Origin of the sequence: Corallococcus sp. AB038B, from assembly GCF_003668955.1 — a bacterium.
Lineage (GTDB): Bacteria > Myxococcota > Myxococcia > Myxococcales > Myxococcaceae > Corallococcus > Corallococcus exiguus.
This window is the reverse complement of the sequence record NZ_RAWO01000017.1, coordinates 54,796-112,466: the sequence shown is the minus strand read 5'-3', so window position 1 is coordinate 112,466 and position 57,671 is coordinate 54,796. Positions and strand designations below refer to the sequence as shown.

43 protein-coding genes (2 of these 43 only partly in view) are annotated in these 57,671 nt (G+C 69.8%); 27 read left to right on the top strand and 16 right to left on the bottom strand.

Translation table 11 applies throughout. From position 1 onward, the window contains the following. The 6 genes from D7Y04_RS39105 to D7Y04_RS39080 form a co-directional block, all read right to left on the bottom strand. Positions 1-574 carry the 5' portion of a cysteine desulfurase family protein gene (locus D7Y04_RS39105; protein ID WP_121762634.1) on the bottom strand. It extends 572 nt beyond the left edge of the window, so only the first 574 of its 1,146 coding nucleotides appear in the window; the start codon lies at positions 572-574; its stop codon lies off the left edge, out of view. Then, entirely contained in the window at positions 571-1,692 is a 1,122-nt protein-coding gene (locus D7Y04_RS39100; RefSeq protein WP_120576052.1) for a bifunctional oligoribonuclease/PAP phosphatase NrnA, read from the bottom strand. The genes D7Y04_RS39105 and D7Y04_RS39100 overlap by 4 nt, the downstream gene beginning before the upstream one ends. A 187-nt stretch (positions 1,693-1,879) precedes the next feature. Beyond that, complete coding sequence (locus D7Y04_RS39095) at positions 1,880-2,719, bottom strand: Fic family protein (RefSeq protein ID WP_120576051.1); 840 nt, start codon at positions 2,717-2,719, stop codon at positions 1,880-1,882. Positions 2,720-2,839: 120 nt separating this feature from the next. Continuing rightward, the gene (locus D7Y04_RS39090; protein WP_120595021.1) at positions 2,840-4,177 is read right to left on the bottom strand and encodes an AAA family ATPase; all 1,338 of its coding nucleotides are present in this window, start codon (positions 4,175-4,177) and stop codon (positions 2,840-2,842) included. 60 nt (positions 4,178-4,237) lie between these two features. Next, positions 4,238-5,188 (bottom strand): branched-chain amino acid transaminase, encoded by a 951-nt coding sequence (locus tag D7Y04_RS39085; RefSeq protein ID WP_120576049.1) that lies wholly within the window; start codon positions 5,186-5,188, stop codon positions 4,238-4,240. Between the two features lie 114 nt (positions 5,189-5,302). Beyond that, positions 5,303-6,244, bottom strand: a complete 942-nt coding sequence (locus D7Y04_RS39080) for a MoxR family ATPase (protein WP_120595020.1) — start codon at positions 6,242-6,244, stop codon at positions 5,303-5,305. Positions 6,245-6,434: 190 nt separating this feature from the next. On the opposite strand from D7Y04_RS39080, the gene D7Y04_RS39075 reads away from it, so the two are divergent. Next, positions 6,435-6,662, top strand: coding sequence for a hypothetical protein (locus D7Y04_RS39075; protein WP_120595019.1), 228 nt, complete (start codon positions 6,435-6,437; stop codon positions 6,660-6,662). Between the two features lie 114 nt (positions 6,663-6,776). Here the strand turns inward: D7Y04_RS39075 and D7Y04_RS39070 are convergent, their stop codons facing one another. Both D7Y04_RS39070 and D7Y04_RS39065 read right to left on the bottom strand, forming a co-directional pair. Continuing rightward, positions 6,777-11,372: a response regulator gene (locus D7Y04_RS39070; RefSeq protein WP_121762667.1), complete on the bottom strand. Its 4,596-nt coding sequence runs from the start codon at positions 11,370-11,372 to the stop codon at positions 6,777-6,779. 99 nt (positions 11,373-11,471) lie between these two features. Next, a complete protein-coding gene (locus D7Y04_RS39065) occupies positions 11,472-14,213 on the bottom strand; it encodes a glycosyltransferase family 4 protein (protein ID WP_233601790.1) in 2,742 nt (913 codons plus the stop codon). Positions 14,214-14,441: 228 nt separating this feature from the next. Here D7Y04_RS39065 and D7Y04_RS39060 point away from each other — a divergent pair, with 228 nt between their 5' ends. From D7Y04_RS39060 to D7Y04_RS39045, 4 genes are all read left to right on the top strand, one after another. After that, entirely contained in the window at positions 14,442-16,931 is a 2,490-nt protein-coding gene (locus D7Y04_RS39060) for a DUF4912 domain-containing protein (protein WP_121762632.1), read from the top strand. 26 nt (positions 16,932-16,957) lie between these two features. Further along, positions 16,958-18,547, top strand: a complete 1,590-nt coding sequence (locus D7Y04_RS39055) for a glycoside hydrolase family 57 protein (RefSeq protein WP_121762631.1) — start codon at positions 16,958-16,960, stop codon at positions 18,545-18,547. Positions 18,548-18,649: 102 nt separating this feature from the next. Continuing rightward, positions 18,650-20,155, top strand: a complete 1,506-nt coding sequence (locus D7Y04_RS39050) for a trypsin-like peptidase domain-containing protein (protein ID WP_121762630.1) — start codon at positions 18,650-18,652, stop codon at positions 20,153-20,155. 7 nt (positions 20,156-20,162) lie between these two features. After that, positions 20,163-20,756: an SGNH/GDSL hydrolase family protein gene (locus D7Y04_RS39045; protein WP_121762629.1), complete on the top strand. Its 594-nt coding sequence runs from the start codon at positions 20,163-20,165 to the stop codon at positions 20,754-20,756. A gap of 30 nt (positions 20,757-20,786) precedes the next feature. On the opposite strand, the gene D7Y04_RS39040 is transcribed toward D7Y04_RS39045, so the two are convergent. After that, a complete protein-coding gene (locus D7Y04_RS39040) occupies positions 20,787-22,712 on the bottom strand; it encodes a diguanylate cyclase (RefSeq protein WP_121762628.1) in 1,926 nt (641 codons plus the stop codon). A 216-nt stretch (positions 22,713-22,928) separates the two neighbouring features. Between D7Y04_RS39040 and pgeF the strand changes: the two genes are divergently transcribed. The 8 genes from pgeF (at position 22,929) to D7Y04_RS39000 (ending at position 31,837) form a co-directional block, all read left to right on the top strand. Beyond that, positions 22,929-23,687, top strand: a complete 759-nt coding sequence (gene pgeF, locus D7Y04_RS39035; RefSeq protein WP_121762627.1) for a peptidoglycan editing factor PgeF — start codon at positions 22,929-22,931, stop codon at positions 23,685-23,687. An 82-nt stretch (positions 23,688-23,769) separates the two neighbouring features. After that, positions 23,770-24,654, top strand: coding sequence for a tol-pal system YbgF family protein (locus tag D7Y04_RS39030; RefSeq protein WP_121762626.1), 885 nt, complete (start codon positions 23,770-23,772; stop codon positions 24,652-24,654). A 26-nt stretch (positions 24,655-24,680) separates the two neighbouring features. Then, the gene (locus tag D7Y04_RS39025) at positions 24,681-25,895 is read left to right on the top strand and encodes a LysM peptidoglycan-binding domain-containing protein (protein WP_121762625.1); all 1,215 of its coding nucleotides are present in this window, start codon (positions 24,681-24,683) and stop codon (positions 25,893-25,895) included. 140 nt (positions 25,896-26,035) lie between these two features. Beyond that, positions 26,036-27,166: a DNA-processing protein DprA gene (locus D7Y04_RS39020; protein WP_121762624.1), complete on the top strand. Its 1,131-nt coding sequence runs from the start codon at positions 26,036-26,038 to the stop codon at positions 27,164-27,166. Positions 27,167-27,189: 23 nt separating this feature from the next. Beyond that, positions 27,190-29,787 carry a type I DNA topoisomerase gene (topA, locus tag D7Y04_RS39015; protein WP_120598356.1) on the top strand — a complete coding sequence of 866 codons (2,598 nt, stop codon included), beginning with the start codon at positions 27,190-27,192 and terminating at the stop codon, positions 29,785-29,787. A 175-nt stretch (positions 29,788-29,962) separates the two neighbouring features. Then, complete coding sequence (locus D7Y04_RS39010; RefSeq protein WP_370457310.1) at positions 29,963-30,706, top strand: MotA/TolQ/ExbB proton channel family protein; 744 nt, start codon at positions 29,963-29,965, stop codon at positions 30,704-30,706. A 25-nt stretch (positions 30,707-30,731) separates the two neighbouring features. After that, on the top strand, positions 30,732-31,256 hold the full coding sequence (locus D7Y04_RS39005) for a biopolymer transporter ExbD (protein WP_120598355.1): 525 nt from the start codon (positions 30,732-30,734) through the stop codon (positions 31,254-31,256). 2 nt (positions 31,257-31,258) lie between these two features. Beyond that, positions 31,259-31,837 carry a biopolymer transporter ExbD gene (locus D7Y04_RS39000; RefSeq protein ID WP_121762623.1) on the top strand — a complete coding sequence of 193 codons (579 nt, stop codon included), beginning with the start codon at positions 31,259-31,261 and terminating at the stop codon, positions 31,835-31,837. 62 nt (positions 31,838-31,899) lie between these two features. Here the strand turns inward: D7Y04_RS39000 and D7Y04_RS38995 are convergent, their stop codons facing one another. Next, positions 31,900-32,292 carry a TraR/DksA C4-type zinc finger protein gene (locus D7Y04_RS38995; RefSeq protein WP_120598353.1) on the bottom strand — a complete coding sequence of 131 codons (393 nt, stop codon included), beginning with the start codon at positions 32,290-32,292 and terminating at the stop codon, positions 31,900-31,902. 228 nt (positions 32,293-32,520) lie between these two features. On the opposite strand from D7Y04_RS38995, the gene trmFO reads away from it, so the two are divergent. From trmFO to D7Y04_RS38940, 11 genes are all read left to right on the top strand, one after another. Next, positions 32,521-33,885, top strand: coding sequence for a methylenetetrahydrofolate--tRNA-(uracil(54)-C(5))-methyltransferase (FADH(2)-oxidizing) TrmFO (trmFO, locus tag D7Y04_RS38990; RefSeq protein WP_121762622.1), 1,365 nt, complete (start codon positions 32,521-32,523; stop codon positions 33,883-33,885). Continuing rightward, on the top strand, positions 33,882-35,501 hold the full coding sequence (locus D7Y04_RS38985; protein ID WP_121762621.1) for a PD40 domain-containing protein: 1,620 nt from the start codon (positions 33,882-33,884) through the stop codon (positions 35,499-35,501). The genes trmFO and D7Y04_RS38985 overlap by 4 nt, the downstream gene beginning before the upstream one ends. Positions 35,502-35,604: 103 nt before the next feature. Further along, positions 35,605-37,878, top strand: coding sequence for a kinesin (locus D7Y04_RS38980; RefSeq protein ID WP_121762620.1), 2,274 nt, complete (start codon positions 35,605-35,607; stop codon positions 37,876-37,878). A 63-nt stretch (positions 37,879-37,941) separates the two neighbouring features. Then, entirely contained in the window at positions 37,942-38,844 is a 903-nt protein-coding gene (locus D7Y04_RS38975) for a tyrosine recombinase XerC (RefSeq protein WP_121762619.1), read from the top strand. A gap of 24 nt (positions 38,845-38,868) precedes the next feature. Continuing rightward, a complete protein-coding gene (locus tag D7Y04_RS38970; RefSeq protein ID WP_233601789.1) occupies positions 38,869-39,258 on the top strand; it encodes a DUF1801 domain-containing protein in 390 nt (129 codons plus the stop codon). An 80-nt stretch (positions 39,259-39,338) separates the two neighbouring features. Further along, on the top strand, positions 39,339-39,866 hold the full coding sequence (gene hslV / locus D7Y04_RS38965) for an ATP-dependent protease subunit HslV (protein WP_120575592.1): 528 nt from the start codon (positions 39,339-39,341) through the stop codon (positions 39,864-39,866). A 12-nt stretch (positions 39,867-39,878) separates the two neighbouring features. After that, the gene (hslU, locus tag D7Y04_RS38960) at positions 39,879-41,276 is read left to right on the top strand and encodes an ATP-dependent protease ATPase subunit HslU (protein WP_120598348.1); all 1,398 of its coding nucleotides are present in this window, start codon (positions 39,879-39,881) and stop codon (positions 41,274-41,276) included. 59 nt (positions 41,277-41,335) lie between these two features. After that, positions 41,336-42,562 (top strand): aspartate aminotransferase family protein, encoded by a 1,227-nt coding sequence (locus D7Y04_RS38955; RefSeq protein ID WP_121762618.1) that lies wholly within the window; start codon positions 41,336-41,338, stop codon positions 42,560-42,562. A gap of 92 nt (positions 42,563-42,654) precedes the next feature. After that, positions 42,655-43,974: a DnaJ domain-containing protein gene (locus tag D7Y04_RS38950; RefSeq protein ID WP_121762617.1), complete on the top strand. Its 1,320-nt coding sequence runs from the start codon at positions 42,655-42,657 to the stop codon at positions 43,972-43,974. 18 nt (positions 43,975-43,992) lie between these two features. Beyond that, positions 43,993-45,840 carry a molecular chaperone DnaK gene (gene dnaK / locus D7Y04_RS38945; protein WP_121762616.1) on the top strand — a complete coding sequence of 616 codons (1,848 nt, stop codon included), beginning with the start codon at positions 43,993-43,995 and terminating at the stop codon, positions 45,838-45,840. Positions 45,841-45,843: 3 nt separating this feature from the next. Beyond that, on the top strand, positions 45,844-46,620 hold the full coding sequence (locus D7Y04_RS38940) for a tetratricopeptide repeat protein (protein WP_121762615.1): 777 nt from the start codon (positions 45,844-45,846) through the stop codon (positions 46,618-46,620). Positions 46,621-46,638: 18 nt separating this feature from the next. Here the strand turns inward: D7Y04_RS38940 and D7Y04_RS38935 are convergent, their stop codons facing one another. From D7Y04_RS38935 to D7Y04_RS38910, 6 genes are all read right to left on the bottom strand, one after another. Then, positions 46,639-47,121: a MaoC family dehydratase N-terminal domain-containing protein gene (locus D7Y04_RS38935; protein WP_120596264.1), complete on the bottom strand. Its 483-nt coding sequence runs from the start codon at positions 47,119-47,121 to the stop codon at positions 46,639-46,641. A gap of 2 nt (positions 47,122-47,123) precedes the next feature. Then, complete coding sequence (locus tag D7Y04_RS38930) at positions 47,124-47,519, bottom strand: MaoC/PaaZ C-terminal domain-containing protein (RefSeq protein ID WP_120596265.1); 396 nt, start codon at positions 47,517-47,519, stop codon at positions 47,124-47,126. Between the two features lie 122 nt (positions 47,520-47,641). Further along, the gene (locus tag D7Y04_RS38925; protein ID WP_147477287.1) at positions 47,642-52,789 is read right to left on the bottom strand and encodes a myxosortase-dependent M36 family metallopeptidase; all 5,148 of its coding nucleotides are present in this window, start codon (positions 52,787-52,789) and stop codon (positions 47,642-47,644) included. Between the two features lie 545 nt (positions 52,790-53,334). Next, positions 53,335-54,504: an SDR family oxidoreductase gene (locus D7Y04_RS38920; RefSeq protein WP_169830541.1), complete on the bottom strand. Its 1,170-nt coding sequence runs from the start codon at positions 54,502-54,504 to the stop codon at positions 53,335-53,337. A gap of 23 nt (positions 54,505-54,527) precedes the next feature. Beyond that, positions 54,528-55,124 (bottom strand): dephospho-CoA kinase, encoded by a 597-nt coding sequence (gene coaE / locus D7Y04_RS38915; RefSeq protein WP_121762612.1) that lies wholly within the window; start codon positions 55,122-55,124, stop codon positions 54,528-54,530. Positions 55,125-55,127: 3 nt separating this feature from the next. Next, complete coding sequence (locus D7Y04_RS38910) at positions 55,128-55,610, bottom strand: hypothetical protein (RefSeq protein ID WP_120575603.1); 483 nt, start codon at positions 55,608-55,610, stop codon at positions 55,128-55,130. A 135-nt stretch (positions 55,611-55,745) separates the two neighbouring features. On the opposite strand from D7Y04_RS38910, the gene D7Y04_RS38905 reads away from it, so the two are divergent. The 3 genes in view from D7Y04_RS38905 to D7Y04_RS38895 are tightly spaced (at most 38 nt apart) and all read left to right on the top strand, a layout consistent with a single transcriptional unit that may run on beyond the window. Next, the gene (locus D7Y04_RS38905; RefSeq protein WP_121762611.1) at positions 55,746-56,258 is read left to right on the top strand and encodes a multiheme c-type cytochrome; all 513 of its coding nucleotides are present in this window, start codon (positions 55,746-55,748) and stop codon (positions 56,256-56,258) included. A gap of 11 nt (positions 56,259-56,269) precedes the next feature. Then, on the top strand, positions 56,270-56,890 hold the full coding sequence (gene yihA, locus D7Y04_RS38900; protein ID WP_120596270.1) for a ribosome biogenesis GTP-binding protein YihA/YsxC: 621 nt from the start codon (positions 56,270-56,272) through the stop codon (positions 56,888-56,890). Positions 56,891-56,928: 38 nt separating this feature from the next. Beyond that, positions 56,929-57,671: the beginning of a DUF6178 family protein gene (locus D7Y04_RS38895; RefSeq protein WP_233601788.1), read on the top strand. 919 nt of this gene lie beyond the right edge of the window; only the first 743 of its 1,662 coding nucleotides appear in the window; it begins with the start codon at positions 56,929-56,931; the stop codon falls past the right edge of the window.

Here is a 57,671-nt window from a genome sequence, read left to right as displayed (position 1 = left end):
CCACTTCGCGCAAGGTGAGCGGCACCTTGCCCGCGGCCTGCACGGCGTCGGTGTGGAAGAGGATGCCGCGCTGACGGCACGCGCGCGCCGTCCCCGCCACCGGCTGCAGCACGCCCGTCTCGTTGTTGGCCCACATCAGCGAACACAGCGCGGTGTCCGGCGTGAGCGCCTCCAGCACGGCGTCCAGCGGCACACGGCCGTTGGAGTCAGGGGACAGCCGCACCACCTGGGCGCCGTCCTTCTCCAACTGCGTGAGCGCACCCAGCGCTGACGGGTGCTCCACCGTGGTGGACACCACGCGGCGGCGCTCCTTTACCGGGCGGGCCGCGTAGGCGCCCATGAGCGCGAGCGCATCCGCCTCACTGCCCGACGCGGTGAAGGTGATCTCCTTCGGCTCGCAGCCCAGGACGCGCGCCACCTTCGCTCGCGCCGCATCCAACCGGGCCCGCGCCTCGCGACCGCCGCCGTGCACGCTGGACGCGTTGCCGAAGCCGCCCTCCGTGAAGGCCCGTGCGAGCAGCGCGCCCACCTCCGCGCGCACCGGCGCGGCGGCGTTGTGGTCCCAGTAGATCACGTGTCCTGCGCGGACAGCAGCGACACCGGCCGCTCCTCGGAGACACCAAAGGCTTCGAGGAAGCGCGACACCACCTCGCGCTTGAGCGCCTTGCGCTTGGCCGCGCTGCCGGACAGGGGCAGCCGCGCGCCCGCCATGCTGCCGTGGCCGCCGGACGAGCCGCCCAGGTCCTCGCACAGCTCGCGGATGAGGCGGCCCGCGTTCATGCGCCGGTCCTTCACGCGCAGGCTCAGGAAGAGCTGGTTGCGGAACGTCCCGTACGCCAGAGACCACTTCATCCCTTCCAGGTACATCATCCGCTCGGCGACCTCCGCCACCAGGTCCGGGGAGTAGACCTCCTCCAGGTCGGTGATGATGGCGGTGCCGTAGACCTTCGCCTTCTCGATGGACGTGTGGAACAGCTGGAAGAAGCGCGCCGGCAACTCCGGGTGCTCAATCTGTCCCAAGAGCTGCTTGTCGCAGCGAGGGAACAGCCACAGGTAGCTGTCCACGTCCGTCTGGGTCGTCTCACGGCCCAGGTCCCGCGTGTCCGCCTTGATGCCGTAGAAGAGCGCGGTGGCGATCTCCACGGACGGCTCCAGCCGAGCGGCCCGCAGGTACTCCACCAGCATGGTGGAGGTGGCGCCGAAGTCGCCGCCCACGTCCGCGAAGGGGGCCAGCAGGCTCTCCTCGCGCAGCGGGTGGTGGTCCACCACCAGGTCCGCGCGGTAGCGCGCCGGCAGGGAGTGGTTGCGCACCGGCGGCTGCGTGTCCACCAGGCCGAAGAGGTCGTACTGGCTGAAGTCGATTTGCGACACGTGCGACACCGGCAGCCGGAGCACGCGCACGAAGGCGACGTTCTCCGCACGGCCAATGATGCCGCCGTAGCCCACGTGGGACTCGATGCCGGCCTTGCGCTCCAGCAGATGGGCGAGCGACACCGCCGCCGCCATGGAGTCGGGGTCCGGGTTGTCGTGCGTGAGGATGAGCGCCCGGCGGTGACCCTTGGCCACCTGGAGCAGGCGGGCCAGCTTGTCGGCGGCAGGCAACTTCGCCAACCGCGCTGGCGGAGGCTCCGTGAGCTCGCTCCCGGCGGGAAGCTGGGCGCGGCGGCTTTGGAGGGAAGGGGTGACAGGCATGGGGACTCTTCTTTTACTTCCTCCGCCACGGGGATTCGAGAAGTCGGATGTTCTCCCCGTGACGTTCAGGGGTGTGTCCAACACCCCAATGGTGTCGACGTGCCGCGCGTTCTTCACGCCACGGCGGAGGACGGGCGGGACGCTTGCTCCCTCGCCAGTCCTCCGGGGGCACGCCGCCCCGTGCGCGCTACTCCACCGTCTTGTACTTGCGGCCGAGGTCGCGGAAGTACTTCACGCCGTTGTCCAGCGAGTTCTCCATCGCGTCCATCAGCACCGTGCGGAACGTGGCCACGGGCGCGCGGAAGGACTCGTAGTAGCGCTGCCGGTCGATGGAGTGGATGACCGCGGGCATGTAGCCGTTGCGCAGCAGGATGAGGTTGCTGCACATGCGCCCCACCTTCCCGCTGTGCTCGGTGAAGGGGAAGATCTGCAGGAACTCGTGCTGCACCACCGCCGCCTGCTTGATGGGGTGGAACTCGCGGAACTCCGCGCTGGCGGTGTGGTCCACGAGCTTCTCCAGTCGCGCCTGGATCTTCGCGGGCTGGGTGATGTCGTGGAAGTAGGTGCGGTGCAGGGGCATGTCCTTGCGCAGCCCCGCGCGGTCGCGCTCCTTGGCCAGCTCCTTTTCCGTGCGCTCGCGGCGCTCCATGCGCGCACGCTCGGCCAGCGCTTCCGGCGTGTTGCCCAGGAAGAGGTCGTGCATCCGCTTGATGGTGGTGAGCGTGAGCGCGGACTGCTTCTTCGCGCCCACGGCCTCCTCGCGGATGAAGTCCGCCACCGCCTTGTGGTTGCGGATCTCCAGCACCACCGGGATCATGGAGGCTTCCGCCGCCGTGCGCTCCGGGAAGAGCGCGGCCATCAGCTCCTGGTGCGTGTACACGACGCCTTCGAGCGCGGCGTCGTGGTAGATCCACGACATCTCGAAGCGGTCGAGGTACTCACGCGCCGGCGGCTTGCCCTTGTAGATCTCAAGGTACTCGCGCAGCTGCTCGTTCTTCTCGTCGATGTCCTGGTAGCGTTCCTTCACGGACTGCGGCTCCTTCTCGCTCCGGCCCGCCCCGGGCGCTGATTCTCAGAGGCTGCGCCGGGAGGTACAACGGCACGCGGAGTCTAGAAATTCCGCGCGGTTGGAACAAATAAAACCTGACTAGAGATTCACCAGGAACACTTCGCACGCCTGGTCCAGCAGGTCTTTTGAAAGGGCTGGCGGGATTTGCCGGTATCGGGCCGCGTCCCGGATGAGCGACACGAGGTCGCGGGGGTGGCAGGAGCGCATCTCCATGCTGCGCGGCTTGTAGTAGTGCTCCACCAGGTAGGTGATGGCCTGGTCCACGTAGGGGATGCCTGCCGCTTCGCACACCCGGCGGAAGATCTCCCGGTAGGACTCTTCATCCGGGTTGCCCACTTCAATCTTGTACTTGATACGCCGCAGGAAGGCCTCGTCCACCAGTTCCTTGGGGTCCAGGTTGGTGGAGAAGACGAGCAGCTGATCGAAGGGGATCTCGAACTTCTTGCCGGTGTGCAGGGTGAGGAAGTCCACCCGCTTCTCCAGGGGGACAATCCACCGGTTGAGCAGGTCCGTGGGGTGGACCTTCTGGCGGCCGAAGTCGTCGATGAGGAGCATGCCGCCGTTGGCCTTCACCTGGAACGGCGCCTCGTAGAAGCGGGTGCTCTCCGAGTAGATGAGGTCCAGCGTCTCCAGCGTCAGCTCGCCGCCCACCACCACCGCGGGGCGCCGGCAGAGCGACCAGCGCTTGTCCATTTCGAACGTCTGCCGGCGGCCGCTGGCGTCACGGCCCGCCTCCAGCGACACGGGCGTGTGGATGATGCGGTCGAAGACCTTGATGATCTGGTTGTCGATTTCGAGGCAGTGCGGGACGAACACCTCGCCGCCGAACATGTGGGAAATCGCCTCCGCCAGGCTCGTCTTGCCGTTGCCGGGCGGGCCGTAGAGGAAGAGCGAGCGGCCGGAGTTCACGGCCGGGCCCAGCTTGTCCATCAGCTCCGCGGAGACGGTGAGGTGGCCCAGGGCGGCCATGAGGTCCTCCTGGCCTACTACGGGCGTCTCCTCCGTCTGGCTGCTGATGAGGGCGTTGTACTGCTCGATGGGGACGGGGGCGGGGCCCACGTAGGTGGAGCGGGTGAGGGCGTCACGCGCGTATTCGCGGCCCTTCTCCGTGAGGGCGAACTCCACGGACGCGCGGCCAAAGCCCTTGCCGCCGCGAAGGTCCACCAGCTTCTCCGCGGCGAGGAAGTCCACCACGTGCTCCACCACGCCGGACCAGGGCAAGCACATGCTTTCGGCGATGGCCATGCCCGTGCCGGTGCCGGCGTAGTAGAGGAACTTGAGGCCCAGGTCCGCAAGCAGACCCATCCTCAGGCCCGTGTCCTCCATCGACTTCGGCTCACTGGGAGCGATGTCGAGGACGGACGGGTTCTCCAGCTTGAAGGGATTGTCTTCGTACGCGTAGCCGGCGGGAGGCATCGGGTACGGGTTCTACCCGATTCCCCCGTCCGCCGGGACTTCACGTCCACGGACTGTCCGTCAAACGTAGGTCAGCCAGTCCGCATAGCGGGCTTCCTGGCCCCGTACGACGCGGAAGTACATGTCCTGGACGAACTTGCTGATGGGGCCGGGCTTCCCGTCGCCAATCTGCCGGTTGTCCACCTCGCGCACGGGGGTGATCTCCGCGGCGGTGCCGGTGAAGAAGACCTCGTTGGCGATGTAGAGGGCGTCACGGGTGACGGTCACCTCTTCGATGGTGGTGTGGCCGGCGTCGCGTAGCAGCTTGAGCACCGTGTCGCGGGTGATGCCGTCCAGGACGGGGGAGGAGAGGGGCGGCGTCTTGATGACGCCCTTCTTGTTCACGAGGAAGATGTTCTCCCCGGAGGCCTCCGCGACGAAGCCGCTGATGTCCAGGAGGATGGCCTCGTCATAGCCGGCGAGCACCGCCTCGCGCTTGGCGAGGATGGAGTTCACGTACTGGCCGGTAATCTTGCCGCGCACCATGTTCACGTTCACGTGGTTGCGCGTGAAGGAGCTGACCTTGGCGCGGATGCCCTCCTTCATGCCCTTGTCGCCCAGGTACGAGCCCCAGTCCCAGGCGGTGATGCCCACGCGGGTGGGGTTCACCGCGCCCAGGCCCATGGCGCCGTCGCCCATGAAGGCCACCGGGCGCAGGTAGGCGCCGTTGGCGAACTGCTGCTTCTGCTTGCGCAGCAGGTCCACCGTGGCCTCGACCAGCTCGTCCTCGCTGTAGGGAATCGGCAGCATGATGATGTGCGCGGAGTCGAGCAGGCGGCGGATGTGCTCGCGCAGCCGGAAGACGGCGAGCCGGCCATCATGGGTCTTGTAGGCGCGGATGCCCTCGAAGACGCCCAGGCCGTAGTGGAGGGCGTGCGTCATCACGTGCACGTTGCCCTCGTCCCATTTTATCAGCTTCCCATCGAGCCAGATGTGTTCGGCGCGCAGCACGGTGGATGAGGTTGAGCTCATCGGGATGATCCTCTCGGGCCAGGGGTGGGACAGCTGAGGGACTTGTACCCACGCACACCGGGGACGCAAAGCGTGAAGTGCCAACGATCTGCACTCCGCGTGCGGCGCTTTGCGTCAGGCCTGCGCGATGGTGGGCAGGTTGGCGCGGGCCTTCTCGATGTCGCCCTCGTATTTGAGAACGAGGTTGAGCGTGGCGGCGACGACGTCCGCGCTGAGCGCTTCCGCGTTGAGCAGCGTCAGGCTCTGCGCCCAGTCCAGGGTCTCGCTGATGGACGGGGCCTTCTTCAAATCCAGCGCGCGGATGGCGGCGACGGCCTCCACCACCTGCTCGGCCAGCACCTGGGGGACGTCCGGCAGGCGCGCGCGGACGATGCGCAGCTCGCGCTCGCGGTCCGGGAAGTCGATGTGCAGGTGCAGGCAGCGGCGCTTGAGCGCGTCCGACAGCTCACGGGCGTTGTTGCTGGTGAGGATGACGCGCGGGATGTGCTTCGCGCGGATGGTGCCCAGCTCCGGCACCGTGACAGCGTTGTCAGAGAGGACCTCCAGCAGGAAGGCCTCGAACTCCGGATCCGCCTTGTCGATTTCGTCCACCAGCAGCAGGGCGGGCGTGTCCGACAGCTGGGCCTGGAGGATGGGGCGGGGGAGGAGGAAGCGCTCGGAGAAGAACACCGCGTCGCCGGACGCGAGCCGGTCCGCGGCCTCCGCCAGCGTGGACGTGCCCTGGGTCAGCTCGCCAATCTTGTCCTTGAGCAGCTGGGTGTAGAGCAGCTGCTTGGCGTACTCCCACTCGTAGAGGGCCTTGGCCTCGTCCAGGCCCTCGTAGCACTGGAGGCGGATGAAGGTCCGATCCAGCGCCTGGGCCAGGGCCTTGGCCAGCTCCGTCTTGCCCACGCCGGCCGGGCCCTCCACCAGGATGGGCTTGCCCATCCGGTCCGCCAGGAACACCGCCGTGGCGATTTCAGGGGACGACAGGTAGCCCACCGCCTCCAGGCAACGCGCCGCGTCCTCCACGCTGGTGAACGAGCGAATCTCCGGAGTCAGTTGGGGGGGGCTCACACCCGTCAACTTAACCGACGGTTCCGTGGCCACTGCGGCAAAAATGCCAGGGTTGTGGGGGCGCCGTCCGCACTCTTGAGGACCTTGGGAGCTGTAACCCTGCGGAATCAGGGTGCGTAATTATTTTCGCACCGCGGGCATGCACCGTGCATCTATGCGGGCGTATCTCAGGACGACGAGGTCGCGGGTCATGTGGGCGTGGCTGAAGCTGGCGATGGCGGTGCTGGTGGTGGTGATGCCGGGGGGCTTCCCCCTCGTGCTGGCGTACATCGCGACGCGGACGCTGCTGGAGCGGTGGCGGCAGGCGCAGGCGCTGGCGCTGGAAGAGGGCCGTCCGGTGTCGGTGGTGCGGGACGTGGTGGGCTCGCTGCACTTCCGGGACCTCATCCGTGAGGCGAAGGCGGCCACGGCGCTGTAACCGTCGCAGGGCAGTCTTGAGATGGACGAAGGGCCCGGCACTCCATGGAGTGCGCGGGCCCTTGTCGTTTCCGGCGGTCGGCCCTCCCGGGTGAGGGGAGGGCGTGTCGCAAGGCTACTTGTCGAGTTCGTCGACGAGCGCCGTCCAGTCATCCTCACCGGCTTCGGGGGCGGTGGGCAGCTGCATCACCATGGTGCGCTCCGGGGCCTCCTCGTCCACGGGGACGGGGGTGGGCGCGGCAGCGGCCTTCTTCGCGGCGGGCTTGGCGGCGGCCTTGGCCGGGGGCTTGGCGGCGGCCGGGATGACCGGGTTCGCCTGGACGGTGGCGGCCAGGTGCTCTTCCTCGGTGGCCTTGGCGCTGGCCTTCGCTGCTGGAGCAGCGGCGGCCGGGGCCTTGGTCTTGTAGCGGGCCAGCTCCAGCTCGGCGACCTTGAGCGCCTTGCTCTTCTCCTGGACGGACGTCTGGAGGCGGGCGACTTCCTGCGCCTTGATGGCCTCGCGGCGCTCGAGCTCCGCCTTCTGCTTGGCGTTGAGGTCCTCCAGCTCCTTGGCCTGACGGGCCTCCAGGTCCTTGCGGTCCTTCTGCGCCGTGGCGAGCTTGGCGGCCGCCTCGTTGGCCTTGGTCTCGGCCGCGGCGACGCGGGCGTTGAGGTCCTTCTCCGCTCGGGCGCGGGTGCTCTGGGCGTTCTCCAGCGCCAGCTCCAGGTCCTGGGCCTTCTTGGTGCGGGTCTGCACCTGGGCCTGGGCGTCCTTGAGCTTCGCCTCCGTGTCGGCGGCGAACTTCTGGGCCTCCTGGGAGAGCTGCGTGATGCGCTGCTCCGCCTTCGCGAGCTTCGCGGCCAGGTCGTCCGACTGCTTCTTCGCCTCGGCGGCGGAGGCCTGCGCCTGCTGGGCCTGCGCTTGCGCCTGGGCCTGGGCCTGCTGGAGCTGTCCGGCCAGTCCGTCCCGCTCGCTGGTGAGCTTCTTCTGCTGCTGGGCACCTTGCTGCAGCTGCGAGTCGCGGTCCGCGATGGCCTTGCGCGCCCCGTCCAGCTCGCCGGAGACGTTGGCGACCTGCTGGTTGAGCGCGTCCGCCTGCTTCTTCGCCTCGGAGGCCTGCTGCTCCAGCTGGCCTTCCAGCTGCTTCACGTGCTCCGTGCGGGTGGAGACCTCGCGGTTGAGCACCTCCGCCTGACGCATCTTCTCCTGCGTCACGTGCGTGAGCTTGCGGAGCGTGTCCGACAGCTCCTTGCCCTTGGTGTCGACCTCGTTCTGGAGGAGCTCCTCACGGCGCTGCGATTCGTGGGTGAGCGTCTGGAGGCGGTCCTCCAGGTCGTGCCGCGCGTCCTCCGTCTGCGCGAGCTTGGAGGACAGCTGCGTGACTTCCGACACGCGCGTGCCCAGCTCGTGCTTGGTGACGATGAGCTGCTCGGCCAGGTCCTCGCCGTTGGCCTGGGCCTCGGTGAGCTGGCGCGTGAGCTCCGCCTGGGCGCTGGCGGCGGCCTGGCGGGACTGCGCGTGGGTCTGCTCCTCGCGGGCCAGGGTGTCCTGGGTGCTGGCGAGCTGGCCCTGCGTGTCGGCCAGCTGCTGCGACGTGGTGTTCAGCTCCGCGAACAGGTTGTCGCGTTCGCCGGTGAGGGCGTTGATGCGCGCGGTGGTCTCTTCCGCGAGCGCCGCGTGGGCGGTGCGCTCCGCGTCGTAGCTCCCCTGCGTCTCCGACAGGTCCGCGCGCAGCTGGCCAATCTGGCCGGTGAGGTCCTGCTCCAGCGAGTCCTTCGCCGCGTTGAGCGCCTGCAGGTCCGCGATGCGCGCGTCGCGCTCCTCGGTGGTGCGGGCGAGGAGGCCGTTGGTCTCCTGCAGGATGTCGCGCGTCTCGTTGAGCTCCGCGTCCAGTTCGTCGCGGTGCTGGGTGACCTTCGCCAGGTCGGCGCGCGTCGACTCCAGGGTCTCCTGGGTCTGCGTCAGCGTCTGGCTGGTGGCCTCCAGCTCACCGCGCGTCTCCGCGAGCGTGCCTTCCGTGCTGGACAGCGTCGCTTGCGTGTCGGCGAGCGTGCCTTCCGTGCGCGCCAGCGTGTCCTGCGTCTGGGCGAGCGTGGACTCGGTGGTGGCCAGCGTCTGGCTGGTGGCCTCCAGCTCGCCCTGGGTGGACGCGAGCGTCCCTTCCGTCTGCGCGAGCTTGGCCTGCGTGTCCGTCAGGGTCTGGCTGGTGGCCTCCAGCTCGCCGCGGGTCTCCGCGAGCGTGCCCTCCGTGCTGGAGAGCGTGGCCTGCGTGTCGGAGAGGGTCTGGCTGGTGGCGTCCAGCTCACCGCGCGTGGTGGAGAGCGTCTCCTCCGTCTGCGCGAGCCGGGACTGGGTGTCCGCCAGCGTCTGGCTGGTGGCCTCCAGTTCGCCGCGCGTCTCCGCCAGCGTGCCTTCCGTGTTGGACAGCGTCGCCTGCGTGTCGGCGAGCGTCCCTTCCGTGCGCGCCAGCGTGCCCTGCGTGTCCGCGAGGGTCGCCTCGGTGGTGGCCAGCGTCTGGCTGGTGGCCTCCAGCTCGCCGCGCGTGGTGGAGAGCGTCTCCTCCGTCTGCGCCAGGCGCGTCTGCGTCTCGGAGAGCTGCTGGCTGGTGGCCTCCAGCTCGCCGCGCGTCTCGGAGAGGGTGGCCTCCGTGTTGGAGAGCGTGCCCTGCGTCTCGGAGAGCTGCTGGCTGGTGGCCTCCAGCTCGCCGCGCGTCTCCGCGAGGGTGGCTTCCGTGCTGGAGAGCGTGCCCTGCGTCTCGGTGAGCTGCTGGCTCGTGGCCTCCAGGTTGCCGGTCAGCTCGGAGATGCGCGCGTCGCGGTCGGCGACGTCCGTCTGCAGGCCCTCGATGGTGCTGTCGCGCTGGGCGACGGTGTCCTCGAGCGAGGCCACGCGCGCGGAGAGCTGTTCGCCCTGGCGCTGGGAAGCGTCCAGCTGCTCGGTGAGCGCTTGAATCTGGCCGTTGAGGTCCGCCTCCAGGGCGTCCTTCGCCGCGCGCAGGTCCTCCAGCTGGCTGGTGAGGTCCTGCTCCAGCGCGTCCTTGGCCTGCTGCAGTGCCTGGATCTCCGCGTTCAGCTCGTTCTCGCGGTCCTCCAGGTGCGTCTTGACGGCCTCGACTTCGCCTTCCAGCTCACCGATGCGCTCGCGGTGCTGCTGGATGGTGGCGTTGAGCTCCGCCTCGCTGTTCTCGTTGCGGGCGATGGTCTCCTGCAGCTCGCGGTCGAGCGCGGAGATCTTCCCGTCCCGCTCCTCCACGCGCTGCGTGAGGTCCGCCTCCAGGGCGTCCTTGTCCAGCCGGAGCTGGTCGCGCTCGCCGGTGACGCGCGCGATGTCGGACTCCAGGTCCGCCACCTGCTGCGTGAGGCGCTGCTCCAGGGCGGCGCGCTCGGCGTTGAGGCGTTCAATCTCCGCGTCCGAGCGGCTGGCGTGCTCCTCCGCCGTGGTGGACCGGGCCTCCAGGCCGCGCACGGTGGCGTCGCGCTCCTGCTCGGTCTGCGTCAGCCGCTCCTGGAGGGCCTGCAGCTCGCCGTCCAGTTCGGCATAGCGCTGGTCGCGCTCGCTGACGGTGCGGGACAGCTCGGACTCGAACTGGTCGCCGCGCTCGCGCAGCTGGAGGATGTCCGCCTCGTTGGCGCGGACGGTGTCCTGGAGCTTCTGCTCCTTGACCTCGAACTCCAGCGTGACGACGCCGAGGTGCTTCTCCAGCTTGTCGAACTCGTTGCGCCAGGACTCCAGGTCGGCGCCGCGCCGGGACAGCTCCTCGTCGCGGAGGTTGACCTCCTTGCGCAGGACGTTGATGTCCTTCTCCTTGGAGGCGACGACCTCGATGAGGTCCTTCTCCGAGGAGAACTTCTGGAGGAGCAGGTCGTCGACGGTGGCGCCGTGCTCGCGCTCCTTCTGGACGATGGACTGCTGCGCGTCGTTGAAGCGCCGCAGCAGGTCGTCCACCTGCATCTTCAGGCCCTGCAGCTCCACGTCCTTCTCGTGGAGGCGGTCCTCGACGGAGAGCAGCTCGCGCTCGCGGACGCTCCAGATTTCCGACAGGCGCGCGAGCTGGGCTTCACGCGTCTTCAACTCGTCCCGGAGGATTTGAACCTTGCCCTCGGGCGTGCCCATCAGCTCGCGGCGCGGGGGCGGGCGCTTGAGCTGACGCGACTCCGCCAGCAGCTCCGCCTTGCGGTCCGCGATGGACGAGAAGGCCCGGTCCATGAAGGCCTTGTCCTCGTCCGTCATGGCGCTGCGGCGCTCGCGCTTGGGCAGCTTGGGCGGAGCGCCCGTGCGCACGCCAGGCATGGGCGGGGGGGCTTCACGCGGGGCGCCAGAGAGCGCGGCATCCAGGTCCGCGTCCGAGTCGTCGGAGCCGGGCGGAACGATGCCCGCGCTCATGGAGGCCAGCTCGCCCATCTCGAACGGGATGACGAGGTAGCCGTCCGCGGCGGCAGGCGTCTCACGGTGCTTGTTCAGACCCTCCACGCCGGAGTCGGAGGAGAGCAGGAGGACCTTGAGGTTCTGGCCCCACTTGCCCTTTTTGATCTGCCCACAGAGGGCGAAGCCGGACTGGTCCGGCAGCTCCGCGCGCACGACGACGAGGTCCGGTCGGCGCTTCTCCAATTCCCGCTGCGCGTCTGACGCAGTGGTGGCCATGGCCGTGTTGTAGCCCGCGCTCTTGAGCACGGAGGCCATGCTGAGTGCGAAGTCGTTCTGGCTTTCGACGATGAGGACGCGACGCTCCATGAAGCCCTTCACCCAGCAAAAAGTGCAGTGAAAACCGCCACATCCTATCGGGCGGGCACAAGGCTTGGGAAGTTTCCGAGCAGTGCTCGGTCGGCTGCCTCACGAGTTCTTGCCGCGAACCGCTCCCTGGCCGACAGGGGGGACCGACTCGGGGGGCACGCCTGCTTCCGGATCCCGCCCGGGGAAGTTGGTGGGCGGGGTGGGCCGGGCGAAGTGAGCGCCCTCCGGAGGGCAGTACCCGTGCGCGAGCTGGGCGAACCACGGGTTGAGGGTGGAGTCGGGCGGCGCGGGCGGAGGCCCTGGGTCCTCTGCGTCCGCGGCCTCCACGTCGAGCGAGTCCGCGTCGTGGACCTCGTCGGCGGCGATCTCCTCCGCTTCGTCCAGCGCCGCGCTGGCGTTGGAGGGCGTGTGCCCGGCGTCGTCGTCCAGGGACAGGGCCTCGTCGGCGGCGATCTCCTCGGGCTCGTCGTCCGAAGGAGTGGCCGTGGAGGGCTGCAGCATGGGCGGCGTGGGGATCAGCCGGGGCGGTGGTCCCTGGCGGGGAACGGGCGGCGGCGCGGTGGCGCGGGGCGGCAGCTGCGGCGGGCGATCCGCGTCGGAGACGGAGCCTCCACGGATGGGCGGCTTGTCGGACTCCGCGAGCACCGGGGGGCGGGAGGCGGGCCGGCCTGGATCCCCGGCGAGGCCGCCACGGATGGGCGGTTTGTCCGCGTCGGCCATGGAAGAGGGAGTGGGGAAGAGACGCGGGGGTTCAGAGGGAGTGGAGTCCTGCGGCCGCTGCGCACGGCCGGCGTTCGTGCTCCGCGCTCCGGTCAGCAACGAGCGCATGGGCACGATGGGCGTGGGCGCGGGGACCTCTTCCTCCTCACGCATCACTCCGGCCCGGCGCACGACGGGCGTGGGCGCACGCTCCTCATCCTCCGTGAGGGAGGTGGGACGGCGCACGATGGGCGTGGCCGCGGGAGGTTCGTCTTCCGGCAGGGGCCGACGCACGACGGGCGTGGGCGCGGGGGCCTCGTCCTCGGAGGCCGGCCTGCGCACGATGGGCGTGGGGGCGCGCTCTTCTTCCTCGGAGGCCGGCCTGCGCACGACGGGCGTGGGGGCCGGCGTGCTCGTGTCGTCTTCTTCCACTTCCACCGGCCGGCGCACGACCGCCGTCGCTCCGGAAGAGCCATCCTCGGAGGCGTGGGCCTCCGCATCCGAATCCCCGGCGTCGTCCCCACCGACATCCTTCAAGCCGAGGGCCTTCACCAGGGGACTCGTCACCATCTCCGTGGGCGGAGCCGGCTCCGAGCCACGGCCTCCCAGCGGTTCCGGCTCCTCGTCCTTCGCGGCGGCGGAGGGGAGCGCCGTTTTCGCGGTGTCGTCGGTCGTCTTGGGCGCGGCCGCGGGCTCCGGAGGCGGCGCGGCTTCCTTGCTCGCGGGGGTCGGAGCGGCCTTGGCCTTGGCGGACTCGCGCAGCGGCAGGCCCATGACCATGGGCACTTCGTCCGGCCGCATGTCCGGCTCGGTCTTGACGAGCCGGGTGTCCATCCCGTCGTCCAGGGCCATGCCCATCACCACGGGCGCGTCCTCCGCGCCATCCTTCGCGGGGGGCGGGGCGGCTTCGTCGGAAGCGGCCTGGACCGCGGGCTTCGCGGGCTGCCTGGCCGCGACCGCGGGCTGGGACGCTTCCGGCATGCCCAGGCTCGCGAGCCGGTTCGTGGGCGTGCCCGTCATCGTGACGTCGGGCGGCTCGCTGGCGGCTTCGACCGGGACGTGGCCGCGCTTCTCCAGCAGCGAATCGTAGAGGTCCAGCAACTGGCCCCGGATGAGGCCCGCGTCCAGCACCTTCTCCGCGAACGCGCGCCCGGCCTTGCCCAGCGCCACGCGGCGGGGCACGTCGCGCGCCAGGTCCAGGATGCGCTCGGAGAGGGCGCGGGCGTCGCCCGGAGGGAAGAAGACGGCCGCGTCCTTCGGAATCAGCTCGCGGGTAACGGGCAGGTCCGCTGCGATGACCGGCCGGCCGGCGGCCAGGTACTCGGAGACCTTGGCCAGCGGTCCGCCCTGGAGCCGGTTGCGCTCCGAGTCGTCCAGCGGCAGCACGCCCACGTCCGCCAGCGCCAGCACCTTGACCAGGTCGTCGTGCACGACGGGCGGCTGGAAGTCGACCTTCTCCTTGATGCCCAGGTCGTTGACCAGGTCCTCCAGGTGGGGCTTCCAGTCCGGATGGTGCGCGCCCACCAGCGTCAGGCGCACGTCCACCTGCTGGGCCGCGAGCGCCGTGGCGCGCAGGAGGGTGGGCAGGCCCTGCCAGCCCACGTGGCTGCCCAGGTACATCATCCGCAGGGGCGAACCGTCCGGGGCGCCGAGCACCTCCGGGTCGTACGGCTTCAGGTCCACCGGCGCGCGAATCGTCCGGAGCTGGTCCTCCGCCGCGCCCAGCCCCTGGATGAACGCGCGCGTCGTCTGCGAGCCGGTGACGACGAGGTCCGCGTTCATCAGGCAGAACAGCTCCTGGCGGCGGATCTTCGACAGGAAGCGGCGGTCGCCGTCCGTCTGGGGATGGGTGTAGCGCAGCTCCTGGGACGGGAACGTCTGCGCCTCATAGATGAGGCGGTAGCCGTAGTCCGCCTTCAGCTCGCACAACGCGTACCCGCCGAAGGGGTCCGTGAAGTGGGCGAGGGCGTAGTCCTCGCTTTCGAGCTGGCGGCGAACGGCCCGTTCAAAGGACTGGATGCGCGACGCCAGGTCCCCGGAGCCTACCGGGACGCGGAGCAGCCGGGCGCCCTGGTACTTCTCGATATGGGAGTGGTCGGGCGTCTTCGCCGACAGCACCACCACGGAGAAGCGATCAGGCAACGCCTTCAGATACTCGGTCAGTCGGCGTGAGGAGCCAGACGGGCCGGGGATGACGTCAAAGCTGCACAGGAGAAGTCTGGGCAGGTCGCTCAAGCGGTCGCAGGATACTTGGACAGGGGTGAGGTGTCATCGGTCGTGACAGAAGTTGAAGGGGGTCGGCGGAACAACACATCCCGTGACGGATGCGTTGACCCCCTGTATGCCGCGTCATAACGAGGCGAGGTGTCCATGGATGAGCGGAAGGGCGTCACCGTGAGCTACCTGCGGCAGCTGGCCCGGAAATACCTCCGGGAGGGAGCTGGCGCGTCCCGCGGGCGGGAGTTGGTCACCTCGCTGGCCGAGCGCATTCCCGCCCTGGGGCGGCTCGCGCGCATGGCCGGCCTGGCGACGTCCCGGCGCGGCTCCGGTGACGTGGGCGGCGAGGAGCGGACGCTGGATTCCGGCCCTGCGGATTCCCGCTCCGCCAAGGGCCCGACGTCCGAGTCCGTCCCCCTGCCTCCGCCCGAAAGCGCCGCCGCGCCGCAGGCACGAGAACTTTCCGAGGAGCCCATCACGGAGCCCAGCGGCGGCCCCAGGACGCGGCCCGCGCGCGTGGTGACGTTCCCCGCCCGCGAGAAGGCGCGCCGCGACCCGGACGACGAGGACACGGTGTCCCAGTCGCCGGAGGCGCCCACGCCGCGCCCGTCGAGTTCTCCCAAGGGGGACCAGCCCGCCGCCGCGCAGCCCGCGCCCGCGAGCGAGCCGCCGCACGCCGCCGAGCCCCTGGTGGAGGGGTTCTTCGTGACGAAGATGGCGGGTGAGAAGGAGGCGCGCCGCCATCACCTTCTGGAGGAGCAGGCGCCGCGCCTTCCTCCGGCGGACGCGTCGCCCGAGCGCAACGAGCATCTGGCCATGCTGCCCCTGGACTACCAGGACGACGCGATGGTGCTGCTCGCGAGGGATCCGCACACGCTCTTCGTCTTCTGGGACTTCAGTGACGCGAGCCGGAGCCGGGCGCTGGACGACCTGCCGGCGCCTCGCGCGGTGATGAGGGTGTTCGACGGCGAGGGCGTGTCGCGCGAGGTGGACTTCGCGCTGGAGTCGCGCAGCTTCTATCTGCAGGGCATGACGCCCGGGCGCACGTACCGGGTGGAGGCGCACTTCGTCGGTTCGGATGGCCGGTCGCGCCGCATTGGACATTCGTCCAATCGGGCCACGCTGCCGCCCGCGGGACCGTCGGCGGACACGTCCATCCGGTTCCTGCGCATGCCGCCTCCGCCGGTGGTGGACCGGTCGCGCGAAGCCGTCCCCACCGCGGCGTCCGTGCGCGTCCCTGGGGTGGAGGAGCGCGAATACGTCACCTGGCGCCGGGTGCGGCTGCCGGGGAGCGCCGGGTTGGCGGACGTGCCGGAGGTCCACCGCGAGCGCACCGAAGCCTATGTCGATGCGCCGCGCGTCCCTGGGGCTTCGGACCAGCGCTACGCGGAAGAGGCCTATCTGGAGAGCGCGCCGCGAGCGCCGGGGGCGTCCGACCAGCAGTACGCGCGCGTGGGAGAGGCGACGCTCGGTGAGGGCGCGGTGCTGGCCCCGTCGCGTGCACCCGGGGCGTCGGATCAGCGCTACCTGGATGTGGATCGGGCTCCGGCCGCTTCGGACCAGCGCTACGGTGGAGACGTCGCGGGCCCTTCGTACCTGGAGGTGCCGCGCGCTCCGGGTGCTTCGGATCAGCGCTACCTGTCCGTGGATCGCGCGACGGGCGCTTCGGATCAGCGGCACGGGCAGACGCTGCTACCGGGCGGCGTTTCGGAGTACCGCTATCTGGAGGTGTCGCGTGCACCCGGCGCTTCGGACCAGCGGTACGTGGCAGGAGGGCAGGGGGCCCAGGGCGTGCAGCGTGCGCCGGGGACCTCGGACCAGCAGTACCTCACCGTGCCTCGTGCCGCAGGCGCTTCGGACCAGCAGTACTTGAGCGTGCCTCGCGCTGCGGGTGCGTCGGACCAGCAGTACTTGAGCGTGCCTCGTGCCGCAGGGGCTTCGGACCAGCAGTACCTCACCGTGTCGCGTGCGGCGGGCGCTTCGGATCAGCGCTACCTGTCCGTGGATCGCGCCACGGGCGCTTCGGATCAGCAATACCTGACCGTGCCTCGGGCGGCGGGCGCATCGGATCAGCGCTACCTGTCCGCGGATCGCGCGACGGGCGCATCGGATCAGTCCGGGGCACTACGTGCGGCCGGGCGCTCGGATGCCTGGTCTCCGGAGGCCCCGAACTCACGGGGTGACCTGCTCGAAGCACGGGACCTCTCGTCGACATCGGCTCCAGTGGGGGCCGAGGGTTCGTTCCCGTCCGGCCCATCGACGCATGGTGCGGCCACCACGGATTCGTGGCGGCCCACGGAGCCGGAGCCTCCCAAGGACCCGTGGGCCTTGAGCGTGGCGCGCGGTCCCTCCGCGTCCGAACAGCGTGCCCTCGACAAGGCCCGCGAGGCCGCGCGACGGGCCGCACTGGCCTCCGTTTCCGCGAGCCCCTCGCCCGCGAAGGCCGAGGCTCCGCGCACTCCGCCCGCGCAAGTCGAGGCTCCGGCCCCGAAGGTGGAGACCCCGGCGGCTTCTAGCGCCGTGGCTCCCAAGGCGGACGCCGCGAAGTCTCCGCCTCCGAAGGCGGCCCAGAAACCACCGGAGCCCAAGCCCTCGGGCTCCAAATCCTCCAAGTCCCGGCCCTCGCGCCGTGGACGGAAGTGAACCCGCACGGCCTCTCCGACCGACCTATGAGCCTGGGCTCCCTCGCGCTGGTTCTTCACGCGCACCTGCCGTTCGTTCGCCACCCTGAGTACGAAGACTTCCTCGAGGAGGACTGGCTCTACGAAGCCATCTCCGAGACGTACCTGCCGCTGCTGCGCGTGTTCGACCGACTGGTCGAGGACCGCGTCCCCTTCCGGGTGACGATGACGCTCTCGCCCACGCTCGTGTCGATGCTCAACGACGACCTGCTGCGGGAGCGCTACGCCCGGCGGCTGGATTCGCTCTGCGAGCTGGGCGCCCGCGAGGTGCACCGTACCCGGGACGACTCCACCTTCCACCCGCTGGCCGTCTTCCACCGCGACCACTTCGAATCGCTGCGGCTCGCGTACCACAACCACTACCGGCGCGACCTGGTGGCCGCGTTCCGCAGGCTCCAGGACTCCGGCCACCTGGACATCCTCACCTGCAACGCGACCCACGGCTTCCTGCCGCTCATGCAGCAGACGCCGGAGGCCGTGCGCGCGCAGGTGACGGTGGCGGCGAACCACTACCGCCAGAACTTCGGCCGCGACCCCGCCGGCATCTGGCTGGCCGAGTGCGGCTACTACCCGGGCCTGGAGCGCATCCTCTCCGCCGAGCGCATCCGCTACTTCTTCGCGGACACGCACGCGCTCACGGACGCCACGCCCCGCCCGCTGCATGGCCCCTACGCGCCCATCTTCACCGAGCCCGGCGTGGCCGCCTTCGCGCGCGACCCGGAGAGCAGCCAGCAGGTCTGGAGCACCGAGCACGGCTACCCCGGCGACCCCGTCTACCGCGAGTTCTACCGGGACATCGGCTGGGACCTGGACCTGGACTACATCCGGCCCTTCATCCAGCCCACCGGCGACCGCAAGAACACCGGCTTCAAGTACTTCCGCATCACCGGCAAGACGAACGACAAGCAGCCCTACGACCCGGCCGCCGCCCGCGAGCGCGCCTGGGTCCACGCGGGCAACTTCCTCTTCAACCGCGAGCGCCAGTTCGAATACCTCGCGTCGCGCATGGGAGGCCGCAAGCCCGTGGTCGTCGCGCCCTATGACGCGGAGCTCTTCGGCCACTGGTGGTTCGAGGGTCCCCACTTCATCGACGCCCTCATCCGCCAGGCCGCGCGCAACCCCAGCCGCATCCAGCTCATCAGCCCGCTGGACGACCTGCGCGAGCACCCGGAGAACCAGGTGGCCACGCCGCCCCTGTCGTCCTGGGGCGCGGGCGGCTACGCGAACATGTGGCTGGATGGGACCAACGACTGGATCTACCGGCACTTGAACCACGCCGCGCGGCAGATGGTGGAGCTGGCCCGGGACTTCCCGGACGCGTCGTCCCTCAAGCGCCGGGCGCTGAACCAGGCCGCTCGTGAGCTGCTGCTGGCGCAGGCCTCCGATTGGGCCTTCATCATGAAGACCGGCACCATGGTGGACTACGCCGTGCGCCGCACGAAGGAGCACCTGCAGCGCTTCCTGCGCCTGCACGACCAGGTGCGCGCTGGAACCATCGACGAGTCCTGGCTGTCCCACGTCGAAGGCCGCAACAACCTGTTCCCCGAGCTGGATTACCGCGTCTACCGGCCCGGTTGAGCGGTTCGGGAACAGGCGGCCGGGCTGGGGGTTCACCTTCCGTCACCGGACACCGTCGTTCCGGTTGCGGGGCTTCGTTTCCGCTTTAGGTTGAGGAAATCCATGACCCACACGCTCCCTTCGTCCCGTCGCAAGTTCGTGGCCGCCGTGCTGGTGTTGGCGTCGCCCACGCTCGCCCTCGCGCAGGCTCCCGCTCCCCAGCAGCCGGCCGCGCCCAAGACGCAGCAGGCGGCCTCCGGTCAGGCCGGCAACCTCCAGCCCGCCACGCGTGAGGCCCAGTCGCTGGCCTCGCTGGCGCCCCTGGTGGAGTCGGTGAAGTCCGCCGTGGTGAACGTGGACGTGCAGGCCCGTCCGGAAGTGCCGGAAGGCATGGAGGACAACCCGCTCTTCGACCGCTTCTTCGGAGGCAACGGGCGGGGCCGCGGCGGCGGACGCAGCGAGCGCGAGCAGATCCGCCAGGGCGCCGGGTCCGGCTTCATCATCGACCCCAAGGGTTTGGTTCTCACCAACAACCACGTCATCGAGGACGCGGTCACCATCACCATCCGCCTGGACGACGGCCGTTCGTTCTCGGGCGAGGTGGTGGGCCGGGACCCGCTCACCGACGTGGCCGTGGTGAAGATCAAGGAGAAGGTGGATCAGCTCCCCACCGTGAAGCTGGGGGACTCCGACGCCGTGCGCGTGGGTGACTGGGTGCTGGCGATCGGCAACCCGTTCGGCCTGGCCTCCAGCGTGAGCGTGGGCATCCTGTCCGCTCGCGCCCGGGAGATTGGCGCCAGCGTTTACGACGACTTCCTGCAGACGGACGCGGCCATCAACCCCGGCAACTCCGGCGGCCCGCTCTTCAACATGAAGGGCGAGGTGGTGGGCATCAACACCGCCATCGTCGGCGGCGGCACGGGCATCGGCTTCTCCGTGCCCAGCAACCTCATCAAGGCGCTGCTGCCTCAGCTGGAGAAGGAGGGCGCCGTCACGCGCGGCTGGCTGGGCGTGGGCATCCAGCCCCTCACTCGCGAGCTGGGCCAGGCGCTGAAGTTGTCGGTGAGCGAGGGCGCCATCCTCACGCAGATCACCCCCGACTCCCCGGCGGCGAAGGCCGGGCTCAAGCCGGACGACGTGGTGGTGGCCGTGGACGGCAAGCAGGTGCGCTCCGACAGCGACCTCACCCGCACCGTGGCGCTCAAGAAGCCCAACACCGTCGCGACGCTGACCCTCTTCCGCGACGGCAAGAAGCAGGACATCAAGGTGACCATGGGCACCCGGCCGGACCTGGAGGGCCTGTCCAAGAAGAAGCCGGGTGCTACCGACGAGCAGGACAGCTCGCGCCGCGTGGGCGTGTCCCTGCAGGACCTGGATGCCCGCACGGCGTCCCAGGCGGGCTTCACCGAGCGCGCCGGCGCGCTGATCACGGACATCGTCCCGGGCTCGCCCGCGGACCGCGCGCAGCTGACGCCGGGTATGCTGGTGGTGGAGGCGAACAAGAAGCCCATCGCGAGCGCGAAGGAGTTGGCCGCGGCCATCCGCGCCGCGCCCAAGGGCAGCACGCTGCTCTTGCGCGTGGCCGGCCCGGGCGGCGGACGCCTGCTGCGCGCGCTGACCGTTCCTTGAGCTGGGGATGAGCGTCAACTACGTCTCGTTGGGTGACAGCACGGCGGTGGGGGTGGGGGCGTCGCAGGGCGGGGGCTATCCCGACCGGCTCGCCTCCCGCCTCCGCAAGGACGGCCTGCCCGTGGGCCATACCAACCTGGGGCAGAGCGGCGCGCGCGTGCGCGACATCGTCAACAACGCCCTCAAGCGCGTCGTCGCGTTGCAGCCCACGCTCATCACCCTGGGCGTGGGCACCAACGACGTCTGGCGAGGCACCGAGGTGGCGGAGTTCCAGGACGACCTGGACCGCATCGCCCGGCGGCTGAAGCAGACCGGCGCGTCCATGGTGGTGGTGAACCTGGCGGACATGGCGCTCGCGCCGGTGGCGAAGATGGTGCCCAGCGCGCTGTACGAAGGGCGCATCGAGCCGTTCAACCAGGCCATCGCCTCCGTGGCTCGCGCGCACGGGCTGCACCTGGTGGACCTGTTCACCGCCAGCCGGGAGATGATCCCCCGGCGCCCGGACTTCTTCTGCTCGGATGGCTTCCACCCGTCCGCGGTGGGCTACGAGGAGTGGGCGGACCTGATGCTCCCCGTGGTCCGCACGCTCGTGCAGCGGTAGCGCAGGGCAGGGCGCCCTGGCGCCCCGCGCTCAGGCCTTCGCGATGCCGGAGGGCGCGGGCGGCGTGGAGGGCGCGTCCGTGGGCGGCGCGCTGATGCTGCGCTCGCGTCCGGGGTGGACCTCCATGCCGGCCTCGAACGCCGTCACGCGGTTGCGGCCCGTGCGCTTGCTGCAATAGAGCGCCGAGTCCGCGCAATCCACGAGCATGTCCTGCGCCGACGCGTCCGTGGGGAAGTGCGAGACGCCGATGGACACCGTGACGTGGCCCCCGGGCAGCCCCGGGCGGCTGAGCGTGACGGAGTCCGCCACCGCGCGGCGCAGCGTCTCCGCCACCTCCACCGCCGTGGCCTTGGACACCTGCGGCAGCAGCAGCACGAACTCCTCGCCGCCGTAGCGCCCCAGCGTGTCCACCTTGCGCGCGCGGGTCCGGAGCACGTCGGAGACCCGGCGCAGCGTCTCGTCCCCGGCGCGGTGTCCGGCCAGGTCGTTGAGCCGCTTGAAGTGGTCCACGTCCACCATCAGCAGCGCCAGCGGCACGCCGAAGCGCTGGGCTCGCGCCAGCTCCAGGTCCAGCCGCTGGAAGAGGTGGCGGCGGTTGGGCACGCCCGTGAGCGCGTCCGTCAGCGTGAGCTTCACCGTCTCCGCGTGCAGGCGCGCGTTCGTCACCGCCGTCGCGGCCTGATCCGCCACCGCGGTGAAGAGCTCGATCTCCTCCGCGGAGATGCTCGCCGTCTCCGGGCGCTGGAAGTTGATGACGCCCAGGAGCGTGTCCGCGTGCACCATGGGCACCGCCAGCAGCGAGCCGTGCTCCGAGCCGCCGCGCAGCCCGCGCCGCGCGAAGATGCTGGTGCTGTCCGTCAGGTCCGGCAGGTACACGGCCTTGCGCGTCTGGGCGGCCCGGCCGCACGCGCCCTCGCCCATGGCGAAGGTGTGGCCCTCCAGGCCCCGGCCCTGCGGCCACGCGTGCTTCACCTCCAGCATGCCCTCCTCGTTGAGGAGCATGATGGAGAAGTCCGGGATGTGCAGGCGCTCCACCACCAGGCGGGTGATGCGCGACAGGAGCTCGTCCAACTCCAGCGTGGTGTTGAGCGAACGGGCCACGTCGAACAGCAGCGAAAGCTCCGTCAGGCGCTCCTCCAGCTCGTCCTTCAGCGCCAGCTTCTCCTTCACCAGCTGCAGGTCGCGGTGCGTGTCGATCTCCTCCACCTTCATGGAGGTGAGCCGCGCGAGCATCTGGTTGAAGGCCGCGCCCAGCCGGGAAATCTCGTCCGTGCTCCGGGCCTCCGCGCGCACCAGCAGGTCGCCGTCGGCCGCGCGGCCCATGGCCTCGCTCAGCCGCTTGAGCGGCGCGGTGAGCACGAAGCGCAGGGACAGCCACGTGACGAGCCCCAGGATGCCCACGAAGAGCACCATCGCGCCGAGCGCGTCCTGGAACACCGTCTGGAGCTGGCGGGTCAGCGCGGGCTCGCCCATGCGCACTTGAAGAACGCCCATGCGCTGCGCGGCCTCGCCGGTGTGACAGCCGGAACACTCGGGACCGCCCAGGGGCCGCACCACCTCCGTGCCGTGGTCGCTGGAGCGCGCCGTCTCCGGCCCCGTCGCGGACAGCCGCGCAGCCTCCGGATGCGGATGGCCCTGCTCGGCCGGCCGCCTGCTCCACCGGATGCGCCCGTCCGGCGTCAGGACCCGCAGGTCCTCCACGGAGCGGAACAGCCGCGTGTCCGACGACAGCACGTCCGCGACCGCGCCATGCGGTGCCGCACCCGGAGCCTGCGGCAGCGTGAAGGTGGAGGCGACGGCCTCCGCCAACGCGAGCGCCTCCAGGTGCGTGCCTTCACGCACCGCCTGCCGGGCTTCGCGCGAGAAGTGCCCCACGCCCAGGAGCGCCACCACCAACCCGGGCAGCGCGATGCTCCACAAGAGCTTCCTGCCAATCGTCTCGGAACCGAGGGCCATGTGCGGGGCGCAGTGTGCTTCGTGCACTCGCGTTCTGTCCGCGAGTGACGGAGTGTTCAAAATTGTCAGGGGCATGACACGCCCTGTCAAACGTACCGGTGTCGAAATATTGAAACGGGGGTGTTGTTCCTCGGCATGTTCCTGTTTTCACGGGCTGTACCCGTGGCACGGTGGCGGTAGTCCCGAAGACCGCGTCCGGAAAGAGGAGTTCCGCCCATGTCCCCGTCCGTGTTCCTCACCTCCGCGCTGCTGCCGGTGCCCCACGGCTTCGCCACGCGCGCGGGTGGGGTGTCCGAAGGGCCCTACGCGTCCCTGAACCTGGGCTTCTCCGTGGGCGACGAGCGTCCCCGCGTGGAGGAGAACCACCGGCGGCTGGCCCAGGCCGCGGGCGCGCGTGTGGGCGCGCTCTGCCGGGTGTCGCAGGTGCACGGCGACACGGTGCTGGAGGCGCGCGGCGAAGCCGACGAACTGCTGCGCCCCACGTTGGGCGAGGCGGACGCGCTGTGGACGGAAGGGGAGGGCAGCTGGGTGGCGGTGGGCACCGCGGACTGCGTGCCGGTGCTGATCGTGGATCCGCGAGCCCGGCGCGTGGCGGCGGTGCACTCCGGATGGAAGGGCACGGACCTGGAGATCAGCGCCCGCACGGTGGAGGCGCTGGTAGCCCGGGGCAGCCGGCCGGAGGACCTGCTCGCGGCGGTGGGCCCCTGCATCCAGGCGTGCTGCTACGAGGTGTCCCCGGAGCTGGGCGACCGCTTCCGCGCGCGCTTCGGCTCGGATGTCGTCCGCACGGGAGCCAGGCCGCACCTGGATCTTCCACTCGCGGTGAAGGCGTCCCTCACAAAGGCGGGGCTGAAGCCGGGGCAGGTGGACGTGCTACAGGCCTGTACGGCGTGTGATCCAGAGCGGTTCTTCTCCCACCGCCGGGACGCGGGGCGCACAGGGCGGCACCTCAACTTCGTGCTGCACCGCTTCTAGCGGAGGCCCGCCGGGGTCGTTTTCTTGACGGTCTCCGACCGGCCTTCCTATCCTCGACCTGGAATTCCCTCCGTCCAGGCTCGTGCCGGTGCGTCCCTTCCTCTTCCGCCTGTTTGCCGCCGTCGCGCTGTCCGCGCCGACCGCCTGTGCCACCACCGCTGCTTCGCAGACGGAAGTGGGCCGGCTGGAGGCCGAGGTGCGCACGCTGCGCGCGGCCCAGTCGTCGCTGATCGAGCGCCTGGAGCGGTTGGAGAATCGCGACGCCGTCTCGCGCGCCCGCGCCGCAGCTCCGGCCCCCGCCGCGTCGTCCCCGAAGGCCACCGCGAGCGCGAAGCCGGAGGCCGCCTCGCCGGAAGTGGGCGAGCCGCTGGGGCTGGCGCCGGCGGAGCTGACGGTGGTGCGGCTCAAGCCGAAGAAGGAACCCGCGCCGCGCATCAACACGGCGGTGGCGGTGATGGAGCCGGACACCGACCAGATGGAGATGTTCATCTCCCCGGTGGAGGGCTCGTCGGGGACGGGCTCGGTCAGCCTGGGAGGCTCGATGGCCTCCACCACGGCCACTCGCATGGAGCCGCCGGAGAAGGATCCGGACATCCTCGACGCCGAGTACGAGCGCGCGGTGTCCATGCTGCGCACCGGCAACGTGGATGGCGGCGTGGAGACGCTCACGCGCTTCGCGGCGGAGAACCCGCGCCACCCTCGCGCCGACAACGCCCTGTACTTCAGCGGCCTGGGCCAGATGGGGCTCAAGGACGCGGCCGGCGCGGCCAAGACGTTCGAGAAGCTCATCAAGAACTACCCCGCTGGGGATGCCGTCCAGGACGGCATGCTTCGGCTCGCGGAGTGCCGGGTGCGGCTGAACCAGGCCGTGGATGCCCGAGCCCTCTATACCCGCGTCGTCACCCAGTTCCCGGGGACGGCCGCCGCCACGCAGGCGGAGCAGCGGCTCGCCGCGCTCTCGCCGTAAGCCCTTTTGTGAAAGGACGTCGTCCGATGCGCTCCCGGATCCTTGCCTCCCTGCTCGTGCCCCTCACCGTCGCGCCGGCATGGACGGCTTTCGCCCAGGACGCGCAGGAGGATGAATCCCAGTCGTCCTCCGAGACGGAAGGGCAGGACATCTCCGACGATGTGGAGCAGCGCCCCACCTCCGTCACGCTGCCGCCCGGCGCCGCGCAGGGCCGTGAGAGCGCGCCCGGCCAGGTGCACACGGTGGAGACGGGCGACACGCTGTGGGACCTGTCCCAGCGCTACCTGGGCAGCCCCTGGTACTGGCCCAAGGTCTGGTCCTACAACCCGCAGATCGCCAACCCGCACTGGATCTACCCGGGCAACAACGTGAAGTTCTTCCCCGGTGGCGAGGAGGTGCCCTCGCGCGTGGAGGCCGGTGACCTGCCCTCCGACGACGTGGTGGCGCCCACGGACGTGAGCGGCGGCCGCCTGGTGTCGGTGGTCGGGAAGATCGGCTTCGACCCGTCCGCCTCCAGCCCGGTGACGACCAAGGGCTTCGTGACGACGCGCGAGCTGGACGAGGCGGGCCGCATCGAGGGCTCGACCTCCGAGGCGCTGATGCTCTCCGCCCCGGAGAAGGTCTACCTGCGCTTCAAGAAGCGTGGCGCCGCCAAGGTGGGCGACCGCTACGTCATCTTCCACACCGTGGAAGAGGTGAAGCACCCGGTTTCCAACGCGCGCACGGGCTACCTCACGGAGCTGCTGGGCACGGTGCAGGTCGTCTCCATCAACAACGACGTGGTCACCGCCCGCATCATGGAGACGTGGGACCCCATCTCCCGTGGCGACCTGGTGGGCCCCTCCAGCGAGAAGCTGTCGGAGCGCATCGCCCCCAAGCCGAACAGCAAGGAGATCCCCGGCTTCGTGCTCACGCCGATGACGCCGGGCCAGACGCTGCTGGGCGAGCACAACTTCATCGTCGTGGACCGCGGCACCGCGGACGGCGTCCAGGTGGGCAACACCTTCACCATCGAGCGCCGCGGCGACCCCAGCAAGGACGTGCTCGGTCGCAGCGACTACAAGATGGGCGACGCGGGCAAGGAGCAGAAGGCCTACCCCTGGGAGGCCGTGGCCCAGTGCATGGTCACCGAAGTGCGTGAGCGCACCTCCAACTGCCTGATGACCCGGTCCATGGTGGAGATCTCCGCCGGCGACCGCGCCACCATGCGCAAGTCCGGAACGCCCACCGCCAGCCGCTGACCCAAGGCGGCGATCGGCAGGAATGCTGCATTCCGACCCGCCCGGGAAGGGCGGGTCGCTTGACCCCCGAAGAACCGGTGTTATGTGTCACGCCCCTCCCGGGACCACCTCTATATAGGTGGGAAACAGGCGGGGACGGCATGGCGGACACAAACACGGATACGCACCTACACTGGGACGAGCAGCGCGCCACCCTGGCGCTCTGGGCCATTGCTGGCCTGGGGCCCCGGGCATTGGACGCCGTGCGCGCGTTCGCCGGTGGGGCGCTGTCCCGGCTCGTGTCCACGCCCGTGCGGGACTGGGTGGCGGACGTGCCGGTGCCCGCGACCGTCCGCCAGCGGCTGGCCGCCGTCGCATCGCTGGACTCCCTGGCGTCCCGGATGGAAGAGGCCTGCGCCCGGACGGGACTCCAGGTGGCCTTCGCGGGCTCGCCGGCCTATCCCGCCCGGATGGTGGGGCTGGAGGACGCGCCCCCGCTGCTGTTCTTCCTGGGCAACCCGGGGCCTCCCCGCCGCAGGCTGGCGATGGTGGGCAGCCGCCATCCGGATCAGGGCTTCCTGCCGTTCGCTCGCTCCTTCGCCCGAAAGGTGGCGGAGTCCGGGGTGGGGGTGGTGTCGGGCGCGGCGGAGGGCGTGGACCGGGCCTGCCACTGGGGCGCGCTGGACGTGGGCGCGGAAACGTGGGCCTTCCTGGGCTCCGCGCTGGACGCGTTGGACCCCGCCCAGGCCCGGATGCTGCCCCACTTCCTGGAGCGGGGAGGGGTGTACTTCAGCGAGCTGCCGCCGGGGGTCCGGGCGAGCACGACGACCTTCCCCCGGCGCAACCGGCTCATCGCTGGCGCGTCGGATGCGGTGCTGGTGATGCGGGCGGGGGAGGGTTCCGGGGCCCTGTACACGGCGGAGGCGGCGCGGGTGCAGGGCCGGCCGGTGTTCGCGCTGCCCGGGGACGTCTGGCAGCCGGCCGCGGCGGGCTGCAACGCCCTGCTGGCGGACGGGCTGGCCCGCGCATGTACGTCCGCGGAATCGATTTGTGCGGTGGTGGGCGTTCACCCGGTCCGCGCGGTGCCTGCGGGGCGGGACAGTGGGTGGTGGGAGGCGCTGTCGGCGGAAGCGCGCGGGGCCTATGGGTTGTTGGACCGGGCTCCCCGTTCGTTTGACGAGGTGCTCGCCGCAAGCCCGCTGTCGCCCGCGGCGCTCACGAGCGCCCTGGTGGAGTTGGAATTGTCGGGGCTGGTGGTCCAGCACCCGGGTAAACGGTACGAGAAGGTCTAGAGGCAGTTCGAGGTAGGAGAGCCATGGCCACGCGGAAGAAGACACAGGCGGCGCAGACGGAGGCGGCGGCGGAGGAGGAGACGCCCAAGAAGGCGGCTGCGAAGAAGCCGGCGGCCAAGAAGGCCGCCAAGAAGAAGACGGCGGCGAAGAAGACGACCGCCAAGAAGAAGACGGCGGCCCGTCGCCGTGGCGCGGACGCCGAAGAGCTTCCCACCGTGGACGCGGACGCGGACGCCGAAGAGGAAGTGCCCGAGCGCCGTGGCAAGGGCCCGCACTACCTGGTGGTGGTGGAGTCGCCCGCCAAGGCGAAGACCATCAAGAAGTACCTGGGCTCCGGCTACACGGTGAAGGCGTCCGTGGGGCACGTGAAGGATCTGCCCAAGAGCAAGATTGGCGTCGACGTGGAGGACGACTTCAAGCCCGAGTACACGGTCATCAAGGGCAAGGAGAAGGTCCTCAACGAGCTGAAGAAGATGGCCAAGACGGTGGACCGCGTCTTCCTGGCGACGGACCCCGACCGCGAGGGCGAGGCCATCGCCTGGCACATCAAGGAGGAGCTGGGCCACCCGGACTCCCTGCGGGTGACCTTCAACGAGATCACCAAGCGCGCCGTGCAGGACGCCATCGCGCAGCCGCGCCAGCTCAACCAGGACAACTACGACTCGCAGCAGACGCGCCGCATCCTGGACCGGCTCGTCGGCTATCAAATCTCGCCGCTGCTCTGGAAGAAGATCCGCCGGGGCCTGTCCGCCGGCCGCGTGCAGTCCGTGGCGGTGCGCCTCATCGTCGAGCGCGAGGCGGAGATCAAGGCGTTCCAGCCCGAGGAGTACTGGACGCTGGACGCGCTGGTGCAGGGCCCGCAGGGGCCGCCGCCCTTCAAGGCGAAGCTGTCCCGCGTGGACGGCAAGAAGGTGGAGCTCAAGGACCGCGCCACCACGGACGGGCTCGTCGCGGAGCTGAAGGACGCGCCCTTCACCGTGGCGAAGGTGGACCGCAAGGAGCGGCGCCGCAACGCGCCCGCGCCCTTCATCACCTCCAAGCTCCAGCAGGAGGCGGCGAACCGGCTGCACTTCACCGCCAAGAAGACGATGACGCTGGCGCAGAAGCTGTACGAAGGCGTGCCGCTGGGTGAAGAGGGCCAGACGGCGCTCATCACGTACATGCGTACGGACTCCACGCGTCTGTCCGACGACGCCGTGACGCAGGTGCGCGAGTTCATTGGCCAGAAGTACGGCGCGGACTACCTGCCGCCGGAGCCCATGGTCTACAAGAGCCGCAAGAGCGCCCAGGACGCGCACGAGGCCATCCGGCCCACGTCCCTGGAGTACCCGCCCGAGCGCGTGCGTCCCTTCTTCGACGCCATGGACGAGCTGGACATGTTCCGGCTCTACGAGCTCATCTGGAACCGCTTCGTCGCGTGCCAGATGAAGCCCGCCGTGTACGATCAGACGGCCGCGGACATCACCGCGGGCCGCGCGACCTTCCGCGCGTCCGGCAGCACCCTGAAGTTCCCCGGCTACCTGGGCGTCTACGGCGCCGGCCTCACGCCGGAAGAGGAGTCCGAGCGCGACAAGGCCAAGGCCGCCGGTGAAGAGGGCGCCGAGGACGTGGTGGGCGAGCTGCCCCCGCTCAACGAGGGCGAGGTCCTCTCGCTGGACAAGCTGCTCAACGAACAGCACTTCACCCAGCCGCCTCCGCGCTTCAGCGAAGCGACGCTGGTGAAGGAGCTGGAAGAGCGCGGCATCGGGCGTCCGTCCACGTACGCGGCCATCCTCTCCAACATCCAGGACAAGAAGTACGTGGAGAAGCTGGAGAGCCGCTTCCGTCCCACGGACCTGGGCCAGATGACCAACGAGCTCCTGGTGAAGCACTTCCCCCATGAGCTGGACGTGTCGTTCACGGCCAGCATGGAGGAGAAGCTGGACCAGATCTCCGACGGCGGCGCGTCCTGGAAGACGGTGCTGCACGACTTCTACGGCCCCTTCAAGGAGACGCTGGAGAAGGCCGAAGCGGAGATGCGCGACGTCAAGCGCGAGGAGATCAAGACCGACATCGCCTGCGAGAAGTGCGGCAACCCGTTCGTCATCAAGTTCGGGAAGATGGGCCACTTCCTCGCCTGCTCGAACTACCCCGACTGCAAGAACACCAAGGACTTCAAGCGGGACGCCGAGGGCAAGATCGTCATCGTGGAGGAGGAGACCACGGACGAGAAATGCGAGAAGTGCGGCAAGCCCATGGTGATCAAGCGCGGCCGGTTCGGGCGCTTCATGGCGTGCTCGGGCTACCCGGACTGCAAGACGTCCAAGCCCATCTCCATTGGCGTCAACTGCCCGGAGTGCAAGGTGGGTTACCTCACCGAGCGCCGCAGCGGCCGCGGGAAGATCTTCTTCGGCTGCAACCGGTATCCGGAGTGCAAGTTCGCCGCGTGGGACCGGCCGCTGGCGGAAGCCTGCCCGCAATGCGCGTCGCCCTACCTCCTGCAGAAGTTCTCCAAGCGGGACGGCGCCTACATCGCCTGCCCGAACAAGGAATGCGACTACCGCCGCGAAGTGGTGGAGCCAGCCATTCCGGGGGCTTCCACGGAGGCAGCGCCTGCTCCCACGCCCACCGTGGAAGCCTGAGCGCAAAAGCCCAGTCATTCCAGGGGGGTAGGCTCTGCCCCCTGGCTTGACACCTTCGCAGGCGAAGTCCTAGAAGTCCGGATTGCTCCCGGCCCACCAGCATGCCTCCTGCCCGTTTCGCGGCAGGAGTGCGCGCGGGGGCAGCGAAAGGACGCCGTCCGCGATGATTCCCTCCATGAATGAGTTGCTGCGTGTGGTGGTGGCCGAGGCCGCTCCCGCCGCGGCGGGCCATGCCTCTTCGGGAGGCCTGGGGGACTTCATCGTCGGCGCGTTCAAGGCCGGCGGCCCGTTCATGTTCGTGAACCTGTTCTGGCTGGCCGCCTCGCTGGCCGTGATTGGTGAGCGCGCGGTGACGCTGCTCTTCCGCTACCGCCTCAACGCGACGGCGTTCATCGAGCAGGTCCACAAGATGGTCCGCAGCGGCAACCTGGACCGCGCGGTGAAGTTCTGCGGCATGGCGCCGCGCTCGCCCCTGGCCCGCGTCATCCGCGCGGGGCTGATCAATGCGAACCGGGGTGAGCTGGAAGTGGCCAAGGCGGTGGAGGAGGCGCTGGCGGAGTACACGCCGCACGTGTCGCGCCGGGTGCAGTGGCTGTGGTCGCTCGCGAACATCGCGACGCTGGTGGGCCTGGTCGGCACCATCGTGGGCCTCATCGGCACCTTCCGCGCGCTGGGCAACGTGCCGGCGGAGCAGAAGCAGGCGCTGCTCTCCAACGGCATCTCGGAGGCCATGTACAACACGGGCTTCGGGCTCTCCATCGCGGTGCTCTGCATCGTGTCGCACCTGTTCTTCAGCAACTACTCCAAGAACATGGTGGAGCTGGTGGAGCTCAACGCGCTGAAGCTGGAGAACCTCCTGTCGCGCCGGGGCTCGCTGGAAGTCATCCCTTCGGACTCCGACGTCCGCGCCGCGTCTTGAGCCGCCGAAAGGCACCGGACACGCCATGGCGTTCCACTACTCGCGCCGAAAGCTGAAGCCGAGGGAAGAGGAGGAGGCGGGCGAGCTGAACATCGTCCCGTACCTCGACATCCTCATGAACCTCATCATCTTCATGCTGCTGTCGATTACCGGCCTCACCGCCTTTGGCGCGCTCAACGTGAACGCGCCCAGCTACGGCGCCACCGCGGGGGCGGGCGGCGATGCGGACGCGCCCAAGCTGAACCTGTCCGTGCTCATCTCCCAGAAGGGCCTCTTCATCCGAGGCGACAGCCCGGACGCCGCGCCCGCGGAGGGTGGGGCGCCGTCGGTGCCGCTGCGCGCGGATGGCACGCACGACTTCGCCGCGTTGAACGCGCGGATGGTGAAGCTCAAGGCCGCCTTCCCGCAGGAGACGAAGGTCATCGTCGCGGCGGATCCGGACATCCCCTACGACGCGCTGATCCAGACGATGGACGCCCTGCGTGAGACGACGGGCACCGTCGCCGAGCGCAAGCTGCTCTTCCCCGACGTCACCCTGGGCGTCCTCTAGCCATGTCCGAGACCGCGCCCCCGTCCGCCGAAGAAGCCGACCAGCTCGCGCGCATGCGCTACCGCCGGGCCCTCGCGCGCAAGAAGCGCAAGGAGCGCGAGGCCGCCAGCGAGGTGAAGGAACTCAACATCACCGCGATGATGGACATGATGACCATCATCCTGGTGTTCCTCCTGAAGTCCTTCGCGTCGTCCTCCGCGGCCATCACCGCGTCCGAGGATGTCCGGCCGCCGGTGTCCTCCACGCGCGCCACGCCCAAGGACACGGTGGCCATCACCATCACCCCCAAGAACATCATGGTGGGGGACAAAGAGGTGGTGCGGCTGGAGAACGGCCGCATCCCGGCGAACCAACTCCAGGGCGAGCGCCTGGTGCTCGGGTTGGACGCGCAGCTGAAGAAGGAAGTGCAGAAGCTCAAGTACATCGAGGAGCGCAACCCTGCGGCGCCCTTCACGCACGAGCTGTCGGTCATCGCGGACAAGATGGTCCCGTATGACCTGCTGCTCACGGTGCTCTACACGGCGGGCGTGAACGAGCTGCAGAACTACCGCTTCATCGTGCTCCAGCGCGACTCGGATTAGCCGCCGGACACACGACTCCCCCGCACGGGATGGACGCACGGGGGAGCGCTTGGACGGCTCCGCTAGAGGGACAGGCTGCCCACGTGGCGCGCGGCTTCCCGCGTCTCCTGCTCGTGCACGGCGGCGTCTTCCTCACAGCGGATGGCGAAGGGCATGGCCTCCAGCCGGTCCAGCGAGATTTCGTTGCCGCAGTCCACGCACTCGCCGAACACGTCGTTCTCCATGCGGCTCAACGCGGCGTCGATGAGCATGATCTCCCGGCGCTGCGCTTCGATGAGCGTGGAGAGCGTGTAGTCCGCCAGCTCCGCTTGCGCCTGTTCCTCGTACTCGGGATCACGCTCCTGATCCTTCAGGGCGGCCAGCTCACGGCGGGCCCCCGCCTGGGCGGTCTCGGTCGTCCTGCGACGCTCCTGCAACAGGCCCCGGATCTTCAACATGTCGTTGGCTCGGCTCATGGCTGCGTCACTCCCATCCCAGATTCGAGGTTGTAGGGCGCTCGCTCGGACGCTTCCCGTCCCGAGCGAAGACCGCGAGAAACCTAGGGTTGGATCCCAGGTGGGGAAACCTCACCTCCCGTTCCGCACGCATGGTGGGACGTGGGGCAGGCGGGCGGACGTGAAAGGGCGTGGCCTCTCTGCTAACAGGGCCCTTTGGGGCCCCGGTGCGGGGGCCCGGAGGCATGCATGTCGGACGTGAAGCAGCAGCGGGTGACGGTGATTGGTGGCGGCCTGGCGGGGACGGAGTGCGCGTATCAGCTGGCGCGGCGTGGCGTGCCGGTGGTGCTGCGCGAGATGAAGCCGCACAAGCGCTCCCCGGCGCACAAGTCGGACACGCTCGCGGAGCTGGTGTGCAGCAACTCGCTGCGCTCGGACAACCCGGAGAGCGCCATTGGCCTGCTGCACGCGGAGCTGCGCGCGCTGGGTTCGCTGGTGCTCTCCAGCGCGGACCTGCACCGCGTGCCCGCGGGTGACGCGCTGGCGGTGGAGCGCGAGGGTTTCTCGCGCGAAATCACCACCCGGCTGGTGTCCGGCGCGGGCGTGGAGATTGTCGGCGGTGAGGTGGAGAGGCTTCCGGAGGACGGCGTGGTGGTGGTGGCCACGGGGCCGCTGACGTCGGAGGCGCTCACGGTGGACCTGGAGCGCCACGTGGGCACGAAGCTCTACTTCTACGACTCCATCGCGCCCATCCTGTCGGGGGACTCCATCGACATGGACATCGCCTTCCGCCAGAGCCGCTACGGCAAGGGCGGCGGGGATGACTACCTCAACCTCCCCATGACGAAGGACGAGTACTACCGCTTCGTCAACGAGGTGAAGGCGGGCCAGAAGGTGGTGCCGCACAGCTTCGAGGAACCGAAGTACTTCGAAGGGTGTCTGCCCATCGAGGTGATGGCGGAGCGAGGCGACGAAACGCTGGCCTACGGGCCCATGAAGCCCGTGGGCTTGAAGGACCCTCGCACGGGGACGGACCCGTACGCGGTGGTGCAGCTGCGCATGGAGGACCGGGCGGGCACGGCGTGGAACATGGTGGGCTTCCAGACGCGTCTGACCTGGGGTGAACAGAAGCGCATCTTCAGCACGTGCATCCCGGGCCTCCAGAATGCGGAGTTCCTGCGGATGGGGCAGATCCACCGCAACACGTTCATCGACTCGCCCCGCCTGCTGGCGGAGGACCTGTCGTTGAAGACGGAGCGGCGGGTGTTCTTCGCGGGACAGGTGACGGGCGTGGAGGGCTACGTGGAGAGCGCGGCGTGCGGCTACATGGTGGCGCTGGCGGTGCACGCGCGGCTGACGGCCACCGCGTTCGTGCCGCCCCCCGCCACGACGGCGCTGGGGTCGCTGTACCGGCACCTCACCGGGGAAGCGCACCCGCCGGATCACCCGCACCAGCCCACCAACGTCATCTACGGCTTGTTCCCGCCGCTGTCCGGGCGGATGAAGAAGGCGGACAAGCGCGCGGCCTACTCGGCGCGGGCGAAGCAGGACCTGGCGGCCTGGCTGCCACTCGTGGGCGTTGTCGCCCAGACGGAAGGACAGACGAGCGCATGATGCGAACCGGGATGGTGGGCCTGCTGGCCCTGCTGGCGGTGTCGGGGTGCAAGAAGGGCGAGGACAACAGCGCGCCCTCCCAGCGCAGCGCCGCGCAGGGGGACACAGTCCGCAGCGCGGCGAAGGGCACCGCGGTGGTGGGTGGGCAGGGGCAGTTGCTCGCGGCGGGACGCGCGGCGGACTTGCGCCTGTCTCCGGACGGGCAGTTCGCCACGTTCCTGCTCAACGGGCAGAAGCCCCGGCTGGACGGCATTCCGCCGCAGATGCTGATGGGCTCGCTGCACGTCGTGCCGACGGCGGGCGGGAAGTCGCGCGCGCTGGGCGACGGCGTGACGAACGTGCCGGGCAGCCTGCTGTTCTCCCAGGACTCGAAGCACCTGCTGTACGTGACGGGCTACAACCCGGCCTCGCAGTCCGGCGAGTTGAACGTGCTGTCGCTCACGGACGAGGGCGCGGAGCCGGTGAAGCTGGGCACGGCGGTGAGCTACCTGCTGCCGTCCCCGGACGGCGTGAGCGTGGCCTTCGTGGACGCGGGCACGCTGAAGCTGGGCAAGCTGCCGCAGGGGCCGTTCCAGGACGTGGCGGGCGAGGTGAGCACCGCGCAGTTCACCCCGGACGGCAAGACGCTGCTCTTCAAGCGCCGGCTGTCGGCGGCGGGCGGACTGGCGGCGGTGACGGTGGGCTCCACGGAAGCGCCGCGCAAGCTGGCGGATCAGGTGGGCGACTACCAGGTGTCCTCGGACGGCAAGCACGTGGCCTACCAGGTGCGCAGCGAGGCCGTGCGCGGGATGTATGACCTGTACCTGGCGGACGTGCCCGCGCTGAAGGGCACGAAGCTGGCCACGGGGACGAAGGCGTTCGGCTTCTCGCCGGATGGCCAGTGGCTGGCGCGCACGGAGAACGGCAAGCCGGAGCAGCTGGGCGACCTGCACGTGGGCCCGGCGTCCGGAGGCGCGGGGCGCAAGGTGGGCGAGGCGGTGGAGGAGATGGCGTTCGCGCCGGACTCCAAGGCGGTGGCCTTCCTGGAGAAGTATGATCAGCCGTCGCGCGCGGGTGGCCTCGCCGTGGCGTCGTTGCCGGACGGCGCGCCCAAGCGCGTGGGGGACCGGGTGCCCAACTTCGTGTGGGGCTCGGACAGCCGCTACGTGGCGTTCCTGTCGCGCTTCGTGAAGCCGGTGTTCTCCGTGGACCTGATGCTGTACGCGCTGGGCCAGGAGAAGGCGGAGAAGGTGCAGCCGGGCGTGTTCGGCTACGGCTTCGCGCCGAACAACAGCGCGGTGGTGTTCCGCACCAACTGCATCCGCAACGGCCGCGCGTGTGACTTCAAGGCCGTGGACCTGAACGAGAAGCAGGCCGAGGCGAAGACGTGGATGCAGGGCATCTTCAGCTACAAGATCTCCGAGGACGGTGCCCGCGTGCTCGCGACGTACGCGCGCATGGACGCGGATACCTACGACGTGGCGGTCTACGACGTGAAGTCGGGGGCGCGGAAGACGCTCGACCAGGGCGTGCAGGTGCCCGTGTACTTCGCGGGCAAGGATGACGCGCGGGCCGTCTACATCATCGGCCAGGGGCAGAATCCCGGCGTGTACAGCGCCGTCGCCACCGCGCAGTAGCGGGTGACCCAGGGCAGGGAGGCCGCCCAAGCCTTCCTGCCTGGGTGCGGCCGGACGTTGAGGCGTGCACACCCGGACAGGGTGTGCTGTCTTCGCCCGCCGAATGGCACAGCTCGTCTATCGCCGCTACGGCGGCTCGCTCCAGGTCGACATCCCCGATTTCAACACCCTCACCGAGGCGGTGAGGATCCCCGCGACGCAGTGGACGGCGCTCGCGTGCCCCATGGAGGGCATCGCGTGTGATCCGCGCTTCCTCACGCTGATGGACGCGGACGGAAACCGCCGCATCCGGGTGGAGGAACTGCGCGGCGCGGTGGACTGGACGGCGGCGCGGCTGACGGATCGCAAGGGCGCGGACGCGGGCAGCGACGTGCTGGAACTCTCGGCGCTCTCCGATACGGCATCCAACCTCAAGGGCGCGGCGGAGCTCGTGCTGCGCACGCTCGACGCTCCGGACACCACGCGCCTGTCGCTGGAGCAGCTGCGCACCAGTGACAAGGCGCTGCGCGACGCGGGCAAGAACGGCGACGGCCTCATCGCGCCGGTGTCGCTGCCGGAGCGGCTGCGGCCCCTGGCCCAGTCCATCATCGCAGCCTTCCCTCAGGTGACGAACCGCGCGGGCCTGGCGGGCGTGGACGTGGGCCTGGTGAAGCGCTTCCGGGACGAGCGCACGGCCCTGCTCGCGCACCTGGGCGGGCGGGATGCCGTGTTCACCTGGGGCACGGCGAGCCTGGAGCAGGCGAAGCGGGTGCACGACGTGGCGCCGCTGCTGGACGGCTACTTCGTGCAGTGCCGGCTGGTGGCCGCGCAGCCAGAGGCCGCCGCCAGCCTGCGCCTGCGCGCTGACCGGGTGGAGGGCGCGCTCGGTGACCTGGGCGCCATGGGCAAGGCCGCGAACGAGCTGCCCATCGCGCCGCCAGACCCGAGCGGCGTGCTGGTGTGGGCGCGGCTGTACCGCGGCGCCGGCTACGAGAAGCTGGAGGCCTTCCACCAGGAGGTGGCGACGCCGCTCTTGGGCGACGGCGTGAAGCTGACGGACACGGCCTGGCGCGAGCTGTCCGCGAAGGCGGAGGCCATCCTCGGCTGGCAGGCGAAGCGCGAGGCAAGCCCGCTGCACGCGGTGGCGGACACGCTGGCCACGGTGTCGGACGAGGAGCTGGACGCGCTGGAGTCGGTGAGCCGCGAGGACCTGTCGCTCAAGCCCACGCTGGACGTCATCGCGGAGCTGGAGCGGTTGGTGCTGTACCAGCGCTGGCTGCTGCAGTTCGCCAACAACTTCATCAGCATGCCCAACCTGTACCTGCCCAAGCGGCGGGCGCTGATGGAGCGGGGCACGCTCATCCTGGCGGGGCGCAAGTACACGCTGTCCGTGCTGGTGACGGACCGCGCGGCGCACGCGGCGCTGACGGGGCAGGGGACCACCTGCATCCTCTACGTGAAGGTGCTGCCCCGTGACGGCGCGGACGGCTACGAGGTGGCGGTGCCCGTCACCGCGGGCCGCAGCACGGAGCTCGTCGTGGGCAAGCGCGGCGTGTTCTACGACGTGGACGGCAAGGAGAGCGACGCCATCGTCACCCAGGTCATCCGACAGCCCGTGTCGCTCTGGGAGTCGATGACCATGCCGTTCATGCGCATCGGCGCGTTCATCACCAGCAAGGTGGAAGGGCTGGCCGCGTCCGGGGAGAAGGACTTCGATTCATCGCTGGAGTCCGGCTACAAGCAGACGGTGACCGCGCCTGCCCCCACGGCGGCTCCAGCCCCGGCGGCGGCCGCTGCGCCCGCGCCGGCTCCCTCGGGGGGCGGCATCGCGGGGGTGCTCGCGGCGGGCGGCATCGCGTTCGCGGCGCTGGGCTCTTCGCTGGCGTTCATCCTCACGCAGGTGAAGTCGCTCACGCTGGTGGACGTCATCACCGCGGCGACCATCCTGGCCATCGTGGTGATGGCGCCCGCGGGCTTGCTCGGGTGGCTGAAGCTGCGGCGGCGCAACCTGGCGCTGCTGCTGGAGGGCTCCGGCTGGGCGCTCAACGACCGGCTGATGCTCACGCGCGGCGTGGCGACGCTCATCACCCGCAAACCGAAGCTGCCCAAGGGGGCGCGCGTGGACCACGCGGACCTGGTGCGCGGGGCGCTGCGCCACACTCAGGACGACGACGAGACCGAGAGCATGTCGATGGGGGCCCGCATCGGGCTCACGCTGCTCATCCTCTTCGTGCTGGGCTGGCAGGTGCGCGTGCCCGTCACGGAGTGGCTGTGCACGTACCACTGGCTGTCCGAGGACGCCTGCCGCGTGCTCCTGCCCAAGCTGGCGCCCGCCGAACTGCCGGCGGGGGCCATTCCCGTGGTGCCAGTCACGCCTGCTCCGGTGCCCGCGAAGTAGGGCGGGCTCGCGGAGCGACGCGAATCTTGCGAGGCTCGGGGAGGCCCCTAGGCTTCCCCGACCATGTCGACCCTGTCCCCGCTGCTGCAGCAGTTCAAGGACCACCTCGAAGGCGAGAAGGGCGCGTCCCCTCACACGGTGCGCAACTACCTCATCGACCTGGTGGACTATGAGCGCTACCTCGTGGAGAGGATGAAGCTGTCACTGCTCGCGGGCACGCACGCGGCCATCCGCGGCTACCTGGGCACGCTCGCGGTGGACCACGCGCCCTCGAGCCGCGCGCGGCGGCTGGCCAGCATCAAGTCGTTCTACAAGTACCTGGTGCGCCAGAAGCTGCTACCGGCCAGCCCCGCGAAGCTGGTGAAGAGCCCCAAGCTGCCGAAGTCGCTGCCCAAGGTGCTGCCGGTGGAGGAGGTGTTCGCCATCCTCGACATGCCTGACGTGAAGACGGTGCTGGGGCTTCGCGACAAGGCCATCCTGGAGATGCTCTACGGCGGCGGCCTGCGTATCAGCGAGCTGTGCGGACTGGACCTGCTGGGCGTGGATCGCAGCAGCCGCATCGTCCGGGTGATGGGCAAGGGCAGCAAGGAGCGGCTGGTGCCGCTCAACGCGAAGGCCATCCGGTCCCTGGAGGCATACCTCGCGCGGCGCGGCGAGCTGCTGGCCGAGGTGCGCGAGGGCCAGGATCCGGATGCGCTCTTCCTCAACTTCAAGGGCGGCCGGCTGACGGCCCGGAGCATCGCGAGGCACCTGGACGCGTACGTGCTCAAGCTGGCCCTGGCGCGCAAGGTGAGCCCGCACGCGATGCGCCACTCGTTCGCCACGCACCTGTTGGGCGGCGGCGCGGACATCCGCAGCATCCAGGAGCTGCTGGGCCACGCGAGCCTGTCCACCACGCAGAAGTACACCCACGTGACCTTCGAACAGCTGCAAGAGGTCTACGACTCCGCGCACCCGCGCGCGTGACGCAGCGGAAGGAAGGAACCGGAGATGGCGAACCAAGGCGGCGAAGTCGAACAGTTCATGGCGGAACTCGAGCACCCGCTGAAGGCGGAGATCGAAACCGTGCGCGCGGCCATCCTGACCTCCGACGCCAGCATCACCGAGCGCATCAAGTGGAAGGCCCCCAGCTTCGTGCACTCGGGTGATGACCGGGTGACGTTCCGCCTGGCCCCCAAGGGCATCTTCCAGGTCATCCTCCACCGGGGCGCGAAGGTGAAGGACGCGGCGGGCTTCGCCTTCGAGGACGACTCCGGGCTGGTGGAGTGGCTGGCGAAGGACCGGGGCGTGGTGACGCTGCCGGACGCGAAGACGGTGAAAGCGAAGAAGGCCGCCCTGATTAAGCTCGTGGGCCGCTGGATGAAAGCCACCGCGACCTGAGCGCCTTCGCAGGGTGAGGGAGCGGACAGCCGCGCGGTTTTTGTGGGTGGCGGCCGGGTGGTCTTGTTAAACCCCCAGTCATGTTCCACGGAACCACCATCCTCTGCGTCCGTCGCGACGGGAAGGTCGTCATCGCGGGCGACGGCCAGGTCAGCCTCGACAAGACCATCATGAAGAACACGGCGCGCAAGGTGCGCAAGCTCGGCGAGGGGCAGGTGCTCGCCGGCTTCGCGGGCAGCACCGCGGACGCCTTCACCCTCTTCGAGCGCTTCGAGGCCAAGCTCAAGGAGCACCAGAAGAACCTGGCCCGCGCCTGCGTGGAGCTGGGCAAGGACTGGCGCACCGACCGCTTCCTCCGCCGCCTGGAAGCGCTGCTCATCGTCGCGGACAAGGAGAAGACCTTCATCCTGTCCGGCGCCGGCGACGTCATTGAACCGGACCACGGCATCGCCGCCGTGGGCAGCGGGGGGCACTACGCCCTGGCCGCCGCGCGCGCCCTCCAGGCGCACTCGCCATTGTCCGCCCGCGACATCTGCACGCAGGCCATGGCCATCGCCGCGGACATCTGCGTCTACACCAACGCCAACGTCACCTACGAAGAGCTCTGAGAGGACCGCCCCGTGGCCGAATCGCGCAAGTTGTCCGCCTTCACTCCTCGCGAGGTCGTCAGCGAGCTGGACCGTTACATCGTCGGGCAGAACGACGCCAAGCGCGCCGTCGCCATCGCGCTGCGAAACCGCTGGCGCCGCCAGCAGGTGCCGGACGATCTGCGGGATGAAATCTACCCGAAGAACATCATCATGATCGGCCCCACCGGCGTGGGGAAGACGGAGATCGCCCGCCGCCTGGCGAAGCTGTCCCAGGCCCCCTTCGTCAAGGTGGAAGCCAGCAAGTTCACCGAGGTGGGCTACGTGGGCCGCGACGTCGAGTCGATGATCCGCGACCTCGTCGAAGCCGCCATCGCGCTGGTGCGCGAGGAGGAGACGGAGAAGGTCAAGCCTCGCGCGGAGGAGCTGGCCGAGGACCGCCTGATGGAGCTCATCAAGAACGGCGGGCAGACGCGCACGCCGTCCTCTCCGCCGTTCGGCTTCTCGCCTCCGCCGACCCCCGCGCCCTCGCCGCTGGGCGAGAACGAGCGGGAGAAGCTGCGCGCCCAGCTGCGCGCCGGCACGCTGGATGATCAGACCGTGGAGGTGGAGACGAACGAGAGTTCGCCCACGTTCATGCGCAACTTCAGCGGCCAGGGCATGGAGGAGATCGGCGTCAACCTCCAGGACCTGTTCAAGAACATGCCGGGCATGAAGAACACCCGGAAGCGCAAGCTGCGCGTGCCGGAGGCGCTCCAGGTGCTGCGCGCGGAAGAGGCGCAGAAGCTGGTGGATCCGGACCGCGTCCAGCGCGAGGCCGTGGCGCGCGCCGAGTCCAGCGGCATCGTCTTCATCGACGAAATCGACAAGATCGCCAGCCGCGAGGGCGGCAAGGGCGGCGGGGGCCCGGACGTCTCGCGCGAAGGCGTGCAGCGCGACATCCTGCCCATCGTCGAGGGCTCGGCCGTCAACACCAAGTACGGTCAGGTGAAGACGGACCACATGCTCTTCATCGCCGCGGGCGCCTTCCACGTCTCCAAGCCGGCGGACCTCATCCCGGAGCTCCAGGGCCGCTTCCCCATCCGTGTGGAGCTGGAGCCGCTGTCCGGCGACGACCTGGTGCGCATCCTGCGCGAGCCGAAGAACTCGCTCTTGCGCCAGTACACCGCGCTGCTGAGCACCGAAGGCGTGCGCCTGTCCTTCACGGACGACGCGGTGGCGGAGCTCGCCCGCATCGCCCAGCAGGCCAACGAGCGCACGCAGAACATCGGCGCCCGGCGGCTGCACACCGTGCTGGAGCGCCTGCTGGACGACGTGTCGTTCACCGCCAGCGAAATGGGACCTCGCGATTTCCAGGTGGACGCCGCTTATGTGCGCGAGCGCCTGGCCGCCATCGTCGAGGACGAGGACTTGTCGCGCTACATCCTCTAGCGCGCTAGGGTCCGCCGCGTCGCCACACCGCGTCGTCAGGAAGAGAGAGGTACACCACCTTGCAAACGCCGCCGTCCCCCGCATCCGCCCCTGGTAACGAGAACCTCATCCAGAAGGCGAAGCAGCACCTGCTGCAGAACTACAAGCAGCAACCCATTGCCCTGGTGCGCGGGCAGGGGACGCGGGTGTGGGACGCGGATGGCAAGGCGTACCTGGATTGCATTGGCGGCATTGCCGTATGCGCCCTGGGCCACTGCCACCCGGAGGTGGTCGCGGCGGCCAAGGCGCAGCTGGACACGCTGTGGCACGTCTCCAACGTCTTCTATTCGCAGCCGCAGATCGACCTGGCCGCGCAGCTCACCGAGTGGGCGGGCCTGCCTCGCGCGTTCTTCTGCAACTCCGGCGCGGAGGCCAACGAGGCCCTCATCAAGCTGACCCGCAAGGTGATGAAGGACCGGGGACAGCCCGAGCGCTTCGAGATCCTCACCTTCGAGAAGAGCTTCCACGGCCGCACGCTGGCCACCGTCACCGCCACCGGCCAGCCGAAGTACCACGCCGGCTTCGAGCCGCTGCCCCAGGGCTTCCGGCACCTGCCGTTCGGCGACCTGGAGGCGGTGCGCCGCGCCGTGGGGCCGTCCACCGCCGCCATCCTGGTGGAGCCCATCCAGGGCGAGGGCGGCGTGCGCATGGCGCCCCCGGGCTACTTCCAGGGCCTGCGCGCCCTCTGTGACGAGAAGGGCCTGCTGCTGCTCGTGGACGAGGTCCAGACGGGCATGGGCCGCACGGGCCAGCCCTTCGGCTTCATGCACCACGGCATCCGGCCGGACGCCATCAGCATCGCCAAGGCGCTGGGCAACGGGCTGCCCATGGGCGCCATGCTCTGCCGCGAGGAGCTGGCGGTCAGCCTCTCCGCGGGCACCCACGGCTCCACCTTCGGCGGCAACCTGGTGTCCGCCGCCGCGGGCAACGTGGTGCTGCGCCTGATGCGTCAGCCCGGATTCCTGGAAGAGGTGCAGGCCAAGGGGGAGCATTTCCTCGCGGGCGCACGCGCGCTCCAGGCCGCGCTGCCGGAAGGCCGCATCAAGGCTGTACGCGGGCAGGGGCTGCTCTTGGGCGTGGAGCTGGACCGGGAGGTCGCCCCCGTCATCGCGAAGCTGCGCGATGCCGGCCTGCTGGTGAACTCCGCCGGGGACGTGACGCTCCGGTTCGCCCCGCCCCTCATCATCACCCGGACCGAGCTGGACGAAGCGCTGGGCATCCTCCAGCGTGTCCTCTCCACGTTGTAGGAGGGGGAGCGGTTTGGCGGTGCCGGGAGGTTTGACGCCCTGCTTCCCGGACACCTACACTTGGGGATTCGCCAGCCCGCGGAACTGACACCTTGAGCGCGCCCAACCCCATCGTCGGCCTGGGGGGCAGGACCGACCACATCGCCACGGTGCCCCACCTGGACCCGGCCCGTCTCCAGCTCAGCCCCGAGGAGGGCTCCGTGCTGGCATTGGTGGGCCGCGTCGAACGCATCGACGCCGTGCTGTCCCGCTCCTCGCTGGGCGAGGCACGCACCATCGCCGTGCTGCTGGCGCTTCGCGCCAAGGGGGCCATCGTGCCCGCCCGGGTGGTGCAGCGCGCTCCGTCCGCCGCCCCGGCGGTGGACGCCTCCATGGCGGAGGAGGTGGACCTGGAGCCCGACCAGAAGCGTGACATCATCGAGATGGAGCGCTCGCTGGAGAAGATGGACCACCACGCGGTGCTGGGCGTGGCCCGGGGCGCGAGCCCCCAGGAGGTGAAGCAGGCGTATTACAACGCCTCCCGCCGCTTCCACCCGGACCGCTACTTCGGCAAGAACCTGGGCAGCTTCCGCGCCCGGCTGGAGCGCATCTTCAAGCGCCTCACGGACGCCCACAACGCCCTCAGCCGCCAGGAACCGGCGCGCGCCCCCGACGCGCCCCCGGCCGCTCGCGTCCCGACGACGCCTCCGCCGGCCGCAGCGCCCCCGCGGACGACGTCCGGCAGCAGCTTCGCGGCGGTGATGCCCCCCGCCGTTTCGGGCGCGCGCCCGCCCTCGGGCTCGTTCGCCACGGTGCCGCCTCCCGCCGCCCCGCCCCCGGACGACGCGGAATCCGAGGCCCGCCGCGCCGAGCGCCAGGCCCGCTTCGCTCGCCACCCGTACATGGCGCGCAGCCACAAGCTCACGGAGCTCATCGCCCGGGGCAGGGCGGCCACCGCGCGCGGTGACTTCGAGCGGGCCTACCAGGACTTCAACCACGTGCTGGGCCTGGACCCGAAGAACCGCGAGGTCGCGCAGCTGCTGGTGGAGGCGCGCCGCAAGCACGACCTGACGCGCGCGCAGGCGGAAGTGGAGCGCGGACAGGAGCTGGAGATGCGCGGCGATTTCGCCGGGGCGCAGGCGGCCTACCGGCTGGCCGTGTCGCTCAACGGGGACAACCCGGAGGCGGCCTTCCAGGCGGCGCGCGTGGGCCGGGAGCTGGCGCAGGACGCGCAAGAAGTGATGAAGCTCGCGCAGCGCGCGGTGGAGCTGAAGCCAGGGCGCGTGGACTACCAGCTCCTGCTGGCCCACGTGCTCCTGGTGGCGGGGCAGAAGAAGCAGGCCAAGCACCACTTCGAGGAGGTCGTGCGCCTGGACCCCGACAACGCCGACGCTCGCGCCGCCCTCAAGAAGCTGCGCTGGACGTTCACGTGATGAGGTGCATGCGTCCCCATGGCTGCTGAGCCCGAACCGCTGATTGGCATCGACCTGGGGACGACGAACAGCCTCGTCGCCACGGTGCAGGACGGTCAGCCCGTCATCATCAAGAACCGCACCGGCCAGCCCCTCACGCCGTCCGTGGTGGCGGTGTCGAAGAACGGCAAGCGCCTGGTGGGCGGCATCGCCAAGCGGCAGGCCATCACCAACCCGCAGGAGACGGTGTCCGCGGCCAAGCGCCTCATCGGCCGCAAGTTCTCCTCGCACCCGGTGCAGGACGCGCTGCGCGCGCTCACGTACCAGGTGGTGTGCGGCGCGCACGACGACGTGCGCGTCCGGCTGGCGGGCCGCGACCTCGCCGTGCCGGAGGTCAGCGCCATGATCCTGGCGGAGCTGAAGGCGGACGCGGAGGCGCACTTCGGCCGGCCCGTCACCCAGGCCGTCATCACAGTGCCGGCCTACTTCAACGACGGCCAGCGCCAGGCCACCAAGGACGCGGGCCGCATCGCGGGGTTGGACGTCCTGCGCATCATCAACGAGCCCACCGCGGCGGCGCTGGCCTACGGCTTCGGCCGCACGGTGAACGGGAAGATCGCCGTACTGGACGTGGGCGGCGGCACCTTCGACGTGTCGGTGCTGGAGATCAACAACGGCATCTTCGACGTGGTGGCCACCGGCGGTGACACCTTCCTCGGCGGCGAGGACTGGGACCACCGCATCATCGAGTGGATGGTGTTCGGCTTCGCCAAGGAACACGGCATCGACCTGCGCAAGGACCGCATGGCGCTGCAGCGGCTGAAGGACGCCGCGGAGAAGGCGAAGGTGGAGCTGTCGTCGGTGAAGGAGGCGCAGGTGCACCTGCCCTTCATCTGCACGCCGCCGGGTGGAGGCGCCGCGCTGCACCTGCAGTCCACGCTCACCCGCGAGAAGCTGGAGGAGCTCACGGCGGACCTGGGCGAGCGCCTGGTGGGCATCACGTCGGAAGTGCTGGGCGAGGCGAAGGTGCGTCCCTCGGACCTGAAGGAGGTCATCCTCGTGGGGGGCATGTCGCGCATGCCCCGCATCGTGGAGCAGGTGCGCCAGTACTTCCGCCGCGAGCCCTGCAAGGGCGTGCACGCGGAGGAGGTCGTGGCCCTGGGCGCCGCCATCCAGGCGTACGCGCTGGTGGGCCAGCAGAGCGAATTGCTGCTGCTGGACGTCACGCCGCAGAGCATGGGCGTGGCCATCGCTGGCGGCTACGTGCGGCGGCTGATTCCGCGCAACACCACCGTGCCCACGTCCGCCACGGAGGTGTTCGCCACCTCCAAGGACTTCCAGCGCACGGTGAAGATCATGGTGCTCCAGGGCGAGCACGAGCTCGCGCACCACAACGAGCTGTTGGGCGAGTTCCTCCTCACCGGCCTGCGCGAGGCGCCGCGCGGACAGGTGGAGATTGAGGTGACGTTCGACATCAACGCGGAGGGCATCGTGTCCGTGTCCGCGCGCGACCGCGACACGGGCCTGCGCCAGTCCATCACCGTCACCGCCTCCAGCGGCCTGACGGAGGACGAGCTGCGCCGCATCATGGACGAGCAGCGCGACTGGCTGGTGGCGGCGCGCAACACCGAGGAGCTGAAGGCCAAGCGCGTGGAGCTGGAGATCCTGGCCCGCGACCTGGTGGACGCGCTCTCCCGCGTGCGGCTCATGCCCGGGGCCGGGGGCCTGTCGCCGGACGTCATCGCCCGCGCGGAGGCCGCCCTGGATTCCGCGCGTCAGGCGCGCGGCGTGGAAGACGTGGGCGCGCTTACCCGGGCCTGCGAAGCCCTGGCCCAGAGCCTGCCGCTGTTGCGCTCGGCCGGCCCGCGCGGAACGCCGGGGAGGTAGTCGATGAACGCGCTCCGCGCCAAGGCGCTGGTCGAAGCCGGGTTGCTGCTGCGACTGAGTGGCGACATGGCCGGCGCGGAGAAGCTGTTCACCCGGGCCCTGGAGCTGGACCCGGGCAACGCGCGCGCGCGCCGGCTGCTGGGGCGGGACGGCCCGGTGGAGGCCGGCGGGGACACCGGCTGGAACCTGACGGGCCCGGACCAGGAGGCGGACTGGGGCGTCTGGGCCGGCCCCTCCGAGCCCGGCCCGGTGCAGGCCCCCTTGCGTGAATCCGTGAGCCTGCCCGAGGGCACGGGCGTGCGCGGCGACGCGTTGGACCTCATCGCGGAGGCACACCGCACGCAGGAGTTCGGGCTGCCGGACACCTTCACGCCGGTGGGCGGGCTGCCGGAGGGCTCGGAGGTGGAGAGCCTGCTGCGGGGCGCGGAGGACCTGCTGGCGCTGGATGACCACTCCGGCGCGGTGGAGCTCCTGCGCCGGGCCCAGTTCCTGGCGCCGGAGAACCCGCGCGTGGAGGCGCTGCGCGACCGCAGCGAGCGCATCCTGGTGGCCATGCTGGAGGCGCGGCTGGGGGACTTGCACCGCATGCCCCGCGTGCGGTTGCAGCCGGATGACATCATCTGGCTCAACCTGGACCACCGCGCGGGCTTCGTGCTGGCGCAGATTGACGGCGCGGTGAGCTTCGACGACCTCTTCGCGCTGTCCGGCATGTCGCGCCTGGACACCGCGCGCATCCTCGCGCAGCTGCTCGACGAGGGCATCATCGCCCCCGGCGAGTAGGCGCGCGCGGCTTCTTCGTCACGCGGGGCGGATGACGGCCGTCCACACGCCGCGCACCACGGGCTCGCCCTTCGCGTTGCGCGTCTCCGTGGTGACGACGAGGAAGTCCATCCCGGCCTTGCGGTACAGCTCCGTGATTTCGCCCGTGGTGGTGAGCACGTCCCCGGGGCGCATCACGCCCAGGAACTCCAGCTCCTGCTCCCCGTGCACCAGCCGCACGCGGTCCACGCCCAGCTCCGGGTCCGCGATGGCGGCGCTGAAGGGGCGGATGGCGAACACCACCGCGAAGCTGGGGAAGGCGATGACGTCGCCGTACGGGCCCTCCTGGGCCGCTTCCTGCGAGTAGAGCAGGGGACTCACCTGCGCAGGGGGCTCGCCGAAGGTGCCCGCGGAGGGCACGGAGCCGCCGAGGATGAGGGAGAACTCGCGCAGCTTCTCCCGGCCAATCTCATAGGTGAAGGGGCCGTACGCACGGCCGACGAACTTGGGGTCCAGGGCCATGGCTATCCGAGCGAGGTTTCGACGACGGCGCCCCGGAGGACGGGCTCGCCGCGCTGGTTGGTGGCGGTGACTTCCGTGGTGAGCCGGCCGTCCGCGACCGCGGTGACGCGGCCCTGGAAGGTGACGGTGTCCTCCGGCAGCACCGGCCGGGAGAAGCGCACCCTCACCCGGCGCACCAGCCCCGGGTCTCCCACGAAGACGGCCACCGCCTCCACCGCCCAGCCCAGCGTGCAGAGCCCCTGGAGGATGACGCCGTTGAAGCCGGCCTGCCGGCCCACCTCCGGGTCGATGTGGATGGGGTTGTAGTCCCCGGAAGCGCCCGCGTAATACACCGGCCGCAGCCGGTCGCACTGGCGGACGTGCGTGAAGGTGTCTCCCACCTGGAACGTGCGTGCCATGAGGCGCGCGAGCCTACCGCATCCCCCGTCCGTGGATGCCCACGGGAAATGAAGAAGGGGCGGCCCCCACTCGCGTGAGGACCGCCCCTCGTCACTTCAGGGCTTCAGGATGAAGCGCCGGCTTACGCCTTGCGACGGCGAGCGAACGCCATCGCCGCGAACAGCGCCATCAGCGGCGCCATGCCGCCAGCGGAGCCGCCCGTGGAGGAGCAGCCGCCGCCGTCGTCGTCGGCCTTCGGCACGGAGACCTTGATCTCGGCGGTGCTGGTGGCACCGGCCGCGTCCTTCACCGTCACGGTGAAGGCGTAGTTCTCCAGCGTCTTCTTCGCCGGCGGGGTGAAGCTGGCCTCGGCGGCGTTGGCGCCGGTCAGCGTCACGGACGGGCCACCCGTCTGGGCCCAGGCGTAGGTCAGCGTCTCGTTGTCCGGATCCGTCGACGTCGCGGCGTCGATCTTCACCAGCTCACCGCCACGCACGCCCGAGATGACCCGGACCTTGGCGACCGGCGCCTGGTTCACCTGCTTCACGTTGACCGTGTAGACGTACGGGCCAGCGACGGCGCCGTCGGAGTCCGTCACGGTCAGGCTGAAGGCCAGGGCCGTATCGACCTGGACCTGCGGCGCGGTGAACTTCACGTTCGCCGCGGTCGTGCTGTCGAGCGTCACCGGCTGGCCACCGAGCTGGGCCCAGGTGTAGGTCAGCGCGTCGCCGTCCGGATCCGTGATGCCGGAAGCGTCCAGCTCCACGTTGCTGCCCTCATCCGCGTCGACGGCGGACGGAGCCTGGCCCACCGGGTGGCGGTTGGCCTTGCGCACCGTCACGTTGACCAGGTCGGAACCAGACTGGCCGCCGGAGGTCGCCGTGAGCTTGAAGGTGAGCTCGGTGGGGGCGCTGACGTCCGGCGCCGTGAAGCTCGCCGTCGCCGTGTCCGCACCCGTCAGCGTCACGTCGGCGCCGCCCGTCTGCTCCCACAGGTAGGTGACCGCCGTGCCGTCCGCATCAGAGCCAGCGCCGGTCAGCGTCACCGTGGTGCGGGCATCCGCTTCGAAGTCCGCGCCAGCGTTGGCCACCGGAGCGCGGTCCACGTTCTTCACCGTCACGGCGACGGCCTTGCTGGACTTCGCACCGCTGCTGTCCGTCACGGTGACCGTGAAGTTCAGCTGCGTGTCCGCCGTCACTTCCGGAGCCAGGAACGTGGCCTTCGCCCGGGTGGCGTTGGTGATCGTCACCGCGGGGGTGGTGCCACCCGTCCGGGCCCAGGAGTACGTCAGCGTGTTCGCGTGGATCACGTCCGGGTCCGTGGAGCCCGAGGCGTCCAGGGTCACGGGCGTGGTGTCACGCTCGTTCACCGTCGCCGGCGCGGTGGCAGCGGCCACCGGGAGCTGGTTCACGTTGTTGATCTGGATGTCCACCGTCTTCGGGGCGCTCGCCTTGCCAGTCGCGTCGGTGACGACGAGCTGGAAGGTGAGGGTGTCCGTGTAGTCCACGTCCGCCACGAAGCTCGGCGTCGCGGTGTCCGCGCCGTTCAGGGAGACGGGCGTGGCACCACCGGTCTGCGTCCAGCTGTAGGTGAGCGCTTCACCCGCGGCGGCGTCCGGGTCGAAGCTGCCCGTGCCGTTCAGGGTGATGGTGGCGCGGTTGAGGACGCCGCTGACGAGCGTGCCCTCGGCGAACGCCGCCGTGCCCACGCGCGACGGACCCGCGTTGGCCACCGGAGGCACGTTGCACGCGCCCGTGGAGGCCGGCTGATCCGCCTGGCCCGAGAACACCGCCGTGGCGCCCTCGAACTTCACGTTGTCGATGTCCAGGCCGTACCCGCCGACGGCCACGTCACCGCCGATGCGGAAGCGGAAGCGGACGTTCTTGAGCTCCAGGTCGGGGAAGAAGGTCCCGAAGTTGATGCTCACGGGCGAGAAGTCCGGGAAGTCCGGGCTCACCTGCGCCAGCGCGGGGAGCCCCTCGAGGGGGTTGCCGCCGCCCGTGGCGATGTAGTCCACGTAGCCCACCTCCGCGTTCACCACCGGGTACAGGTCCCAGGGGTCGATCCAGTCGATGCCGTCGACCGTGAACTCGAGCACCGCGCCGTCGTAGGAGGCGTTGGAGTCGAACTCGAAGGAGTGGCGGTAGTCGTAGCTCATCACGAAGTCAGCCGCGTCATCCACCGTCAGCCAGGGGCTGGTGATGGTGGTCTCCGCGATCGTCCCCGGATCCCTGCCATTCGCGAACCGGTTTTCCGGCGTGCCGGACAGCGTCCAGTCACCGGAGGGCGACACGTTCTGCGACACCGTCCACCCGGCCAGGCCGGACTCGAACGTCTCCGTGTCGCTGGTGGTGGGAACGTTGTCGTAGTTGACGCGCGGATCGAACGTCGCCGTCTTCGCCCCCGCCGGGATCTCCGTGGAGTCGAAGGCGACCTTGATGCCGGCGCGCGCGGGCGTGCCGGACACCGCGGTGACGTTGACGGGCACGGTGACCGTGGCCGAGGCACCGCGCGACAGGGCGGGGATGTTGATCGCGCCGCCGTTCGGGAACTCCAGCGTCGCCGTGGTGCTGGTGCTGCTGACGGTGCCGGCGAAGGCGCTCAGCCCGTTGCCGCCCACGTTGCGCACGGTGATCTTCAGCTCACCCTGCTCGCCGATGTCCAGGATGCCGTCCTGGTCGCAGCCGGACACGCTGTCGGTCAGCGTGATGCCGGTGACCTCCAGGTTGCCGCCCGTGGCGAAGCTCTCCGTCACGCTGATGTGGTCGAACGCGTCGCGGTCCGGCGACTTGGCGCCGAAGCCGAGGCCGCGCTTGGCGAAGGCCGCCACGAAGCGCTGGTAGTCCGCCGGGTCGCTCGCGAGCGCGACGGCCAGCACCGCGTCACGCGCTTCCGTGAAGGTCGGCGCGTTCGGCGTCGCCTTGTAGGACGCGACGAGGTACTGCTTCATGCGGTTCTGCGCTTCCGCGAACGGGTGCGCGTTCAGCAGGCTCGCGTAGCACTCCCACAGCGCCGTGGCCCACACCTCACCGCTGTTGTGGACCTCGCTGTTGATGTCCGTGCGCGTGCCCGCGTCCGTGGGCAGGGGGGTGAAGTTGGCGATGTGCTTGAACGTGTAGCCGTTCTTGCTCATGTCCGTCGAGTAGGGCAGGCGACGGATGCCGAAGTAGTAGCCCTGGTTCTTGCCACCGCTGGTGACGTAGCCGGCGGTGCTGTAGACGCCCTGCCAGTTGCCGTTGCCCGCCTTGGTCCGGTCGGACTCGCGAACCTGCATCAGCATGGCGTGGAAGTCGCCCCAGCCCTCGCCCATCGAGCGGCCCTGGTTGTTGCTCAGGCCCGCGGCGTTACCGATGAGGCGGTTGCTGATGTAGTGACCCCACTCGTGCGCGATGATGCCGTTGTCGAGCGTACCGTCGCGGTCCTGGTTCGGCTCGCGCAGGAACGTCACGGTGATGGGCTCGGTCGCCGCCCTCCACGCATTGCCCGCCTCCTGGGTGATCATCAGGGACGGCGTCTCGACCTTGGCGTCATCAATGCCGTTGCCGCCCATGGAGATGGGGCTGCCGGGCGAGTTGTTCGTGATGATCGTGGCGATGGCGCCCGCGTTCTGCGCGTTGAGCGACTTGATGACGAAGTTGCACACGCCGCGGTCGATGAGCGCGACCTTCCCGGTGAAGAAGCCGGCATCGAACGGCTCGCAGCCCAGGGGGTTTTCCGCGGGGGCTGGCTTGATCTCGCCCGGCATGTCGAAGGCCTGCGTGCCGTAGCTCGCGGAGGAGGCCTCGTAGACGGCGGCGAGGGACGCGGGCGCCGTGACGGACAGCACCGGCGTGCCGTTGAACACGTACATCTGCATGCGCGGCGATGCACCATCGGCCGGCGTGCTCATGTTCGCGTTGTCGCGACCGCCGTAGTCCTGCGCCTGGGCCTGGATGGGGTCGTTCTCCACGCCGCCACGGCCGAAGTTGAACGACTGGGCGTTGCCCGCGACTTCGTCGAAGCCGGAGTCGTAGAACCAGTCGTGCAGGAAGTTGTTCACGTAGAACAGGTTCACCACCGCGGCCTTGGTCTGCTCGGTGCTGAAGCCCGGGGCCTTGGTTGTGTCGTAGACGTACGAGAAGGTGTTGTCGCTCGTCGTCTCCGCGCGCTTGTCGCTCGTACCGGGCTGGAAGCCGTCTGGCTTTTCCAGGTCCGCGTACGCGTCCACGTTGTTACCCGTGGTCTGCGTGGCGTTGGCCGGCAGCCAGGGGTCGTTCCTGCTGTAGGGGCTGTTGGCCAGGGTGATGTCGTTCGCCGGGCGGTTCAGCGGGGCCTGGTAGCCGTCCTGGGTGCCCGTGGGGTGCGGGGTCGCGTCGTTGCCCTGGGGACCGTCCTCCGGGATGAACGGGGACGCCTGGTCCGCCCAGACCTTGTACGTGAAGGCCGTGCCCGCGTCCGCGGACAGGTCGTTGCGGAAGAGGACCTTGCCGGTGGCCGCGGAGACCACGTAGCCGAAGTACTGGCTGGAGCGCGCGGCCTTGGGGCCCGCGTTCACTTCCACGTACCAGGCCGGCTCCAGGTTGCCGGCCAGCATGAAGAACACCTGCCGGGCGCGGGCCGGGACGGCCAGGTCCTGCGGCAGCGCGGACTTCGTGGCGGGGGACAGCTCGAAGAAGGTGTAGTCACCCTTCGTGCCCGCGTTGATGAACGAGGTGGCCTGCGTGCCGGAGCCCGTCAGGTCCTTGAACGCGCCGGACACCGCGTCCGCGGCGCCCAGGTTGAAGCCGGCGCGCGCCTTGCTGCGCGCGGTGAGCGCCAGCTCGGACGGGGCCAGGTAGCCGCTCACGGCCACCAGGCGCAGGTCCTGGCCCATGACGACCTTGATCTCGTTGCGGAAGACGGGGATGCCACCCACCGACTGGTTGAAGGTCGCGATGATGGCGCCCTTGCCGGTGTTGTGCATGGAGCGCAGGTTGGCGCCCGCGACGTCGTCACGCGTCAGGCGGTAGCTGTCCGCCACGGACTGCAGGTGCGCGCGCGCCGCGTTCTCCGCCGTCATGCCGGCGCGGATGACGGACTTGGACTGCGCACCATCCTGCGTCGCCCAGGCGAACGTAGGCACGCCGAGCCGCTGCTCGGTCTGCTCGATGCGAAGCCCGCGGGACACCGCCGTGTTCGAATCCACGGCGAGAGAGCGGGAGTCCCGCTGCTCCAGGAACGCGTCGAAGTTCGACCGCTCCTTGGCCCACGCACTGGTACCCGCGATGGGCACCAGCAGCAGGCTGGTCAAAAGCTTTTCCCTGAGACGCATGCGCCTTCCTTCTTGGGGGTGATGAACTGCAGGACGAGGGGACTGCGAGTGACGACGACTGCGACAGGAGAAGTCCGCCGGGGGAGGCGGGCCGCTCCTTACGGATGGTGGACCCTGGGTGGACAACAGCCCGATAGGAAACGCAGCCCAACGCCACAGGTCGCATTGGCGACGTGAGCGGGGAACTCAGCGTGGAAAGGCGGCACGCGCGAGGCGAGCAGGGCGGGTGCGAAGCGCTGCGAGAGGCTGGACAGTCGAGGCGCCACACCCGAACCCGGGGCGGCCCATCCGAATCGACTGTCTACGGTCACCGGCAAGCGCTGCTCTCCAACCCACTCTTCTGGCCGCGGTTGTCTTCACCGCGCCAGATTCAGTGGGAGCGCATGCTAACCAGGACACTGTTTCGTTGCATAGAGGGGGTCCCCCTCAATTTTGCGTTAGCAACCCAGTAACAATTGGCAGTCTGGAATAAGCCGTAGCGGCCAGGCGGGCGCGAGCGTGTGACACGTGGCGCGCCGCACCTTGCCTGCGGGCCCAAACCCTGTTCAGCGGCGCGAGCGCGGTGCCGGCGCGGCGTCATCCGAAGACGGCAGTGGACCGTGGTCCAGAGGATCCTCGACCTCCGCTCCCTCCTTGCGCTGCTTGTACTGTTCCCGCACGTAGGCGACGAGCTGATCCAGGTACGACGACAGCGGCGGACACCGCACGCCGGTGCCGTCGAGCAGCTCCAGTGTGTTGTGGCAGTTGTAGATGGCCAGGTGGTTCACGTAGCTGATGGCGGCGCGCTGGGGCCGGGCCAGCTTCTCCAGCACGGGCAGCCGCAGCATCACGTCCGCGGCGCGCGCGGACAGGTTGAAGCGCGGCAGCCGCTTGTGGGACTTCTCCGCGATGAGCTCGTACACGCGCCGCGCGCTCATGGGGTTGGGGTCCACCAGGTGGAAGATGCGCCCCTTCGCGCGCGCGTCACGCGACAGCCGCCACACTGCCTCCACCACGAAGTCCACCGGGACGACGTTGAGCGGCGCCACGCCGTTGCCCGGCAGGGGCAGCGGCACCACCAGCGGGGAGGTGACGAGCAGGATGCCCAGGTAGTAGGGACCCTCGAAGCGATCGATCTCGCCCGTGCGCGAGTCGCCCACCACGCTGGACGGACGGAAGATGGTGACGGGGAGGGTGGCGGAGGCGCGCTGCACCAGCCGCTCCGCCTGGAACTTCGTCTCCTCGTAGGCGTTGCGGAAGGACTGGCCCCGGTCCAGCTCGTCCTCGGCGATGACGCCCACGCGATCGCCGGACACGTAGCAGGTGGAGAAGTGGTTGAAGCGGGAGAGGTTCTCGCAGTCGCGCGCCAGCTCCAGCAGGTTGCGCGTGCCGTCCACGTTCACCCGCCACGCGGTCTCCTTGGGCACGCCCAGCTGCGATACGGCAGCCAGGTGGAAGATGTCCGTCACCCGTTCGCACAGGCGCTGGTACTCCTCTCCGGACAGGCCCAGGTGCATGTCCACCGCGTCACCGGTGAGCAGCTCCACGCGCGCGCCCTTCACCTTCGCCGCGAGCGACTGCGCCTCCTTGAAGGCCTTGGGCTGCACGAGCGCGTAGATGTGCCCCTTCGGGTCCTCCCGCGCGATGTGCTCCACCAGCCGCTTGCCGATGAAGCCCGGGTAGCCGGTGATGAAGTAGGTGCCAGGGCCCTGCCGCGTCTTGGACGTCTCGCTCATGCGCGGCGCAGCATAACCGCCCGTCAGCCGTGTGCGAGCATCGCCCGCCACACCGCCTCCACCTGTGGACGGGTGGCCTCCGGCGCGCCGCTGTTGTCGATGACCCAGGTCGCGTGCGCGCGCTTGTCGTCCAGCGCCATCTGCGCCGTAAGCCGCGCCTCCGCCTGGTCCGCCAGGAGCCCGTCGCGCGTCATCAGCCGCGCCTTCTGCACCTCGCGCGGCACCCACACCACGGCCACGCCCTCCATGGCCGTGTGCAGGCCCGTCTCGATGAGCAGCGGCACGTCGTAGACGGCGTGGGTGATCCCTTCCGCCTCCAGCGCCTGGAGCTTCTGGAGGAAGAGGGCGCGCACCTCCGGGTGCACGATGGCGTTGAGGGCGGCCCGCTCCTCGGCGTTCGCGAAGATGTGCGCGCCCAGCTTCACCCGGTCCAGACGGCCGTCGGGGCCCACCACGCCGGGGAAGCGCTCGTCGATGCGCCTCAGGCCGGGCGTGCCGGGCTCCACCACCTCGCGGGCGAGCACGTCCGCGTCCAGCACGCGCGCGCCCAGCTCCCGCAGCATCCGGCTCACCGTGCTCTTGCCGGAGGCGATGCCGCCCGTCAGTCCGAAGACGTGCACGGGCTACTTCGCGGCCTTGGGGGTGGTGAAGACGAAGGACTGCACCGTCTTGCCGTCCTCGTTGAAGAAGATGGCCACGCCCAGCTTCACGTAGAGGAAGTAGGTGCGGAAGTCGTCCGTCAGCTTGCGCAGGTAGCAGGGCGTGGCGGGCATGGCGCCGGCCGGGCACGCGGGGCCGTAGCTGTTCTCGATGGTGTCCTTCTCGATGACGGGCCCCGGGAACACGTCGATGCGCTCCACCATCTGGGTGGCCGGGTCCACCTTGAACTGGGCCTGGGTGGTGCCCTTGATGGCCTCCTTGGCGAAGTAGGCCAGGATCTCCTTGCCCTCCTGGCTCATGGTCCGGGACGGCTCCCCGAACTTCTTCACCACGTCCTCCTTCTTGGAGGACCCGGGCTCGATGCCCTGCCACGGCTTGGCGGAAGCAGGCAGGGAGACGGCAGCGACGGCAACGGCGAACAGGACGGCAATCACGGGGGTGCGCATCTCGACTCCTCCCTAGCGGATCAGGCAGGCACGCCTCAAGGTCCGTTACCTCAAGCCACGCAGCTGTCCGCCCGGTATTCAATCACGAACGAGACGCCTTGCCCCCTCCAGGGGCCTCTGCTACGTGCTCAAGGCATGTCTTCTCGTGCCTTCCGGGTCTTTTCCGCCCTCTTGCTCGCCGTTTCCGGCGGCCTCGCCGGCGCCGCGGACTTCACGGGCCCCGACAGCTGCAAGGGCTGCCACCCGGAGGCGTACGACGCGTGGATGAAGTCCAAGCACGCCCGTGCGACCGAGACGCTGGCGGAAGGGCAGAAGAAGGACGCGCGCTGCCTGTCCTGCCACGCGCCGGACCAGACGGAGCAGCAGCTGGCGGCCGTCACCTGCGAGACATGCCATGGCGGCGGGCAGTACTACTCGCCGTCCTACGTGATGAAGGACCCGGAGTTGGCGCGGCTGGTGGGGTTGGTGGACCCGTCGGAGAAGCAGTGCCGCACGTGCCATGACGCGTCCTCGCCGTCGCTGCGCCCGTTCGATTTCAAGGAAGCGCTGAAGGCCATCGACCACTGGTCCGCCGAGCGCGCCCGCAAGCAGCAGACCCGGGCGGACGCCGCCCCCTCCACGCCGGCTCCGGCCACGGCGAAGAAGTAAGTGACCTCCGCTTGATCAAGATCCTCGATTCCCGCTTCGTCACCACCGCCGTGGAGCTCAAGGGGCTGCCCACGGACCACGGCGCGGAGGTGGCCTTCGTCGGCCGCTCCAACGTCGGCAAGTCGTCCATGATCAACGCCCTGACGAACCGGCGGAAGCTGGTGCGCGTGTCCAACACGCCGGGGCGTACCCGCACGCTCAACTTCTTCGACATCGACCTGGACCGCGACGGCGTGCGCCACACGGTGCGGCTGGCGGACCTGCCCGGCTACGGCTTCGCCAAGGCGAGCAAGGCGGACAAGGCCCAGTGGCAGGAGATGATCACCTCCTACCTCAAGAACCGGCACCGGTTGGAGGTGGTGGTGAGCATCATCGACGCGGAGATTGGCCCCACGCCGGAGGACATGCAGACGCTGGACTACCTCCAGGAGCACAACCGCCGCATCCTCGTCGTGGCCACCAAGGTGGACCGGTTGACGAAGGCGCAGCGCAAGCCCCGGCTGCACAAGGTCGCGGAGCAACTGGAGCTGCCCCGCGAGGCGGTCATCCCGTTCTCCTCCACGGAGAAGCTGGGCGTGGAGGAGGTCTGGGGCACGCTGCTGGACACCTTCGGCAAGGCCACCCGCGTCTGAGGCTGCCCGCCCGGGCGCGCTGTGGTAGCACCCCCAGCGTGTCCCAGAACGGCAAGACGAATGGTGGTGGTTCGCCCCTCGCGCCTCGCGAGGAGCGTCAGCGGTTGATGCGCCTGTCCCCGCGCCAGCGGGTGGCGGCGCTCTTCGACGCGGAGGACACGCCCGCGCTGGTGCGCTCCCTGCCCGCGGAGGACCTCTACGTCACCATCCAGGAGGTGGGGCTGGCGGACACGACGGAGCTCGTACAGCTGGCGTCGCCCGCGCAGTTCCGCACCTTCGTGGACCTGGGCGGCTGGGCGAAGGACAAGCTGGACCCTCACGCGGTGCTCACCTGGCTGCGCGCCGCGCGCGGCGACGAGCAGGAGGACTTCCTGCGCAAGGTGCACGCGGTGGACCTGGAGGTGGTGGAGACGCTCCTCAAGGAGTTCACCGTCGTCCACGACCTGGAGGAGAACCCGGACGTCAACCCGCAGGGCATGACGATGGAGACCCCGGAAGGGCGCTACCTGGTGGAGGTGAAGGTGGAGGGCGTGGAGATGTCCGCCATGCGCGCGCTCCTCAATGACCTCATCGCGGAGAACCCCTTCGAAGCGGTGCGCCTCTTCGAGGCCGTGCGCTGGGAGATCCCCTCCGAACTGGAGGAGACCGCGTTCCAGTTCCGCCGCGCGCGCCTGTCCGACCTGGGCTTCCCGTCGCTGGAGGACGCGCTCGCGCTCTTCAGCCGCGTGGACGTGCCGCCGCGCCCCACGGGGCCCGGGACGCCCGCGCTCACCGCCACGGG

Coding starts and splice junctions, on each gene's coding strand:
- D7Y04_RS39100 (WP_120576052.1), bottom strand. CDS start 1,692: ATGCCTGTCACCCCTTCCCTCCAAAGCCGCCGCGCCCAGCTTCCCGCC.
- D7Y04_RS39085 (WP_120576049.1), bottom strand. CDS start 5,188: ATGAGCTCAACCTCATCCACCGTGCTGCGCGCCGAACACATCTGGCTC.
- pgeF (WP_121762627.1), top strand. CDS start 22,929: ATGTCCCCGTCCGTGTTCCTCACCTCCGCGCTGCTGCCGGTGCCCCAC.
- hslV (WP_120575592.1), top strand. CDS start 39,339: ATGTTCCACGGAACCACCATCCTCTGCGTCCGTCGCGACGGGAAGGTC.
- D7Y04_RS39075 (WP_120595019.1), top strand. CDS start 6,435: ATGTGGGCGTGGCTGAAGCTGGCGATGGCGGTGCTGGTGGTGGTGATG.
- dnaK (WP_121762616.1), top strand. CDS start 43,993: ATGGCTGCTGAGCCCGAACCGCTGATTGGCATCGACCTGGGGACGACG.
- D7Y04_RS38920 (WP_169830541.1), bottom strand. CDS start 54,504: ATGAGCGAGACGTCCAAGACGCGGCAGGGCCCTGGCACCTACTTCATC.
- D7Y04_RS38975 (WP_121762619.1), top strand. CDS start 37,942: ATGTCGACCCTGTCCCCGCTGCTGCAGCAGTTCAAGGACCACCTCGAA.
- D7Y04_RS39090 (WP_120595021.1), bottom strand. CDS start 4,177: ATGCCTCCCGCCGGCTACGCGTACGAAGACAATCCCTTCAAGCTGGAG.
- D7Y04_RS39005 (WP_120598355.1), top strand. CDS start 30,732: ATGGCGTTCCACTACTCGCGCCGAAAGCTGAAGCCGAGGGAAGAGGAG.
- D7Y04_RS39040 (WP_121762628.1), bottom strand. CDS start 22,712: ATGGCCCTCGGTTCCGAGACGATTGGCAGGAAGCTCTTGTGGAGCATC.
- D7Y04_RS38910 (WP_120575603.1), bottom strand. CDS start 55,610: ATGCGCACCCCCGTGATTGCCGTCCTGTTCGCCGTTGCCGTCGCTGCC.
- trmFO (WP_121762622.1), top strand. CDS start 32,521: ATGTCGGACGTGAAGCAGCAGCGGGTGACGGTGATTGGTGGCGGCCTG.
- D7Y04_RS39070 (WP_121762667.1), bottom strand. CDS start 11,372: ATGGAGCGTCGCGTCCTCATCGTCGAAAGCCAGAACGACTTCGCACTC.
- D7Y04_RS39055 (WP_121762631.1), top strand. CDS start 16,958: ATGAGCCTGGGCTCCCTCGCGCTGGTTCTTCACGCGCACCTGCCGTTC.
- D7Y04_RS38980 (WP_121762620.1), top strand. CDS start 35,605: ATGGCACAGCTCGTCTATCGCCGCTACGGCGGCTCGCTCCAGGTCGAC.
- D7Y04_RS38985 (WP_121762621.1), top strand. CDS start 33,882: ATGATGCGAACCGGGATGGTGGGCCTGCTGGCCCTGCTGGCGGTGTCG.
- D7Y04_RS39025 (WP_121762625.1), top strand. CDS start 24,681: ATGCGCTCCCGGATCCTTGCCTCCCTGCTCGTGCCCCTCACCGTCGCG.
- D7Y04_RS39045 (WP_121762629.1), top strand. CDS start 20,163: ATGAGCGTCAACTACGTCTCGTTGGGTGACAGCACGGCGGTGGGGGTG.
- D7Y04_RS38940 (WP_121762615.1), top strand. CDS start 45,844: ATGAACGCGCTCCGCGCCAAGGCGCTGGTCGAAGCCGGGTTGCTGCTG.
- D7Y04_RS38935 (WP_120596264.1), bottom strand. CDS start 47,121: ATGGCCCTGGACCCCAAGTTCGTCGGCCGTGCGTACGGCCCCTTCACC.
- D7Y04_RS39000 (WP_121762623.1), top strand. CDS start 31,259: ATGTCCGAGACCGCGCCCCCGTCCGCCGAAGAAGCCGACCAGCTCGCG.
- D7Y04_RS39050 (WP_121762630.1), top strand. CDS start 18,650: ATGACCCACACGCTCCCTTCGTCCCGTCGCAAGTTCGTGGCCGCCGTG.
- D7Y04_RS39020 (WP_121762624.1), top strand. CDS start 26,036: ATGGCGGACACAAACACGGATACGCACCTACACTGGGACGAGCAGCGC.
- D7Y04_RS38930 (WP_120596265.1), bottom strand. CDS start 47,519: ATGGCACGCACGTTCCAGGTGGGAGACACCTTCACGCACGTCCGCCAG.
- topA (WP_120598356.1), top strand. CDS start 27,190: ATGGCCACGCGGAAGAAGACACAGGCGGCGCAGACGGAGGCGGCGGCG.
- D7Y04_RS39010 (WP_370457310.1), top strand. CDS start 29,963: ATGAATGAGTTGCTGCGTGTGGTGGTGGCCGAGGCCGCTCCCGCCGCG.
- D7Y04_RS38970 (WP_233601789.1), top strand. CDS start 38,869: ATGGCGAACCAAGGCGGCGAAGTCGAACAGTTCATGGCGGAACTCGAG.
- D7Y04_RS38995 (WP_120598353.1), bottom strand. CDS start 32,292: ATGAGCCGAGCCAACGACATGTTGAAGATCCGGGGCCTGTTGCAGGAG.
- D7Y04_RS38925 (WP_147477287.1), bottom strand. CDS start 52,789: ATGCGTCTCAGGGAAAAGCTTTTGACCAGCCTGCTGCTGGTGCCCATC.
- D7Y04_RS38905 (WP_121762611.1), top strand. CDS start 55,746: ATGTCTTCTCGTGCCTTCCGGGTCTTTTCCGCCCTCTTGCTCGCCGTT.
- D7Y04_RS39060 (WP_121762632.1), top strand. CDS start 14,442: ATGGATGAGCGGAAGGGCGTCACCGTGAGCTACCTGCGGCAGCTGGCC.